The 55001-nt window shown below is 70.6% G+C and carries 55 protein-coding genes and 2 tRNA genes (2 of these 57 only partly in view); 34 read left to right on the top strand and 23 right to left on the bottom strand.

The genetic code is table 11. From position 1 onward, the window contains the following. Positions 1 to 638 carry the 5' portion of an HTD2 family dehydratase gene (locus tag DR046_RS00870; protein WP_115379002.1) on the bottom strand. The gene continues 154 nt to the left of window position 1, outside the view, so only the first 638 of its 792 coding nucleotides appear in the window; its start codon is at positions 636 to 638; its stop codon lies beyond the left edge, outside the window. 36 nt (positions 639 to 674) lie between these two features. On the opposite strand from DR046_RS00870, the gene DR046_RS00865 reads away from it, so the two are divergent. The 4 genes from DR046_RS00865 to rsgA all read left to right on the top strand — a co-directional run bounded on the left by DR046_RS00865 (position 675) and on the right by rsgA (position 3790). Next, a complete protein-coding gene (locus DR046_RS00865) occupies positions 675 to 1067 on the top strand; it encodes a VOC family protein (protein ID WP_115379698.1) in 393 nt (130 codons plus the stop codon). A gap of 139 nt (positions 1068 to 1206) precedes the next feature. Beyond that, positions 1207 to 1851, top strand: a complete 645-nt coding sequence (locus DR046_RS00860) for a YiaD family glycine zipper/OmpA-like lipoprotein (protein ID WP_115378999.1) — start codon at positions 1207 to 1209, stop codon at positions 1849 to 1851. Positions 1852 to 1956: 105 nt separating this feature from the next. Beyond that, positions 1957 to 2724 carry a FadR/GntR family transcriptional regulator gene (locus tag DR046_RS00855; protein ID WP_115378997.1) on the top strand — a complete coding sequence of 256 codons (768 nt, stop codon included), beginning with the start codon at positions 1957 to 1959 and terminating at the stop codon, positions 2722 to 2724. A gap of 58 nt (positions 2725 to 2782) precedes the next feature. Further along, on the top strand, positions 2783 to 3790 hold the full coding sequence (rsgA, locus tag DR046_RS00850) for a ribosome small subunit-dependent GTPase A (protein ID WP_115378995.1): 1008 nt from the start codon (positions 2783 to 2785) through the stop codon (positions 3788 to 3790). Positions 3791 to 3802: 12 nt separating this feature from the next. Here rsgA and ptsP read toward each other — a convergent pair whose 3' ends face one another. Together ptsP and DR046_RS00840 are read right to left on the bottom strand one after the other, a co-directional pair. After that, on the bottom strand, positions 3803 to 6031 hold the full coding sequence (gene ptsP / locus DR046_RS00845; RefSeq protein WP_115378993.1) for a phosphoenolpyruvate--protein phosphotransferase: 2229 nt from the start codon (positions 6029 to 6031) through the stop codon (positions 3803 to 3805). A 323-nt stretch (positions 6032 to 6354) separates the two neighbouring features. Next, positions 6355 to 7077: an SDR family NAD(P)-dependent oxidoreductase gene (locus DR046_RS00840; RefSeq protein ID WP_115378991.1), complete on the bottom strand. Its 723-nt coding sequence runs from the start codon at positions 7075 to 7077 to the stop codon at positions 6355 to 6357. A 243-nt stretch (positions 7078 to 7320) separates the two neighbouring features. On the opposite strand from DR046_RS00840, the gene DR046_RS00835 reads away from it, so the two are divergent. From DR046_RS00835 to DR046_RS00825, 3 genes are all read left to right on the top strand, one after another. Continuing rightward, positions 7321 to 7722, top strand: a complete 402-nt coding sequence (locus tag DR046_RS00835; RefSeq protein ID WP_115378989.1) for a DUF4112 domain-containing protein — start codon at positions 7321 to 7323, stop codon at positions 7720 to 7722. A gap of 153 nt (positions 7723 to 7875) precedes the next feature. After that, positions 7876 to 8748 carry a YihY/virulence factor BrkB family protein gene (locus DR046_RS00830; protein ID WP_245190744.1) on the top strand — a complete coding sequence of 291 codons (873 nt, stop codon included), beginning with the start codon at positions 7876 to 7878 and terminating at the stop codon, positions 8746 to 8748. Continuing rightward, a complete protein-coding gene (locus DR046_RS00825) occupies positions 8723 to 9949 on the top strand; it encodes an AI-2E family transporter (RefSeq protein ID WP_115378985.1) in 1227 nt (408 codons plus the stop codon). The genes DR046_RS00830 and DR046_RS00825 overlap by 26 nt, the downstream gene beginning before the upstream one ends. Positions 9950 to 10404: 455 nt before the next feature. Here DR046_RS00825 and DR046_RS23450 read toward each other — a convergent pair. Continuing rightward, a tRNA-Tyr gene (locus DR046_RS23450) sits at positions 10405 to 10488 on the bottom strand. Between the two features lie 108 nt (positions 10489 to 10596). Between DR046_RS23450 and rlmB the strand changes: the two genes are divergently transcribed. From rlmB to DR046_RS00805, 3 genes are all read left to right on the top strand, one after another. Continuing rightward, positions 10597 to 11385 carry a 23S rRNA (guanosine(2251)-2'-O)-methyltransferase RlmB gene (gene rlmB / locus DR046_RS00815; RefSeq protein ID WP_115378981.1) on the top strand — a complete coding sequence of 263 codons (789 nt, stop codon included), beginning with the start codon at positions 10597 to 10599 and terminating at the stop codon, positions 11383 to 11385. Then, complete coding sequence (locus DR046_RS00810) at positions 11378 to 11662, top strand: hypothetical protein (RefSeq protein ID WP_115378979.1); 285 nt, start codon at positions 11378 to 11380, stop codon at positions 11660 to 11662. The genes rlmB and DR046_RS00810 overlap by 8 nt, the downstream gene beginning before the upstream one ends. Before the next feature lie 244 nt (positions 11663 to 11906). Further along, the gene (locus tag DR046_RS00805; RefSeq protein ID WP_115378977.1) at positions 11907 to 12380 is read left to right on the top strand and encodes a CoA-binding protein; all 474 of its coding nucleotides are present in this window, start codon (positions 11907 to 11909) and stop codon (positions 12378 to 12380) included. Positions 12381 to 12673: 293 nt separating this feature from the next. Here DR046_RS00805 and DR046_RS00800 read toward each other — a convergent pair whose 3' ends face one another. From DR046_RS00800 to hisA, 4 genes are read right to left on the bottom strand one after another with little or no spacing between them, the layout of a single operon-like run. After that, complete coding sequence (locus DR046_RS00800; protein ID WP_115378975.1) at positions 12674 to 12991, bottom strand: phosphoribosyl-ATP diphosphatase; 318 nt, start codon at positions 12989 to 12991, stop codon at positions 12674 to 12676. Then, the gene (gene hisF, locus DR046_RS00795; RefSeq protein WP_115378973.1) at positions 12988 to 13749 is read right to left on the bottom strand and encodes an imidazole glycerol phosphate synthase subunit HisF; all 762 of its coding nucleotides are present in this window, start codon (positions 13747 to 13749) and stop codon (positions 12988 to 12990) included. Before hisF ends, DR046_RS00800 begins: the two co-directional genes overlap by 4 nt. A gap of 46 nt (positions 13750 to 13795) precedes the next feature. Further along, entirely contained in the window at positions 13796 to 14053 is a 258-nt protein-coding gene (locus DR046_RS00790; RefSeq protein WP_115378971.1) for a hypothetical protein, read from the bottom strand. Next, a complete protein-coding gene (hisA, locus tag DR046_RS00785; protein ID WP_115378969.1) occupies positions 14050 to 14769 on the bottom strand; it encodes a 1-(5-phosphoribosyl)-5-[(5-phosphoribosylamino)methylideneamino]imidazole-4-carboxamide isomerase in 720 nt (239 codons plus the stop codon). The genes DR046_RS00790 and hisA overlap by 4 nt, the downstream gene beginning before the upstream one ends. A 134-nt stretch (positions 14770 to 14903) precedes the next feature. Between hisA and DR046_RS00780 the strand changes: the two genes are divergently transcribed. After that, complete coding sequence (locus DR046_RS00780; RefSeq protein WP_115378967.1) at positions 14904 to 15290, top strand: DUF2147 domain-containing protein; 387 nt, start codon at positions 14904 to 14906, stop codon at positions 15288 to 15290. Positions 15291 to 15504: 214 nt separating this feature from the next. On the opposite strand, the gene hisH is transcribed toward DR046_RS00780, so the two are convergent. After that, positions 15505 to 16140: an imidazole glycerol phosphate synthase subunit HisH gene (hisH, locus tag DR046_RS00775; protein ID WP_115378965.1), complete on the bottom strand. Its 636-nt coding sequence runs from the start codon at positions 16138 to 16140 to the stop codon at positions 15505 to 15507. Beyond that, complete coding sequence (hisB, locus tag DR046_RS00770; RefSeq protein ID WP_115378963.1) at positions 16137 to 16724, bottom strand: imidazoleglycerol-phosphate dehydratase HisB; 588 nt, start codon at positions 16722 to 16724, stop codon at positions 16137 to 16139. Before hisB ends, hisH begins: the two co-directional genes overlap by 4 nt. Positions 16725 to 16849: 125 nt before the next feature. On the opposite strand from hisB, the gene DR046_RS00765 reads away from it, so the two are divergent. Continuing rightward, a complete protein-coding gene (locus DR046_RS00765) occupies positions 16850 to 18562 on the top strand; it encodes a hypothetical protein (protein WP_115378961.1) in 1713 nt (570 codons plus the stop codon). Positions 18563 to 18676: 114 nt separating this feature from the next. Here the strand turns inward: DR046_RS00765 and DR046_RS00760 are convergent. The 6 genes from DR046_RS00760 to DR046_RS00735 form a co-directional block, all read right to left on the bottom strand. Beyond that, positions 18677 to 18751, bottom strand: a tRNA-Gly gene (locus DR046_RS00760). Between the two features lie 273 nt (positions 18752 to 19024). Then, positions 19025 to 19750: a hypothetical protein gene (locus DR046_RS00755; protein ID WP_115378959.1), complete on the bottom strand. Its 726-nt coding sequence runs from the start codon at positions 19748 to 19750 to the stop codon at positions 19025 to 19027. A 155-nt stretch (positions 19751 to 19905) separates the two neighbouring features. Beyond that, positions 19906 to 23346 carry a pyruvate carboxylase gene (locus DR046_RS00750; RefSeq protein ID WP_115378957.1) on the bottom strand — a complete coding sequence of 1147 codons (3441 nt, stop codon included), beginning with the start codon at positions 23344 to 23346 and terminating at the stop codon, positions 19906 to 19908. A gap of 249 nt (positions 23347 to 23595) precedes the next feature. After that, on the bottom strand, positions 23596 to 24510 hold the full coding sequence (locus DR046_RS24070; RefSeq protein ID WP_245190743.1) for a trypsin-like serine protease: 915 nt from the start codon (positions 24508 to 24510) through the stop codon (positions 23596 to 23598). Positions 24511 to 24653: 143 nt separating this feature from the next. Then, positions 24654 to 25367: a ZIP family metal transporter gene (locus tag DR046_RS00740; RefSeq protein WP_115378953.1), complete on the bottom strand. Its 714-nt coding sequence runs from the start codon at positions 25365 to 25367 to the stop codon at positions 24654 to 24656. A gap of 44 nt (positions 25368 to 25411) precedes the next feature. After that, a complete protein-coding gene (locus DR046_RS00735) occupies positions 25412 to 25870 on the bottom strand; it encodes a COG4315 family predicted lipoprotein (RefSeq protein ID WP_167766819.1) in 459 nt (152 codons plus the stop codon). 260 nt (positions 25871 to 26130) lie between these two features. On the opposite strand from DR046_RS00735, the gene DR046_RS00730 reads away from it, so the two are divergent. Next, complete coding sequence (locus DR046_RS00730; protein ID WP_115378949.1) at positions 26131 to 28554, top strand: ATP-dependent helicase; 2424 nt, start codon at positions 26131 to 26133, stop codon at positions 28552 to 28554. Between the two features lie 631 nt (positions 28555 to 29185). On the opposite strand, the gene DR046_RS00725 is transcribed toward DR046_RS00730, so the two are convergent. Then, positions 29186 to 29407, bottom strand: a complete 222-nt coding sequence (locus DR046_RS00725; RefSeq protein WP_115378947.1) for a DUF1127 domain-containing protein — start codon at positions 29405 to 29407, stop codon at positions 29186 to 29188. A 206-nt stretch (positions 29408 to 29613) separates the two neighbouring features. On the opposite strand from DR046_RS00725, the gene DR046_RS00720 reads away from it, so the two are divergent. From DR046_RS00720 to DR046_RS00650, 15 genes are all read left to right on the top strand, one after another. Continuing rightward, positions 29614 to 30816 carry an MFS transporter gene (locus tag DR046_RS00720; protein WP_167766817.1) on the top strand — a complete coding sequence of 401 codons (1203 nt, stop codon included), beginning with the start codon at positions 29614 to 29616 and terminating at the stop codon, positions 30814 to 30816. A 27-nt stretch (positions 30817 to 30843) separates the two neighbouring features. Next, the gene (locus DR046_RS00715) at positions 30844 to 31923 is read left to right on the top strand and encodes an Mrp/NBP35 family ATP-binding protein (protein WP_115378943.1); all 1080 of its coding nucleotides are present in this window, start codon (positions 30844 to 30846) and stop codon (positions 31921 to 31923) included. A 651-nt stretch (positions 31924 to 32574) separates the two neighbouring features. Next, on the top strand, positions 32575 to 33090 hold the full coding sequence (locus tag DR046_RS00710; RefSeq protein WP_115378940.1) for a division/cell wall cluster transcriptional repressor MraZ: 516 nt from the start codon (positions 32575 to 32577) through the stop codon (positions 33088 to 33090). Next, positions 33087 to 34064: a 16S rRNA (cytosine(1402)-N(4))-methyltransferase RsmH gene (rsmH, locus tag DR046_RS00705; RefSeq protein ID WP_115378938.1), complete on the top strand. Its 978-nt coding sequence runs from the start codon at positions 33087 to 33089 to the stop codon at positions 34062 to 34064. The genes DR046_RS00710 and rsmH overlap by 4 nt, the downstream gene beginning before the upstream one ends. After that, the gene (gene ftsL / locus DR046_RS00700; RefSeq protein WP_209313528.1) at positions 34065 to 34499 is read left to right on the top strand and encodes a cell division protein FtsL; all 435 of its coding nucleotides are present in this window, start codon (positions 34065 to 34067) and stop codon (positions 34497 to 34499) included. After that, entirely contained in the window at positions 34496 to 36301 is a 1806-nt protein-coding gene (locus DR046_RS00695; protein WP_245190742.1) for a peptidoglycan D,D-transpeptidase FtsI family protein, read from the top strand. Before ftsL ends, DR046_RS00695 begins: the two co-directional genes overlap by 4 nt. Positions 36302 to 36365: 64 nt before the next feature. Then, entirely contained in the window at positions 36366 to 37814 is a 1449-nt protein-coding gene (locus DR046_RS00690; protein WP_115378936.1) for a UDP-N-acetylmuramoyl-L-alanyl-D-glutamate--2,6-diaminopimelate ligase, read from the top strand. Continuing rightward, positions 37811 to 39184, top strand: coding sequence for a UDP-N-acetylmuramoyl-tripeptide--D-alanyl-D-alanine ligase (locus tag DR046_RS00685; RefSeq protein WP_115378934.1), 1374 nt, complete (start codon positions 37811 to 37813; stop codon positions 39182 to 39184). Before DR046_RS00690 ends, DR046_RS00685 begins: the two co-directional genes overlap by 4 nt. A 4-nt stretch (positions 39185 to 39188) precedes the next feature. Further along, positions 39189 to 40271, top strand: coding sequence for a phospho-N-acetylmuramoyl-pentapeptide-transferase (mraY, locus tag DR046_RS00680; RefSeq protein WP_115378932.1), 1083 nt, complete (start codon positions 39189 to 39191; stop codon positions 40269 to 40271). Positions 40272 to 40341: 70 nt separating this feature from the next. Beyond that, on the top strand, positions 40342 to 40611 hold the full coding sequence (locus tag DR046_RS00675; protein ID WP_115378930.1) for a hypothetical protein: 270 nt from the start codon (positions 40342 to 40344) through the stop codon (positions 40609 to 40611). Next, positions 40608 to 41993 (top strand): UDP-N-acetylmuramoyl-L-alanine--D-glutamate ligase, encoded by a 1386-nt coding sequence (murD, locus tag DR046_RS00670; protein ID WP_115378928.1) that lies wholly within the window; start codon positions 40608 to 40610, stop codon positions 41991 to 41993. Before DR046_RS00675 ends, murD begins: the two co-directional genes overlap by 4 nt. Positions 41994 to 42072: 79 nt before the next feature. Next, entirely contained in the window at positions 42073 to 42333 is a 261-nt protein-coding gene (locus DR046_RS00665; protein WP_115378926.1) for a hypothetical protein, read from the top strand. A gap of 88 nt (positions 42334 to 42421) precedes the next feature. Then, positions 42422 to 44071 carry an electron transfer flavoprotein-ubiquinone oxidoreductase gene (locus DR046_RS00660; RefSeq protein WP_115378924.1) on the top strand — a complete coding sequence of 550 codons (1650 nt, stop codon included), beginning with the start codon at positions 42422 to 42424 and terminating at the stop codon, positions 44069 to 44071. A gap of 100 nt (positions 44072 to 44171) precedes the next feature. Next, positions 44172 to 45878 (top strand): tetratricopeptide repeat protein, encoded by a 1707-nt coding sequence (locus tag DR046_RS00655; RefSeq protein ID WP_115378922.1) that lies wholly within the window; start codon positions 44172 to 44174, stop codon positions 45876 to 45878. After that, on the top strand, positions 45875 to 46666 hold the full coding sequence (locus DR046_RS00650) for a 4-(cytidine 5'-diphospho)-2-C-methyl-D-erythritol kinase (RefSeq protein ID WP_115378920.1): 792 nt from the start codon (positions 45875 to 45877) through the stop codon (positions 46664 to 46666). The genes DR046_RS00655 and DR046_RS00650 overlap by 4 nt, the downstream gene beginning before the upstream one ends. A gap of 126 nt (positions 46667 to 46792) precedes the next feature. Here the strand turns inward: DR046_RS00650 and DR046_RS00645 are convergent, their stop codons facing one another. Beyond that, the gene (locus tag DR046_RS00645) at positions 46793 to 47770 is read right to left on the bottom strand and encodes a polyprenyl synthetase family protein (protein ID WP_370815414.1); all 978 of its coding nucleotides are present in this window, start codon (positions 47768 to 47770) and stop codon (positions 46793 to 46795) included. Between the two features lie 64 nt (positions 47771 to 47834). Here DR046_RS00645 and DR046_RS00640 point away from each other — a divergent pair, with 64 nt between their 5' ends. From DR046_RS00640 to DR046_RS00630, 3 genes are read left to right on the top strand one after another with little or no spacing between them, the layout of a single operon-like run. After that, positions 47835 to 48050, top strand: a complete 216-nt coding sequence (locus tag DR046_RS00640; protein ID WP_115378916.1) for a putative signal transducing protein — start codon at positions 47835 to 47837, stop codon at positions 48048 to 48050. Continuing rightward, a complete protein-coding gene (locus tag DR046_RS00635; protein ID WP_115378914.1) occupies positions 48047 to 48826 on the top strand; it encodes a tRNA1(Val) (adenine(37)-N6)-methyltransferase in 780 nt (259 codons plus the stop codon). The genes DR046_RS00640 and DR046_RS00635 overlap by 4 nt, the downstream gene beginning before the upstream one ends. Positions 48827 to 48857: 31 nt before the next feature. After that, entirely contained in the window at positions 48858 to 49034 is a 177-nt protein-coding gene (locus DR046_RS00630; protein WP_115378912.1) for a YdcH family protein, read from the top strand. Between the two features lie 125 nt (positions 49035 to 49159). Here DR046_RS00630 and gcvA read toward each other — a convergent pair whose 3' ends face one another. Continuing rightward, on the bottom strand, positions 49160 to 50113 hold the full coding sequence (gene gcvA, locus DR046_RS00625; protein WP_115378910.1) for a transcriptional regulator GcvA: 954 nt from the start codon (positions 50111 to 50113) through the stop codon (positions 49160 to 49162). A 112-nt stretch (positions 50114 to 50225) separates the two neighbouring features. Here gcvA and DR046_RS23440 point away from each other — a divergent pair, with 112 nt between their 5' ends. After that, complete coding sequence (locus tag DR046_RS23440; protein ID WP_167766816.1) at positions 50226 to 50363, top strand: hypothetical protein; 138 nt, start codon at positions 50226 to 50228, stop codon at positions 50361 to 50363. Between the two features lie 95 nt (positions 50364 to 50458). On the opposite strand, the gene phbB is transcribed toward DR046_RS23440, so the two are convergent. The 4 genes from phbB to DR046_RS00600 all read right to left on the bottom strand — a co-directional run bounded on the left by phbB (position 50459) and on the right by DR046_RS00600 (position 54319). Next, positions 50459 to 51181: an acetoacetyl-CoA reductase gene (gene phbB / locus DR046_RS00620; RefSeq protein WP_115378907.1), complete on the bottom strand. Its 723-nt coding sequence runs from the start codon at positions 51179 to 51181 to the stop codon at positions 50459 to 50461. A gap of 3 nt (positions 51182 to 51184) precedes the next feature. Further along, complete coding sequence (locus DR046_RS00615; protein ID WP_115378906.1) at positions 51185 to 52084, bottom strand: patatin-like phospholipase family protein; 900 nt, start codon at positions 52082 to 52084, stop codon at positions 51185 to 51187. Between the two features lie 42 nt (positions 52085 to 52126). Continuing rightward, entirely contained in the window at positions 52127 to 53302 is a 1176-nt protein-coding gene (locus tag DR046_RS00610; protein ID WP_115378904.1) for an acetyl-CoA C-acetyltransferase, read from the bottom strand. A 459-nt stretch (positions 53303 to 53761) separates the two neighbouring features. Further along, entirely contained in the window at positions 53762 to 54319 is a 558-nt protein-coding gene (locus DR046_RS00600; RefSeq protein WP_115378900.1) for a type 1 glutamine amidotransferase domain-containing protein, read from the bottom strand. An 80-nt stretch (positions 54320 to 54399) separates the two neighbouring features. On the opposite strand from DR046_RS00600, the gene DR046_RS00595 reads away from it, so the two are divergent. Both DR046_RS00595 and DR046_RS00590 read left to right on the top strand, forming a co-directional pair. Further along, on the top strand, positions 54400 to 54957 hold the full coding sequence (locus DR046_RS00595; RefSeq protein ID WP_115378898.1) for a DNA-3-methyladenine glycosylase I: 558 nt from the start codon (positions 54400 to 54402) through the stop codon (positions 54955 to 54957). Positions 54958 to 54968: 11 nt separating this feature from the next. After that, positions 54969 to 55001: the start of a DUF1993 family protein gene (locus tag DR046_RS00590; protein WP_115378896.1), read on the top strand. Its footprint extends 480 nt past the window's final position; the window shows 33 of its 513 coding nt (coding positions 1-33); its start codon is at positions 54969 to 54971; its stop codon lies off the right edge, out of view.

The raw sequence follows: 55001 nt of genomic DNA, 5'->3' as shown, positions 1-55001 counted from the left end.
GTGGCGAGGTCGATGAGCCCCTCGGCCAGCAACGGGCCGTGGACGACGAGCCCGGCATGGCCCTCGACCTCGCGGGCATAGGTCTCGTCCCAGTGGATGCGGTGGGCGTTCATCGTCAGGGCCGAGTAGCGGACGAGGGTCAGGGGCGGGAAGGCGCGCGCTTCCTCGACCGGCGCGGTCCCGGCCTCCCGCGGGGCGGGCCTCGGATCGTCGGGCGCGGGGTCGGGGCGATAAACGAGGTCCTGCCGCTCCCGCAGGCAGAGCCTGCCGCCCTGCCGGATCTCGTGCTCGAGCGTGACGAGGCCGAGCGGGCCGGACCGGCCCTCCTTCCGCTCGGCCGACGCCAGCGTAGTGCGTTTCTCGGCTTCCTGCCCGAGCATGAGCGGCGCGAGCCAGTCCAGCCTGCCGCCCGCCCACATGCGGCGCGGCAGGCCCAGGTCGGGGATGCCGCCGGTCCCGGTGCGGATGTGGCCATCGCGGCCCAGCTCGTCCGGAGGGCGGACGTCCCAGAAATGCAGGTGATGCCAGAACGGGGGGAGGGCGGCGCGCGGCATGTCCCGGCCCAGCACTGCGGCGCAGGCGGCGGCGCGGGCCGGGTCGAGCATGTCCTTGACGGGCGGGAAGGGGGCTTGCGACATGGCGGCAGGATGCCCGCGCCCGGGCCGGAGGCCAAGATGAAGATTACCGCGCTCGACCATCTCGTGCTGACGGTCGCGGATATCGGCGCCACGGCGGAGTGGTACTCCGCCACGCTCGGCTGCGGCGTCGAGACCTTCGGGGCCGCGGATGGCACCACCCGCACTGCGCTAACCTTCGGCCGCCAGAAGATCAACCTGCACCGCGCGGGGGCGGAGTTCCGGCCCCATGCGCTGCATCCCGGGCCCGGCACGGCCGACCTGTGCTTCCTGACCGACATGCCGCTGGACGACTGGCTGGCGCATCTCGCCGCGCGCGGCGAGACGGTCGAGGCCGGGCCGGTCCCACGCACCGGGGCGCAGGGGCCGATCACCTCGCTCTATCTGCGCGATCCCGACGGCAACCTGATCGAGGTCGCCGTCCGGGACTGAGCCCGGTTTCGGCGATCCGTTGCGCGGCTATCGGATAACGTGCCTCTCGCATTGCCTGTTTTCGGATCTAGGCTCATAGCCATCGCAGCTGTCGCGCGCCCTGCCGGGCCTGTGGCCGAACAAAACTGGAAAGACTGTCATGACCGTTCTTGCAAAGACCCCGCTTCTCGCCGCAGCCCTCGTGCTCGCCGGCTGCGTCACCCAGCCCACGACCGGGGAGCCCAACCGCACCGCCAACGGCGCCATCATCGGCGGCCTCGCCGGCGCGGCCATCGGCAATGCCACCGGCGACCGTGACACCCGCTCCACCCTGATCGGCGCCGCCGTGGGCGCAGGCGTCGGCGCGGCCGTGGGCAACCAGCTCGACCGGCAGGCCGCCGACCTGCGCGCGCAGCTCGGCGACGACCGGATCCTCATCGAGAACACCGGCTCGCAGCTGATCGTCACGATGCCGCAGGACATCCTGTTCGCCACCGACAGCGCGAACCTGCGCGCCGACCTGCAGGGCGACCTGCGTGCCCTGGGCCGCAACCTGCAGCAGTATCCGAACACGACCGTCCAGGTCATCGGCCATACCGACAGCGACGGCTCGGCCGCCTACAACCAGGACCTCTCCGAGCGCCGCGCGCGCACGGTGGCAGGCGTCCTGCTCGAGACCGGCGTGCCCGCCTCCCGCGTGCAGGCCATCGGCCGGGGCGAGAGCCAGCCGATCGCGACCAACAACACCGCCGCCGGCAAACAGCAGAACCGCCGCGTCGAGATCGTCATCACGCCGAACCGCTGATCCATCGGCCGGACCCGCCCCCGCGGGTCCGGCCTCGCCCCGGTTGTCGGGACTGGCGGCCCGCCCCAGTTGGTCATATTATCTTACCAACAGGGGACGCCGCGCATGCCATTCACACGCATCCAGTCGGAAAAGCTCGCCTCTGCCGTCGTCCGCCAGATCGAGCGGCTGATCCTGCATGGCATCCTCCGCCCCGGAGAGCGCCTGCCGCCCGAGCGGGAGCTTGCCGAGCGGCTGGGCGTCTCTCGCCCCTCGCTGCGCGAGGCCGTGGCCGAGCTGCAGGCGCGCGGGCTTCTGGCGTCGCGCGCGGGGGCGGGGATCTTCGTGGCCGACGTGCTCGGCTCGGCCTTCTCGCCTGCGCTGATCCGGCTCTTCGCCTCGCAGGAGGACGCGCTCGACGACTACATCGCCTTCCGCCGCGATCTGGAGGGGCTCGCCGCCGCCCGCGCGGCGACCCAGGGGTCCGAGACCGATCTCGCGGTCATCCACACCCTGCTGCGCAAAATGGAGGCCGCGCATCTCAAGCGCGACCCGACCGAGGAGGCCGCGCTCGACGCCGATTTTCACATGGCGATCATCGAGGCGAGCCACAACGTCATCATGCTCCACATGATGCGGGCGATGATGGACCTGCTGCGCGAGGGCGTGTTCTACAACCGTTCGGTGATGTTCAACCACCGCGACACGCGCGACCTGCTGCTCGACCAGCACCGCGCCATCGACGCCGGGCTGCAGGCGCGCGATGCCGGAGCCGCGCGCGCGGCGGTCGAGGCGCATCTCGACTTCGTGCGCACGGCGCTGCGCAGCCAGCGCGAGGCGGCCCGCCATGAGGTCACCGCCCGGCTGCGCCTTGCCCACGAGGTGGAGCGATAGCGCTTGGCGCAGCCGGGCCGCTCTGGCATGCCGGAGCCATCCGGTCCGGAGCCCCCGCATGGACGCCCCCAGCCTCGCCGCCCTCGGGTGGCATCCGCATTTCGCAGCCCAGATCGACGCCGACGCGTTGACCGAGACCCCGCCTGTCCGCGTGGTGCGGGTCCATCGCTCGGGACTCGACGTGCTGGGCGAGGGCGGGCCGGTCACGCTTCCGCCCGATGCGGAGGTGACGGTGGGCGACTGGCTGCTGCTCGGCGCCGGGGCGCCGCCGCTCGACCGCCGCTCGCTGATCCGCCGCCGCGCGCCGGGGCGGGATCGCGGGGTCCAGCTGGTCGCGGCCAATGTCGACACCGTCTTCGTCACCACTTCCTGCAATGCGGATTTCAACGTCGCCCGGCTGGAGCGCTTCCTGGCCCTCGCCTTCGAGGCGGGCTGCGACCCGGTGATCGTTCTCACCAAGCCCGACCTCGCCCCGGACGCGGACGCCTTCCGGCGCGAGGCCGAGGCGATCTCGCCCCTGGTCCCCGTCCTCACCGTCGATGCCCGCGCACCCGAAGCGCGCGAGGCGCTGCGTCCCTGGTGCGGCCCCGGCCGCACGGTGGCCTTCCTCGGTACCTCGGGGGTGGGCAAGTCCACCCTGCTCAACGCGCTGATGGGGACGGAGACGGCCGCCACCGGCGCGATCCGCGAGGACGATGCGCGGGGCCGTCACACGACCACGCGGCGCGAGTTGCACCTGATCCCCGGCGGCTGCGCCGTTGTCGACACGCCGGGCATGCGCGAGCTGCAACTGACCGATGCGGCCGACGGCATCGACGAGGTCTTCGCCGACATCTCGGACCTTGCCGCCGCGTGCCGCTTCCGCGACTGCACCCATGACCGGGAGCCGGGCTGCGCCGTCCGCGCCGCGGTCGAGGCAGGCGATCTGGACCAGGCCCGGCTGGCTCGCTGGCGCAAGCTTGCAGCCGAGGACGCGCATAACACCGCCGATCTCGCCGAGCGGCGCCGCCGCGACAAGGCGTTCGGCAAAATGGTGCGGGCGGTGACGAAGCCGAAGCGGCGCTGACGGGACGTCGGCCTAGCGCCGCCGAAGATACTCCATGACCGCGGGGCGCACGGTCTGCTCGCCCGATTCCCGCGCTTCGGCGATGACGGCCTTCACCTCGGCCAGGTTCGATCGCAGCAGGATATGCTTCACCGGGCCAATCGAGGCAGGGCGCATCGACAGGCAGCGCAGGCCCATCGCCGCGAAGCACAGCGCCTCCACCGGCCGTCCCGCATCCTCGCCGCAGAAGCTGACCGGGGTCCCGGTCTCGGCGCAGCGATTGACGATCTGCTCGATCAGCGACAGGAACGAGACGTTGAGCGTGTCGTAGCGCCGCCGCACACGCTCGTTCTCGCGGTCGGCAGCGAAGAAGAACTGCTTGAGGTCGTTGCCGCCGATCGAGATGAAGTCCGCCTCCTCGAAGAACCTGCGGGGGCTGAAGGCCATCGAAGGCGTCTCCAGCATGGCGCCGATCTTCAGCTCCGAGGGCAGCGGATGGCCCAGCGACTTCTCGCGGTGGATCTCGCGATGGACGAAGCCGCGCGCGGCCAGGAACTCCTCCATCTGGGCGATGAAGGGGAACATCACCGTCAGCGGCCGCCCATTCGCGGCCCGGATCAGCGCCTGGAGCTGCATCCGCATCACGCCGCCCTTGTCGAGCCCGACACGGATCGCGCGCCAGCCCAGCGCCGGGTTCGGCTCGTCCTGCCGCTTCATGTAGGGCAGCACCTTGTCCGACCCGATGTCGAGGGTCCGGAAGGTCACCGGCTTGCCGCCCGCGGCGTCCATCACCCGGGCATAGAGCGCGGCGAGTTCCGCCCGCTTGGGCACCTTGTTGCGGGTCAGGAACTGAAGCTCGGTTCGGAACAGCCCCACCCCCTCGGCCCCCGAGGAGGGCAGCGAGGGCAGGTCGGCGATCAGCCCCGCGTTCATCATCAGCTCGATCCGGTGGCCGTCGGCGGTGACGCAGGCGCGGTCGCGGATCGAGGCATAGCGCTTCTGCGCCTCGGCCTGCATGGCGAGCTTGTCGGCGAAGGCCGCGCGCACCGCCTCGTCGGGGCGCAGGTGGACGACCCCCTGGTCCCCGTCGACCAGGATCGCGTCGCCCGACAGCGCCTCGGTGGTGATGCCGGTCGCCTGCAGCACCAGGGGGATCGCCCAGGCGCGTGCGACGATGGCCGCGTGGCTGCCGACGGCCCCGTTCTCCAGCACGACGCCCTTCAGGCGGCGCCCGTATTCCAGAAGCTCTCCGGGTCCGATGTTGCGCGCCACCAGCACCGCCCCGTCGGGCACGGCGCTGGTCGCCCGGCCCTGGCCGGTCAGCATCCGGAGCAGCCGGTTCGACAGGTCGTCCAGATCGGCCAGCCGGTCGCGCAGATAGGGGTCGGCGCCGGCCATGCGGGTGCGCGCCGCCGTCTGCTCCTTCTCGACGGCCGCCTCGGCGGTCAGGCCGGCGTCGATGTCGTCCTCCATCCGGCGCAGCCAGGACCGGGAATAGGCGAACATCCGGAAGGCCTCGATGACCTCGGCCTGCTCGCGGTCGGCGCCGACATCCGAGAGCATGCGGTCGACCGAGAGGCGCATCTTCTCGATCGCCTCGGTCAGGCGCGCCTTCTCCTGCTCGGGATCCTCGGCCACCGGATTCGTGATGACGACGCGCTGGTCGTGCAGGTGCACGATGCCTTCGGCCGAGCCTTCCTGCCCGGTGATGCCGCGGATCAGCACCTGCTCGCGGTGGCGCGGGCGCAGGGCCTCGCCCTCGCCGACGAAGGCGCCGAGCTCGGTCATCTCGGCCAGGACCATGGCCACGACTTCCAGCGCGTAGATCTCGTCCTCGGAGTAGTTCCGCGCGTCCTTCGATTGCACGACCAGCACGCCCAGCCGTTCGCCGAGGCGCTGGACGGGGACGCCGAGGAAGGAGGAAAAGACCTCCTCCCCGGTCTCCGGCATGTAGCGGAACCCCTTGGTCGACGGCGCATCCGGGGTGTTGATCGCCCGGCGCGACCGCGCCACCCGGCCGACGAGCCCCTCGCCGACGCGCATCCGGGTGACGTGGACGGCCTCGGGCTTCAGGCCGTGCGTCGCGCACAGCTCCAGCGTGGCCGCGTCGCGGTGCAGATAGATGGAGCAGACTTCGGTCCCCATCGAGGTCGCGACCAGATCCACGATCCGGTCCAGCCGCTCCTGCCCCTGGGCCGCTTCGGCCATGACGGCCTGCAGGCGCCGCAGCAGCTTGCGGCTCTCGGTGTCCCTGGTCGGCATTCTGCGCTCCCTTGCCTCGGTCGACCTATAGGCGAGGGGGGAGAGGGGGCGAAAGGGGGGGCGGTCCCGCAGCCTCGCCCGGCGCGCGCCCCGGCTGCATGGCAAGCCGCGGCGAGACCCGTTTCGCCGGGGCGCCTGACGATCCCGCCGGGTCGGGATCTCCCGCGATGGCCGCGAGCGGGCGACGCGGGGCAGCGTCCCTCAGGCCCCGTATCGTTGCCCCGCACCACGGTCCGGCGGCGCCTTCGAGGCGCCTGCCGGGACATCTCGCCGCAGACATCTGCGACGGAGTTCCCTCGGATCCTCGCCGGAGGCCCCCTCCGTCAATATGTCGCGCGCCCCCCGGACAGGTCGAAGACCGCGCCGGTGGTGAAGGAATTGGCGGGCGAGACGGCCCAGACGATCATCTCCGCGGCCTCCTCGACCTCGAGGAACCGCCCCCGCGGGATCTTCGAGAGCATGTAGTCGATATGCTCCTGGCTCATCTGGTCGAAGATCGGCGTGCGCGCGGCGGCAGGGGTCACGCAGTTCACGGCGATGTCCATGTCCGCCAGTTCCTTGCCGAGCGACTTGGTGAAGCCGATCACCCCCGCCTTGGAGGCGGAATAGGCGCAGGCGTTCGGATTGCCCTCCTTGCCTGCGACCGAGGCGATGTTAAGGATGCGCCCGTAGCCCTGCGCACGCATCCCCGGAACGACGGCGCGGTTGACGTGGAAGGTGCCGGTCAGGTTGACGGCCACGATCCGCGCCCAGTCCTCCAGCCCGTAGTCCGCGACAGGCATGTTCGGCCCCGCGATCCCCGCCGAATTCACCAGGATCTGCGGCGGGTCCAGCGCCTCGAGCGTGCGGGCGAGCGCCGCCTCGACGGAGGCGTAGTCGGCGACGTCGCAGGTGACGGGCAGGACGCCCTCTGCGGCGGCCTCCGCGTTCCGCTGCGGGTTCATGTCCCAGGAGGCGACGCGCACGCCCTCGGCCAGAAGCCGCGTGACGACCGCCAGCCCGATGCCCTGCGCGCCGCCGGTGACGATGGCGACCTGGTCCTTCATGTCCGTTCTCTCCTCTCTGGCTCGCGCGACCATAGGCGCAGGCGGATCGCCGGTCGACCGGCGATGACGCGGCGGTCGACCGCCGCGCGCCCGGCGGCCGGGTATCGGGTTTTCCGGTGTCGGGGCAGCTCCCCATCCCGGTCCGGACGATATGCCGGACGATCCCCGTTTCGCCCCCGAGCGCCCGCGACGGGCGCGATCCGGGCGGCGGAACCGCCGGGCCGCCTCGCGCGTCTTCTCGCCATGACTTCCGTGAACGATCCCAGGGCGTCCAGCATCGCCGCCCGTCTCGACCGGCTGGAGCGCCTCGCCGCCGGCATGGACAGCCGCTTCCGCATCCCCGGGACGCGGATCCGCTTCGGCTGGGATTCGATCATCGGCCTCGTGCCCGGGCTGGGCGACGTGGCGACACTCGGGCCTGCCGGCTACATCCTGCTCGAGGCGCAGCGCATGGGCGCCCCGCCCGCGCTTCTGGGGCGGATGGCGCTGAATTCCGGGCTCGACTGGGCTGTCGGCTCGGTGCCGCTTCTGGGCGACCTGCTCGACGTCTGGCTGAAGGCCAACCGGCGCAACGTCGCGCTGCTGCGCGCCCATTTCGAGGACTCGAAAGAGGCGGAACAACGGCCGCTTCTGAGCGTTCGATAACAGACCCGTGAGCCTGAGGATCGCATGGACCGCGCCGACCGCCATCGAGACGACCGACCACAGACGCGTGCCGAGCGACAGCCCGGCCGCGGCCGTCATGCCACCCGGCCCACCGAGATTCCCGCCGAGGGCCTGAAGGACGTCCTCTGGCGCGTGAAGGATGAGCTCACGGCCGACCATGTCGGCCTTGTCGCCGCCGGATGCGCCTTCTACGGGCTGCTCGCCGTGTTCCCCGCGATCACCGCGCTGATGTCCATCGCCGGGCTTGCGCTCGCGCCGGACGAGGTCGTCTCGGCGCTCGACGGGGTGTCCTCGGTCGTGCCCGAGGACGTGGCGACGATCCTGCTGGACCAGGCCACCGCCGTTGCCGGCTCGCAGACCGGCGGTCTGACGCTGGGGCTGATCCTCGGCGTGGCGCTGGCGCTCTGGTCGGCCTCGGCCGGGGTCGGGTCGTTGATCGAAGGGCTGAACGTCGCCTATGACGAGACGGAGGAACGGGGGTTCGTGAAGCTGAAGCTGCTGACCCTGGTGCTGACCCTGGGCATGATCCTAGGTGTGCTTGTCGCCGCCGTGCTGATCGTCGCGCTGCCGATCGTGCTCGAGATGTTCGCCTTCACCCCCTGGATCGAGACGCTGATCGCCTGGACGCGCTTCCTGCCGCTCGCGCTGCTGTTTCTTGCAGGGCTCGCGCTGCTCTATCGCTTCGGGCCGGATCGCGACGGGGCGCGGCTCGCCTGGCTTACGCCCGGGGCGCTGCTGGCGCTGGTGCTGTGGCTGATCATGTCGGTGGGCTTCTCGCTCTATGTCTCGAACTTCGCGAGCTACAACGAGACCTTCGGCTCGCTCGCGGGCGTGATCGTGCTGCTGACCTGGATGTGGCTTTCCGCCTACGTCATCCTGATCGGCGCCGAGGTGAATTCGGAGCTGGAGGCACAGACCGCCCGGGACACGACCACCGGTCGGCCGGAGCCCATGGGTCAGAGAGGGGCCGTGAAGGCAGATGAGCTCGGTTCCGCGCGACAGTGACGCCCCGGCGGCGGCACCCCGGCATCTCCCCGACCCCACCCGCGAATACGACGACCCGACCGCGAAGCTGGTCGGGCGGCTGACGCGGCTGTCCTTCCCGATCTGGGGCATGTTCTGGCTGGCGGTGGTGCATGCGCTCATCTTCGCCTCGGACATCCTGGTCCCGATCACGGCGTCGGTGCTGGGCTACTTCCTGCTGAACGCGCCGCGCCGCTGGCTTGCGCGCCTTGGCATTCCCGACGGCGTATCGGCGGCGCTGTTCACGATCCTGCTCGGCGCCTTGCTGGTGCTGGGCGGGTTGGCGCTGGCCGATCCGATGTATGCCTTCGTCACCGACATCCCCTCGCTCATCGAGGAGGGCCTGGCCGAGCTGCAGGGACCCGGCGGGCTGCTCGAGCCCTTCGCACGGGCCGCCGACGCCACGAACGAGGCGATGCGCGAGGCGCAGACGTCCGATGGCGAGGCGCCGCCGGTCGCCGTCGAGGTCGTCAACGAGGGCCCGGGGCTCGGCGGCTCGGTCGTGACGCTGGCTCCCGGCCTGCTCAGCCAGATCGTGCTGTCGGTGGTCCTGCTCTACTTCCTCGTGGCGTCCGGGGACCTGTTCATCCAGAAGGCCGTGCAGGTGGCCCGCCGGTTCGAGGACAAGCGCCAGACCGTCATGACCATCCGCACCATCGAGGCGCGGCTGGGCAACTACCTGGGCGCGATCACGCTGATCAATGCGGGGCTCGGCGTCGCGATCGGAACCGCGATGTGGATCTGCGGCCTGCCGACGCCGATCATGATCGGCGCGATGGCGATGGCGCTCAACTTCGTTCCCTTCGTGGGCGCGGTCGTGGGTGCGCTGGTCGTCGGCGTGATTGCCTTCGTCGAGTTCGGAACGGTCTGGTCGGCGATCCTGGTGTTCCTGACCTACTACGCCCTGACCTCTTTCGAGGGGCAGTTCGTCACCCCGACGCTGGTCGGTCAGCGCCTGCGCCTCAACGTCGTGGCGGTGTTCCTGGCCGTCGCCTTCTTCGCCTGGATCTGGTCGGTGATGGGAATGGTCGTGGCCGTTCCGATGCTTATCGTGGTCAAGGTGGTCTGCGACTCGGTCCCGCGGCTGCGGCGGGTTGGCCTGTTCCTCGGCGACGCGGAAGGGTTCCTTCCCGGCGCCGCCCGGCTCGATGAGCCCGACACGCGGGCGTCGAAGGAGCGCTAGGCGACGCTTGCGCGCGGCGGGGTAGGTCCATGGCGGGGCTTGCCTCCACGGTGCAGCAGATCATGGCATCGCTAGGGGGGCTGCATCAGGTCGTGCCGACAGAGGCGCGGATGGAGGCGTTCCGGCTGGAGGTGGACGAAGGCCGAGGCGGGTGCGATGGCGCTGCGAAACCGTCCGAGGAGCATGGGTCCATTCCGGACATCGGTGTGTATCGGATGTAAATCAGTTGGTTACGAGACTGCCTTCGCGATCCGGCCCAATGCCTTCGCCGAAAGGCGGGGGCGGAGCGGAGCCGGTTCGGCCGGCTGGCGCTCGAGGTCGTGATGCTGTCGCGGCCACGTCCGGGGAGCCACGGCAGCCTGCGGGACCGGGACAGGTCCGGTGCTGCGACGGCCGAGGGGTTGCGCGGGACGCCGCTGGTCCCCGAAGGGGAAAACCGAACCTTTCGAGAGAGTTGGTGGGCGACCCTGGAATCGAACCAGGCGTGAGTCGCCTCGAGGGAGTTACAGTCCCCTGCCACACCTTGCGGCCTGTCGCCCACTGGGCGGCGTGCTACTAGCCGCACCGGGTAGGGTCAAGCGCTGTTGTGGCCGGAATACCGACGGGTGATACACGGGTGATCTACGGGTGATCCACGGGTGACGAGAATGGCGCAGAAACCCAGATGGGTCGTCGAGAAGGAACAGGGCCGCCGCGCGGCGGCGCAGGCCACCGTCTGGTTGTTCGGGCTGCATGCCGTGCGCGACGCGCTGGCCAATCCGATGCGGGAGCGGCTGCGTCTCGTCCTGACGAAGAACGCGGCCGACCGGCTCGGCGACGCGGTGGCGGCCTCGGGCATGGAGCCGGAGATCGCGGACCCGAGGAAGTTCCCGGTGCCGCTCGACCCCGGATCGGTCCATCAGGGCGCCGCGCTGGAGGTGAAGCCGCTCGACTGGGGCAGGCTGGCCGACCTTGCGCGGCCGGGGCAGGGGGCGCCGCTTCTGGTGCTGCTGGACCGGGTGACGGACCCGCACAATGCGGGGGCCATCCTGCGCTCGGCCGAGGTGTTCGGCGCGCGGGCCGTGATCGCGCCGACGCGGCATTCGGCGCCGGAGACCGGCGCGCTGGCCAAGACCGCCTCGGGCGCGCTGGAGCGGCAGCCCTATCTGCGCGTGGGCAACCTGGGCGACGCGATGGAGACGTTGCGCGACCTGGGCTACGTCACGGTCGGGCTGGACGGGGAGGCGCCGGAGACGCTGTCGGAGGCCGCCGCCACGCTGCGCACCACGCCCACGGCAATCGTGATGGGCGCCGAGGGGCCGGGGCTGCGGGAGCGGACGCGGAGCCTCTGCGACCGCATGGTGCGGATCGACCCGGCGGGGGCCTTCGGATCGCTCAACGTCTCGAACGCCGCCGCCGTCGCGCTGTTCGCGATGCGCGAAGGCCGCGATGGCTGAACTGAAGCTGGCGACCTGCTGCTATTGCGGCACGCGCACCACGCTTCGCCCGACGGCGCGGGACGGGCACGCGCTGGCCTGCGCCTTCTGCGGGGCGGCGCTGACGGCGATGAAGCCGCTGCGGCCCGTTCAGGCCGAGGCGGCGGCGCGGCATCCGAGGCCCGCGCATCCCGTGAGGCTGACGCCACGCAAGGCCGGGAAGCGGAAGAAGCGGAAGGGGTTTCTGCAGAAGCTGGTCGAGGAGATCCGGGACGGGATCGAAGACATCTTCGACTGACCGCGGCACCGCCGGCAGGCCTGTGGAAAAAAAAATCGCGCCAAACCGGAACCCCCGCCGGGGTGGCACGTTTTCCTTGTACCTGTGGGGGATGGCATTTGGAACTCCCATCCCCGGTTCACTGTCCCTCGTTCCACACCTCGGGCCCGTAGCATCACGCTGCGGGCCCTTTTTTCGTCGCCGTCCCGGGGCCACGCGAATCGGGCCTTTTCAACGGCGGCGGAGTCCTGTTCTCCTGCCGCCCATGACCCAGGCCCCGACAGATTCCTTCCTGCGCGCGATCCTGACTCGGGCGAAGAGCTTTGCCTGCGTCGGCGTCTCGCCGGACCCGATCCGGCCGAGCAATTATGTCGCGCGGTATCTGCATCGCAGGGGGTATCGGATCGTCTCGGTCAACCCCAAAGCCGCCGGAACCGAACTTTTCGGGGGCACCGTCGTTGCCAGCCTGGCCGAGATCGAGGGGCCGGTCGACGTGCTGGACGTCTTCCGCAAGCCCGAGGCCGTGCCCGGACTGGTCGAGGAGGCGCTGCGCCTGCTGCCGGATTTGTCCTGCGTCTGGCTGCAGATAGGCGTCACGAGCCCCGAGGCGCGCGAGATGTGCGCGGCTGCGGGCATCGACTTCGTGGAAGATCGCTGCCCAAAGATCGAGCATCAACGCCTGTTCGGCGAGCTGCGCAAGGCGGGCTTCGCCACCGGCATCCTGTCGTCGCGGCTGTAGCCGATCGGGGACAGGTCGGGGCGAACACGCCAACAATTGTTAACACAGTGGACGCGCCCGCCCAGTTGCCCTAATATTGGATCGTTACCGGAACAGCCTGTTTGCAGGTTGGCTGGTCTGGTAACGCGCAAGACGGCGCAATGGTTCCGCACCCGGAGCGTCGTCTTGCATCCCTTTCCCTCCGAAGGTCATTCGTCGTGCCGGATCGGTGTCGCGTGACGTCCTGATCCGCTCCCCTGGCCGGGCGGTGGGGCGCTGACCCAGAGCGGTCCCAGGAATGCCCGTGGGCCTTGTCAGTCGCCCCGGGCGGCCTTCTCGGCGAGGCCGGAGATGCCGGCCCGCCGGTCGAGTTCGGCAAGCACGTCCGAGAGCGGCACGTCGCGGGCGGCGAGCATCACGCAGAGATGGAAAAGCACGTCGGCGGCCTCGGAGGTGAGCGCCGCCTTGTCGTCGCGCACGGCCTCGATGATCGCCTCGATGGCTTCCTCGCCGAACTTCTCGGCGCATTTCTCCGGTCCCTTCGCCAGCAGCTTGGCGGTCCAGCTTGCCGACGGGTCCGCGCCCTTGCGCGACTCGACGGTGGCGAAGAGGCGGTCGAGCGGATGCGTCATTCGAGCCTTACCGGAATTCCGGCCGCAGCCATGTGAGCCTTGGCCTCGGCGATGGTGTAGGTGCCGAAATGGAAGATCGAGGCGGCGAGCACCGCCGAGGCGCCGCCCTCGGTCACGCCCTCGACGAGGTGGTCGAGCGTGCCGACGCCGCCGCTGGCAATCACCGGGATCGGCACTGCGTCCGAGACGGCGCGGGTCAAGGCAAGGTTGAAGCCCGACTTCGTCCCGTCGCGGTCCATCGAGGTCAGCAGGATCTCTCCGGCGCCCTTCTGCGCGACGGTCTTCGCGAAGGCCACGGCGTCGATGCCGGTGGGCTTGCGGCCGCCATGGGTGAATATCTCCCACTTGCCGGGGGCGACCGTCTTCGCGTCGATGGCGCAGACGATGCACTGGCTGCCGAAGCGGTCGGCGGCGCGGCTGAGCACATCGGGGTCGGCCACGGCGGCGGAGTTGAAGCTGACCTTGTCGGCCCCGGCGAGCAGCAGGTTGCGCACGTCGTCCACCGTGCGGACGCCGCCGCCGATGGTCAGCGGCATGAAGCAGGCCTCGGCCGTGCGGGTGGCGAGGTCGTAGATCGTGCCGCGATTCTCGTGCGTGGCGTGGATGTCGAGAAAGCAGAGCTCGTCCGCGCCCGCGGCGTCGTAGGCGCGGGCGCTCTCCACCGGGTCGCCCGCGTCGATCAGGTCGACGAAGTTGACGCCCTTGACCACGCGGCCGTCGGCCACGTCGAGGCAGGGAATGATGCGCGTCTTCAGCATGGGCGCGGGTGTAGCCGCGCCGGGGGAGGGGGGCAATGCGCGACGGTCAGGCCTTCCGCGTCAGGCCGATGGCGAGGAAGACCGCGACGGCGGCGAAGAGCGGAAGCGCGGTGTCCCAGCCGAGGCGGGTCAGGGACTGGACCGCGCGGATGCCGGGGTCGAGGCAGCGCCAGGCCCAGTCGGGCCACCAGGCGGCGGGGGTCCGGCAGGCGTAGGCGTGGAGCAGAAGGCGCATCGCGACGTGGGTGGCGGCGAAAGCCGCCAGCGCGGCGGCCGCGGCAAGGACGAGGCGCGGCGGCCTCATCCGCGCAGGGCGCGCAGGGCCTCGCCGAGGTCGATGGCGCCGTCGTAGAGCGCGCGGCCGGAGATCGCGCCGGCGATGGTGCCCTTGGCCTTCAGCGCCAGGAGGTCGGCGAGCGACGAGACGCCGCCCGAGGCGATGACGGGGATGGAGACGGCGCGGGCCAGCGCGTCGGTCGCCTCGACATTGGGGCCGCCCATCGCGCCGTCGCGGTCGATATCGGTGTAGACGATGGCGGCGACGCCCGCGTCCTCGAAGCGGCGGGCGAGGTCGGTAGCGGTTACGGTCGTCGCCTCGGCCCAGCCCTTGGTCGCGACCATGCCCTTTCGGGCGTCGATGCCGACGGCGACGCGGCCGGGGAAGGCGCGGGCGGCCTCGCGCACGAGATCGGGATTCTCGACCGCGACCGTGCCGAGGATCACGCGGGCGAGGCCCTTCTGCAGCCAGCCCTCTATGGTCGCCATGTCGCGGATGCCGCCGCCGAGCTGGGCGGGCACGGAGAGCTTGCTCAGGATCGCGTCGACCGCCGCGCCGTTGACGGGCCGGCCCGCGAAGGCGCCGTTCAGGTCGACGAGATGGACCCACTCGCAGCCCGCCTGCTGGAAGGCCAGCGCCTGCGCGGCGGGGTCGTCGTTGAAGACCGTGGCGCTGTCCATCTCGCCGTGCACGAGGCGCACGGCCTGGCCGTCTTTCAGGTCGATGGCGGGGTAGAGGATCATGGCGCGGGCTCCTGTCGCTCGGGTCCGGCCCGCTTCTGCCGTATCGCCGCGCGGGGGGAAATGCCGAAACGTCACACTTGCCAGTCGCGCCGGAGGCGCGCCACCGTCGGGTGACTCACGGGAGGAGATCATCCATGAAACGCTTCGCATTCGCGCTCGTCGCGGCCCTGGGCCTCGCCGCCGCCGCCTCGGCTGATCCGATCGAGGGCATCTGGCAGACCGAGGTCGACGACGGGTCCTTCGCCTATGTCACCATCGCGCCCTGCGGCGGGAACTATTGCGGCACCATCTCGCGGACGTTCAACGCCGAGGGCGAGTACAGCTCTCCGAATATCGGCAAGCAGATCGTCCGGGACATGGCGGCGCAGGGCGGCGGGGCCTACGAGGGGCGCGTCTGGCGGCCGTCGAACGACAAGGTCTATTTCGGGAAGGTCCAGCTGGAGGGCAACCAACTCGCGCTGCGCGGCTGCATCGCCGGCGGGCTGCTCTGCGCGCGGCAGACCTGGGTGAAGATCCAGTAGAGTTCGTGCCCGGGGTCGGGCGGGGAGGGGGGCTCTGCCCCCCGCCTTCGGCTCCCCCCGGAGTATTTCCGGCCACAGGAAGACGGGGGCGGCGCGTTAACCTTGACAGGGAGTTAACGGGTCGTCCTGCATGTCCGGGGCGAGGCGTGTCGCGTCGGGCCGGAAGGAGCGGGGCCGGCGCGGCCCCCGGCGGTCTGCTCCTGCGGCGCGTGCATCAGGGATTCCAGGTCAGGAAGTTCGCGATGAGGCGCAGGCCGGTGCGCTGGCTCTTCTCCGGGTGGAACTGGGTGCCGACGACGTTGTCCTTGGCGACGATGGCGGTGACGTCGCCGCCATAGTCGACGTAAGCCAGCCGGTCGGCCGGATCGGCGACCTGCATCGCGTAGGAATGTACGAAATAGGCGTGGTCGCCGGTCGCGATGCCGTCGAGGACGGGGTGGGCGCCGGTAACGACCAGGTCGTTCCAGCCCATATGCGGCACCTTCATCGCGGCGTTGTCGGGGACGATGCGCGTAACCTCGCCCGCGATCAGGCCGAAGCCTTCCACCGTCTCGTATTCAAGGCCCCGCGTCGCGAGCATCTGCATGCCGACGCAGATGCCGAGGAACGGGGTCCCGCGGCGCACGGTGTCGCGCAGCGCCTCCTCCAGCCCCGCCATCGCGGCGAGGCCGCGGCGGCAGGCGGGGAAGGCGCCGTCGCCGGGAAGGACGACGCGGGTGGCGCGGGCCACGGCGTCGGGGTCGCTGGTGACGAGGACCTCACCGGCCCCGGTCTCGCGCGCCATCCGCTCGAACGCCTTCTGGGCGGAGTGGAGGTTCCCGCTCTCGTAGTCGATGAGGACCGTGGTCACAGGCTGCCCTTCGTCGACGGAATCGCGTCGGCCTTGCGCGGGTCTGTGTCGAGCGCGTCGCGCAGCGCGCGGGCGACGGCCTTGAATGTCGCCTCGGCGATGTGGTGGCTGTTGACCCCGCGCAGCCCGTCGACATGCAGGGTGATGCCGCCATGGGTGGCGAAGGCCTGGAAGAACTCGCGCACGAGCTCGGTGTCGAAACCCTTGATCTGTGGGGCGGTCATCGGGACGTCCCAGCCGAGGAACGGCCGGCCCGAGAGGTCGAGCGCTGCGCGCACCAGCGCGTCGTCCATCGGCAGGTAGCAATGGCCGTAGCGGCGGATGCCGCGCTTGTCGCCCATCGCCTGCGTCAGCGCCTGGCCCAGCGCAATACCCACGTCCTCGACGCTGTGGTGGTCGTCGACATGCAGGTCGCCCGAGCAGCGGACGGTCATGTCGAGCAGCGCGTGGCGGGCGAGCTGGTCGAGCATGTGGTCGAAGAAGCCGACCCCGGTGTCGTTGTCGTAGGTCCCCGTCCCGTCGAGGTCGAGCGTGACCGAGATGTCGGTCTCGGCGGTCTTGCGGGCGATGGTGGCGCGGCGCATCGGGGCCTCCTGCTTGGCGTCGGGGCCTGATAGCGGACCGCCGCGCGGCGGGGAAGGGCAGGCCGTCCTTGGCGGAGCGGCCTCGGTCGCCTAGCCTGGGGCTGCGCGAACTGGAGGGCGGGCCGATGCAGAAGACGATCGCGACGCATGCCGCAGAGGTCGAGATGGCGGCCTTCCTGACGGACACGGTGGATGGCGAGACCGATATCGGGGCGGCCTTCCGGGGGCGGCCCGACAACGGCTGGGACGACGACTACGGCGGCCATATCGCGGCGGAGCGGCAGGAGGACTGGACGGTCCTGCCGGTGGGGCTGCGCGCGCTGCTGCCCTCGCGCGAGGTGCAGGCCGGCGGGTTGCTGGCCAGGGGCGGTCCCTTCGCCCCGGGGGGCACGGCCGAGGCGCTGATCGTGCAGGGAGAGATCGCGGGCCGGACCACGCTGTTCTACACCGCGCGCGGCACCGATTCCGACGACACGCTGGCCGCGATCCGGGGACAGACCTTCAGGCCCGAGGGGCTGGGCACGCATTACGCGCTGCACCGGCCCTGGGTGGAGGCGGCGGTGGACTACGCCAACGACGCGGCGAACGGGATCGGGCTGATGGTCTTCGCCGGCCACAGCCTGGGCGGCTCGGTCGCGACCATGTTCGCTGCCTTCGACGCGGCGCGGGTCGAGACGGACCTGCTGGTTATCTCGCTCGGCTCGGCCGGGATTCCGCCGGGGGTGATCGAGGGGCCCGAGGCGTTCGAGGCGGACTTCGATCCCGCCTTCGTCTCGACCGAGGGCGGCGTGGCGCTGACGGCGACCGAGGACTTCATTGACATCGCGCATTCCGAGGACCCGGTGCGCTTTCCCTTCACCTCGGGGGCGCTGAACGTCCAGGCGCTGCGGGGGAACATCCACCCCTCGGGCGATCTGGGGCCGATCGACCTGCAGCACCAGCCGAACACGGGGGCGTCCCTGACGGGTTTCGGGGTCGAGCATGGCTCGCCGCGCTATGCCGAGAGCCTGCGGGCGATCGCCTCCGACGCAGCGCTGGGTTTCCACGAGGGCGGGCCGCTGTCGATCGTCCTGGGGCGGGAAGAGGGCGATTCGGGCGGGCGGACGCTGACCGGCGCCGCGGGGGCGGACTACCTGCTCGGGCTCGGCGGGGACGACTCGCTGGAGGGGCGGGCGGGCGCGGACATCCTGTCGGGCGGCGACGGGGCGGACACGCTGTCGGGTGGTGGCGGGGACGACACGCTCGATGGCGGGGCCGGGGCGGACCTGATGCGGGGTGGGGCCGGGGACGACGTCTTCGTCTTCGACGCGCGGGGCGACCGGGCCATCGAGGCTCGGGCGGGCGGCACGGACGAGATCCGGGCGACGGTCGATGTCAGGCTGCGCGGGCAGGAGATCGAGCGCGTCACGCTGCTGGGTGCGGCCGACCTGCGGGTGATCGGCGACGGCACGGATACGGAGATCACCGGCAATGCGGGCGCCAACGTGATCGTCGGCGGGGGCGGCGCGGACGTGGTCCGGGGCGGGGAGGGCGCGGACAGCTTCGCCTTCCTGCGGGGCGGGCTGGACGGGACGATGGCGATCCTCGACTTCGAGGCGGGCGACCGGCTGGCGCTGGACGACCGGCTGTTCGGGCTGGGCTCCGGCAGCGTCGACATTCGCGCGGTCACGCGGGGGCAGATCGAGGCGGCGCTGCGGCAGGGGACGGTGCTCTATTCCCGGCAGGACGGAGAGTTCCGGATCGACGCGGACGGGCGGGACGGAGAGGACGCGCCGCTGCTGGTCGCACGGATCGAGGGCGCGCCGGTCCTGGGGGTCGACAACGTGATCCTGTTCTGAAGGAGCGGGGCTTGCGCAGGCGGGGGCTGCGTCGGCTGAGGGCGAGGGGCGGCGACGGACGTCGCGCGTTTTGCGCGCGCAGTCGGAGGAGCAGCCTGGAAGGAAGGACCGAATTGGAGCGGGCGATGAGATTCGAACTCACGACCCTTACCTTGGCAAGGTAATGCTCTACCCCTGAGCTACGCCCGCCCCGTTTCGGTAGAGGCGATGTATGGGAGCGGCGGAGGGGCTGCAAGAGGAAAATCGCGGGTCGCAGGGAAGTCTTGGAACGGCCGGGCCTGCCGGGCAGAGGGACGCGCATCGGGATCGTCGTCCGGCGCCAGGGCAGGGTCCGGGGCGCTCTCCACATCGCGCGGCGGGGCGAGGGGAGGCCGGGCCGGTCGCGGTTACTGAGGGGGAATGGGGCGCCTTCGGCGTCGCCCGGATGGCGACGGGCCAAGGCGCGGTGCCGGGGGCGCGGGGCTATTCCGCGTCGGGATCGTGCAGCCCCGTCACCACGATGTCCTGCACCGCGAAGAACTCGTCGTGGCTGGCCTGGTCGGCGTTCGAGCCGAAGCCGAGCGTCAGATGGGGGTCCGGGCGGTTGTACTTGATCGAGACCGCGATCTCGCTGTCGCGCCACCAGCGGTCGGCGCCCGACTGGCCGCCGATCGCCTCGCGATCCTGGACGATGGTTCCGGTGATCTCGACACCCGGGATGTCGTAGTCGATGAAGACGGTCTCGTCCGCGTTCTTGCGGACCTCGCCGACGATCTGGCCGCCGAGATAGATGTACCCGGATTCGTCGTCGAGCGAGTCCATCGCGAACATGTTGAAATCGATCGTGGTGTAGGGAAGGCCGTCCTCGAGGAGGAATTCGCGCCGCATGCTCTCGCCGCCTTCGCCGCCGCCGATGGGCCCGAGGGACATGCGCCCGTCGATCTCGATCGTGTCGCCGCCCTCCCAGCCGGGCGCGCCGTTGGCGAAGCTTTCCCGGTAGACGCGCCCGACATTGGCGGGGTCGTCGATCTCTTCGCCCGTGGATTCCGAGTTCACCGTCGCCGCGAGGGCGCGGAGCCCGTCGCGGACCACGTCCGACGAGGCGACAGCCACGCCGGTCGCGGCCGCCGTCAGCACCACGTAGTCGACCGTCACCGCGCCCGCCGTGCCCTTCAGGAAGGACGCGAGACTTCTGAAAAAATCGTTCATCGGTACTGTCCACAGTTGGTCGCGGACAGGCATAGACGAAAGACGCGGCAAGAAGATGGCGGGCCGGGCCGGTTTCGGGGCCGTCCCGTGGCGAACCGGGAAACGTTCAGGCGCCGCGCGCCGGACTGCCGCCGGCGCGCGGACGATCCTGCCGGTCAGCCGAGCTCCACCAGCAGGTCCTTGGCGTCGATCTGGGCCCCGGGCATGACGTGGATCGCGGTGACGGTCGCGTCCCGGTCGGCATGCAGACCGGTCTCCATCTTCATCGCCTCGATGGTCAGCAGCAGGTCGCCCTGCTTGACCTTCGCGCCCACGCCGACCGCGACCGAGGCGACGACCCCCGGCATCGGCGCGCCGACATGGTCGGGGTTGCCCGTCTCGGCCTTGGGCATCTTGACGCTGGTCCCGGCGACGCGGCGGTCGGGAACGCGGATGACGCGGGGCTGGCCGTTGAGTTCGAAGAAGACGCGGCGGTCGCCCTCCTCCGAGGTCTCGCCCATGGCGACGCAGCGGATTTCCAGGGTCACGCCGGGGTCGATCTCGGCATGGGTCTCGTCGCCCGGTTCCATCCCGTAGAAGAAGACCGGCGTCGGCAGGGCGCGGACGGGGCCGTAGGTCTGGTGGCGCAGCGCGTAGTCGGTGAAGACCTTGGGATACATCAGGTAGCCGTTCAGGTCCTCGTCGTCGAGCGGCTCGCCGATCTTGGCCTCGGCCTCCTTGCGGATGGCCTCCAGGTCGACGGGCTTCAGGTGCTTGCCGGGACGGTCGGTCAGCGGCTTCTCGCCCTTGAGTACCTTCTTCTGGATGTCGGCGGGCCAGCCGCCGGGGGGCTGGCCGAGATTGCCCTTCATCATGTCGACCACGCTTTCGGGGAAGCTGACCTCGGTCTTCGGGTCGGCAACCTGCGCCGTGGTCAGGCCCTGCGCGACCATCATCAGCGCCATGTCACCCACCACCTTCGAGGAGGGCGTGACCTTCACGATGTCGCCGAACATCCGGTTCACGTCGGCATACATCTGCGCGACCTCGTGCCAGCGTTCTTCCAGCCCCATGGAGCGGGCCTGCGCCTTGAGGTTGGTGAACTGTCCGCCCGGCATCTCGTGCAGGTAGACCTCGGAGGACGGGGCCTGCATGCCGCTCTCGAAGGCGACGTACTGGGCGCGGACGGCGTCCCAGTAGTCGTCGATCCGGCGCACGGCGGCGATGTCGATGCCGGTGTCGCGGTCCTGGCCGCGGAGCGCCGAGACGATGGTGCCGAAGGTGGCCTGGCTGGTGTTGCCCGAGAGCGAGTCCATCGCCACGTCGGCGGCGTCCACGCCCGACTCGGCGGCGGCGAGGATCGTGGCGGAGGCGATGCCCGCCGTGTCGTGGGTGTGGAAGTGGACCGGCAGGCCGATCTCGGATTTCAGCGCGCGGATGAGCTGGCGCGCGGCGGCGGGCTTCAGCAGGCCCGCCATGTCCTTCACGCCCAGCACATGGGCGCCCGCCGCCTCCAGCTCCTTCGCCATCGAGACGTAGTATTTCAGGTCGTACTTGGCGCGGTCGGGGTCGAGCAGGTCGCCGGTATAGCAGACCGTGCCCTCGCAGACCTTCCCGGTCTCGATCACCGCATCCATGGCGACGCGCATGTTCTCGACCCAGTTCAGGCTGTCGAAGACGCGGAAGACGTCGATCCCTGTCTCGGCGGCCTGCTTGACGAAGCTGACGACGACATTGTCGGGATAGTTGGTGTAGCCCACGCCGTTGGACGCCCGCAGCAGCATCTGCGTCAAGAGGTTCGGCATCGCCGCGCGCAGGTCGCGCAGGCGCTGCCAGGGGCATTCCTGCAGGAAGCGATAGGCCACGTCGAAGGTCGCGCCGCCCCAGCACTCGACGCTGAAGAGCTGCGGCAGGTTCGCCGCATAGGCCGGCGCGATCAGCTTCATGTCGATGGAGCGCATCCGCGTCGCCAGCAGCGACTGGTGCCCGTCGCGCATCGTCGTGTCGGTCAGCAGAAGCCGGTCCTGCGCCGTCATCCAGTCGGCCAGCGCCTTCGGCCCCTCGCGGTCGAGGATCTGCTTGGTGCCATCGGGCGGCGTGTCGGCCAGCAGCTCGGGCACGACGGGGGTGCGCACGTCGGCGGGGGGCCGGGGGCGGCCTTCCGTCTCGGGATGTCCGTTGACGGAGATGTCGGCGATATAGGTCAGGATCTTCGTCGCCCGGTCGCGGCGCGGCTTGAAGTCGAAGAGCTCCTCCGTCTCGTCGATGAACTTGGTCGTGTACTCGTTCGAGAGGAAGGTCGGGTGCTTCAGCAGGTTCTCGACGAAGGCGATGTTGGTCGAGACGCCGCGCACGCGGAACTCGCGCAGGGCCCGGTCCAGCCGCTTGATCGCCGCCTCGGGGGTGGGCGCCCAGGCGGTGACCTTCTCGAGCAGCGAGTCGTAGTAGCGGGTGATGACCGCGCCCGAATAGGCCGTGCCGCCGTCGAGCCGGATGCCCATGCCCGTGGCCGAGCGATAGGTCGTGATCCGGCCGTAATCGGGGATGAAATTGTTCTGCGGGTCCTCGGTCGTGACCCGGCACTGGATCGCGTGGCCAGACAGCTCCACGTCGTATTGCGTGGCGATGCCGGTCGCCTCGACCAGCGACTTGCCCTCGGCGATCAGGATCTGGGCGCGGACGATGTCGATGCCGGTCACTTCCTCGGTGACGGTATGCTCGACCTGGACGCGGGGGTTCACCTCGATGAAGTAGAACTCGCCCGAGTCCATATCCATTAGGAACTCCACGGTTCCCGCGCATTCGTAGCTCACATGCTCGCAGATCTTCTTGCCGAGGTTGCAGAGCTGTTCGCGCTGCGTGTCCGACAGGTAGGGGGCCGGGGCGCGTTCCACGACCTTCTGGTTGCGGCGCTGGACCGAGCAGTCGCGCTCGTAGAGGTGGTAGATGTTGCCCTGGCTGTCGCCGAGGATCTGCACCTCGACGTGGCGGGCGCGCTGGATCATCTTTTCCAGATAGCCCTCGCCGTTGCCGAAGGCGGCCTCGGCCTCGCGGCGGCCCTCGCGGACCTTCTCCTCCAGCTCACGCTCGGACAGGATCGGGCGCATCCCGCGCCCGCCGCCGCCCCAGCTGGCCTTGAGCATCAGCGGATAGCCGATCTCGGCGGCCTCCTTGCGGATGGCGTCCATGTCGTCTCCCAGGACCTCGGTCGCGGGGATGACGGGCACCCCCGCCTCGATGGCGACCCGCCGGGCGCTGGCCTTGTCGCCCAGCTTGCGCATCGTCTCGGCCTTCGGGCCGATGAAGGCGATCCCGGCGGCGTCGCAGGCATCGACGAAGGCAGGGTTCTCGGACAGCAGGCCGTAGCCGGGATGGATCGCGTCCGCACCCGACAGCTTGGCGACGCGGATGATCTCGGGGATCGACAGATAGGCCGCGACGGGACCGAGCCCCTTGCCGATCTGGTAGGCTTCGTCGGCCTTGAAGCGATGCAGGCCCAGCTTGTCCTCGGCCGCGTAGACCGCGACGGTGCGCTTGCCCATCTCGTTGGCGGCGCGCATCACGCGGATCGCGATCTCTCCGCGATTGGCGATGAGGATCTTCTTGAAGTCGGCCATGCGGGGTCCCCTCGGGTCTTCGTCACGATTTCGTAACGGCATCGCCGCGGCGCGGCAACTGCGCGGACGGATTGATTCCCGGCATCCGGGCACCGAAGGTGCCGTTAGGTAAGTCTGCCCCCTTTCGGGCGATGTTCCGGCACTGCCGGATGCGGCGGCGCCGGGTCGCGCGTCGGGTTCCGATCGGCCAGGTCTCCGGCACGGTGCTCCCGGGCCTGAGCCTACGACGGCTAGGCCTTCCGGTGCGGGTCAGGCCACGCGGCGCCGGCGCAGGACGGTCAGCCCGCCGAGCGCGGCGAGCATCAGCCAGACCGCCGCGGGCAGCGGCACCGGGGCCCAGAACTCCGCGTCGCTGTTGGTCTCGACGAACGACCGCTGCTGCGCGCCGGACAGGCCGGTCCAGATCGAGATGTCGCCGTAGACGCTGTTGGCGGTGGTTCCGCCGGTGAGGATGCCGCCTACCACCCATTCCGAGCCGCGCTGAACCAGCAGGGGCCCGCCGCTGTCGCCCGACGCGGTCGTGCCCTCGCCGGCAATCATTGCCGTCGAGCCGGGCAGGGTGGAGGAGGTGCCGGCGGGATTGTCGAAATCGGTCTCCAGCATGGACCCGAACCCTGATCCCGGGAAGTAGATGGAGTCGAGGATGTTGTTCGCGCCCCAGCGGGTTCCGTTGTAGGTGCTGTTGTGCCCGGTGGAGCCCAGCCCCTGCGCCCCGTAGCCGATCATCCGCACGGTCTCGCCGACGAAGACCTCGGACACGAGCCGGAACGGCACGAGATCGAGGATCGGGTCTAGGAAGGAGATGACCGTCAGATCCGAGCCGTTGTAGACGTCTCCGCCGCCGGGGTTCAGATGAACGACGCTCGCCGCGTTCCGCTGGTGCAGCAGCGTGCCGTCGCCCTCGGTGAACTGCACCTTGATCTGGCCCGGGGAATACCCGTCGAAGCAGTGACGCGCCGTCAGGACGGCGGTCGTCGAGACCAGTGCCCCCGTGCAGAATGGCGAGGTGCCGATCAGATCGAAGGTCGCGATGTTGTTGAAGGGATCGCCCAGCGCGGCAGCGATCGCGACGCCGTCGTCGTCGTTGATGGTGATCGCCTGGGCGGGTGCCGTGGCAAGGGCCGCACAGATCGCGACGGTCGCCGCGGCCAGAGTTGTTCTCAAGATGGTCGTCCCCTCGACTCGTCAGCTTCTCCGTCCTGACGCTACGACATGGTCAGCCCGGGCGTATTTCTGTCAAGCCGGTATCGCGGGTGTCGCGTCTGTGACGGTCGGCCTGTGTCCGGCCGGACGTGAACCGGCCTCGGTCACGCGGGGAGGAGCAGATGCCCCGTCAGGCCCAGCCCGTAGCCCGCGACCGCGCCGAGGGGCGGGGCCCAGGCCCTGTCCAGCCGCACGCCAGGGGCGATGTCCTCGAAGACGAGGTAGAAGATGCCGCCCGCCGCGAAGAGCAGGATCGCGCCGAGCAGGGCCTCGCGCTCGGCCAGCCAGACCTGCCCCACCAGCGCCGCCACCGGGCCGAGCAGGGCGAAGGCGGCGAAGATCGCCATCGCTTGCCGTGCCTGCGTCTGCCCGCTGGAGACCATCTCGCGCCAGGCGTTGAACGCCTCGGGCAGGTTCTGCAGCGTCAGGATCGCTGCCGTGAGGATGCCGCGCATCCGTTCGCCCGAGGCGAAGAGCGCGCCGAGCGCCACCGCCTCGGGGATGTAGTCGCTCAGCAGGGCGACGAGCTGCCCCTTCCGGCCGAGATGCGTGTCGATCCAGCGGTCGAGCAGCGCGAAGCCCGCCCCGCCCGCGACGAAGGCGGCCACGGCGAGGGCCGGCGGAAGCCGTTCCGTTCCCTGCGGGACAAGCACCAGCGTCACCGCCGAGATCAGCGCGCCGCCTGCGAAGGCGATGATCGCATGCCGGATCTCGGTCTCGAGCCATTGCGGGCGGACATGCTCGTACATGGCGAGCCATCCGCCAAACGGGATCGCGGCGCCCGCGAGAAGGCTCCAGAGCATCGCTTCGATCGGCATGGGCGTCTCCCGCGGGGCCGGGGCAGTGCCCCCGCCGCGCCCGGTCAGTCCTCGTGGCCGACCTTGGTGCCGTCGGGCCGCACGAGGTACCATTCCCCGCCGTAGCTTTCGATGTCCTGTCCGGTCGCGTTGTCCTCGCCCGCGTCGAGCGCATAGTAGTAGAGGGGCCAGCCGCCATAGGTCACGACCTCGACGTCCTGCCAGGGCATCGTGCCGATCAGCTCGGCATCGACGCCCTCGCCGGCCTCGGGATCCTGGGTCATGACGAAGGGCGGCCATTTCTCGAGGCATTCGCCCTCGCAGGTGATCGCCGGCTCGGTGTCGGGGCCGCCCTGGGTGTCCGCCGTGAAGAGGTAGAGCGCCTCGCCGTCGGCATCGGTCAGGATCGGCCCGTGGTCCTCGATTTCGGTCACGCGCAGGGTCACGTCGAGTTGCGCGGCGGCCGGGGTCGCGATGGCGAGGGCCGCAAGAGCGGGAAGGAGGCGGGGGATCGGAAGTGTCATGGCGTTCTCCGTCGTCTGCTGGGCGTGCGGCAGGAGGGAAACGCGGGCCGCGGCGGAAAGGTCCGCGGTTGGCACTTGAGGTCCGGGCGCGCGTCGAGCGCGAACGAGCCTCATGCCACGCCCAGGCCCCTCGCCGGCGCCGTCCTCGCCCGTGCCGGAGGCGATGGGCTTGCCGCCAGCACGCGCGAGGACACGCCGGACGGGAACGCAGCGCGAACACCGGCCTTCCCTCCGGGGCGCGCGCGGGCTATGCCGGGGGCATGTCCCAACACGACGATTCAGACGCCTTCGAGGCCGCGAGCCTTTCCGCCCGTGCCATGGCCGCGCGGCCCGCGCCTTATCTCGACGGGCTGAACCCCGCGCAGATGCAGGCCGTGCAGACGCTGGACGGCCCCGTGCTGATGCTGGCGGGGGCGGGCACCGGCAAGACCCGGGCGCTGACCGCGCGGATCGCGCATCTCCTGAGCCAGGGGAAGGCGCGCCCGAACGAGATCCTGGCCGTGACCTTCACGAACAAGGCCGCGCGAGAGATGCGCGACCGGCTGGGTCGGATGATGGGCGGCGCCGCCGAGGGAATGCCCTGGCTCGGCACCTTCCACTCGGTCTGCGTGAAGCTGCTGCGCCGCCACGCGGAGCTGGTCGGGCGCACGGTTCATCTGAACGGCGAGGCGCGGGAGCTGCACCTGCGGTCGAACTTCACCATCCTCGACACGGACGACCAGAACCGGCTGCTCAAGCAGCTGATCGAGGCGGCGGATATCGACGCCAAGCGCTGGCCGCCGCGGATGCTGGGCGGCATCCTCGACCACTGGAAGAACCGGGCCTGGACCCCCGACAAGGTGCCCGCCCACGAAGCGGGAGCCTTCGACGGCAAGGGCGTCGCGCTCTACCGCGCGTATCAGGACCGGCTGCTGACGCTGAACGCGGTCGATTTCGGCGACCTGCTGCTGCACGTCATCGACGTGTTCCAGCGCCACGACGACGTGCTGGCGCAGTACCGCCGCTGGTTCCGCTACATCCTCGTGGACGAGTATCAGGACACCAACGTCGCCCAGTACCTGTGGCTGCGGCTGCTGGCGGGCGGGCATCGCAACATCTGCTGCGTGGGCGACGACGACCAGTCGATCTATGGCTGGCGCGGGGCGGAGGTCGGCAACATCCTGCGCTTCGAGAAGGATTTCGAGGGGGCGGAGGTCATCCGGCTGGAGCAGAACTACCGCTCCACCCCGCATATCCTTGCCGCCGCCTCGGGCGTGATCGCCGGCAACCGGGGGCGGCTGGGCAAGACGCTCTGGACCGAGCTGGAGGCGGGCGAGAAGGTCCGCCTGATCGGCCATTGGGACGGCGAGGAAGAGGCGCGCTGGATCGGCGAGGAGGCCGAGGCGATGCAGCGGGGCACCCGCGGGCTCGACCCGTTCTCGCTGGACGACATGGCCATCCTCGTGCGGGCCGCCCATCAGATGCGCGCCTTCGAGGACCGATTCCTGACCATCGGCCTGCCCTATCGCGTCATCGGCGGCCCGCGCTTCTACGAGCGGCTCGAGATCCGCGACGCGATGGCCTATTTCCGGCTGGTCGTCAGCCCCGACGACGACCTCGCCTTCGAGCGGATCGTCAACACGCCGAAGCGGGGCCTGGGCGACAAGGCGCAGCAGACGATCCAGGTCATGGCCCGGTCGAACGGCGTATCGCTGGTCGAGGGCGCCCGGCTCTGCGTGCAGTCGCGGACCATCGGCGGCAAGGGCGGCGCCGCGCTGAAGGAGCTGGTCGACGGGCTGGCGCGCTGGCGGGCCGAGATGCTGGACGGGCGCGACCACATTCACCTCGCCGAGGAGATCCTGGACGAGTCCGGCTATACCGGCTTCTGGCAGAACGAGAAGACGCCCGAGGCGCCGGGCCGGCTGGAGAACCTGAAGGAACTGGTCAAGGCGCTGGAGGCGTTCGAGAACCTGCAGGGCTTCCTCGAGCACGTCTCGCTGATCATGGACAACGACGCCGCGGGCGAGGAGGAGCCCAAGATCACGCTGATGACCCTGCACGCGGCCAAGGGGCTGGAATTCCCGGTCGTCTTCCTGCCGGGCTGGGAGGACGGGCTGTTCCCCTCGCAGCGCAGCATGGACGAGAGCGGTGTGAAGGGGTTGGAGGAGGAGCGGCGGCTGGCCTATGTCGGCATCACCCGCGCCGAGCAGGTCTGCACGATCTCCTTCGCGGCGAACCGGCGCGTCTATGGCCAGTGGCAATCGGCCCAGCCCTCGCGCTTCATCGACGAGTTGCCGGCGGACCATGTCGAGGTGCTGACGCCGCCCGGCCTCTATGGCGGGGGCTTCGGTGCGACGGGCATGGCGGCGGCGCAGCAGATGGCGATGGGCGGCGGGGTCGAGAGCGACCTGACCGACCGCGCGTCGAAGGCGGATGTCTACAACTCTCCGGGCTGGCGGCGGCTGCAGACGAACGCCCAGCGCTCCCTCCGGCAGCCATCCGAGGCGAAGAACCTCGTCATCGACGCGACGGCTGTCAGCGCCTTCGGCGAGGGCGATCGCGTCTTCCACCAGAAGTTCGGCTATGGCGAGGTGATGGGCGTCGAGGGCGACAAGCTCGAGGTCGAGTTCGACCATGCCGGGTCGAAGAAGATCGTCGGGCGCTTCCTGATGCCTGCCGAGCAGGCGGGCGACACGCCGTTCTGAGGCGCGACAGGAGTCCGATGCCCGAAAAAAAAGAACGGCGGCGCCGGGAGGGGTGGCGCCGCCGTTCGAACTGGATCCGCCGCCCGAGGGAGAAGAGGCGGCGTCCATAAGCTCCGGTCCGCGGCCTGAGGGGGGGTGCCGTCCTCGGAGACTGAGGGGGTAACACGCCCGGCGCGGATCGGTTCCCGCAAGGGTTGAGAAAAAAATTTGCCGGTCCCGACGACGCCCTCAGGGAGGAGGAGGAGGGCGCCGCCGGTCCGTCAAGTCAGGCCATCCCCAGGGAGGAGGGGACGCCCGCGCCGATCCCGAATGGGAGGAGGGGATCGGCGGATGCGCAGCGGCCCGGTGGGAGGACGGGGCCTGCCGCGCGCCCCGGTGCCGTCCTCAGGGAGGAGAGGCGCGGCCCGGGTATGGGGTGACGGTCCCGACGACGCCCTCAGGGAGGAGGAGGAAGGCGCCGCCGGTCCGTCAAGTCAGGGCATCCCCAGGGAGGAGGAGACGCCCGCGCCGATCCCGAATGGGAGGAGGGGATCGGCGGATGCGCAGCGGCCCGATGGGAGGAAGGGACCGCTGCGCGGCCCGGCACCGCTCTCAGGGAGGAGGAGGAGCGAAACCGGGTATCCTGAGGCGCTTACTTGCCGTAAGCCGCCTCATGCGCGATCGAGCGGATCGATGACCGGCTGATGCCGAGGTCGTCGAGCTCGCGCGAAGACAACGCGGCGAGTTCGTCATAGGTCCGCGTATAGAGACGCCAGCGGCGCCAGCCGTCGCGGACCGAGTCGAGGCGGGAGACGGCCCGGTCGCGCAGCGCGCCGATCGTCAGGGTGGAGGTGCCGTAAGCAGTGTTGGCCATGTCATGTCCTTTCCGTGATCGGGGACATTCCGCCCCCGGCATCGTGGCCGAGCCGGATTGCCCGAACCACCGTGTTTCGTTGAGGGGAAGGTGGTCTCCATGCTGCGCTTGCACAAGCGCGCGATGCGTCAATGCTGCCATGCAGCATGTGCATGGCGAACCTCGCGTCAGCGGGAACTGCCTTTCCGTTGGCGGCGTCTAGCGAGATGTCCGCCCTCTCCCATCCCGGCTTCCGCGCCTATTTCTTCGCCGCCGTGCCGCTGGTCCAGGCGCTCTGGGCGCAGCGGGTCACGCTGGGCTGGCTCGCCTGGGAGGTGTCGGGCTCGGCGGCCTTCGTCGGGCTGGTCGCGGCCCTGAGCCTCGCGCCGATGCTGATCTCGGGCCCGATCTTCGGCGTGCTGGTCGACCGCGCCGACATCCGGCGGGCGATCCGCACGACCTCGGGCGCGATGGCCGCGCTGATGGCGCTGGCCGCGCTGCTGGCCGGGGGGCCGGGGCTGGGGCAGGCCATGCTGGTCGCGCTGGCGCTGGCCATCGGGCTGGTGAGCTCGGCGCATCACCCGGTGCGAATGTCGCTCGCCCCGCGGCTGGTGCCCGCGGCCGAGGTGCAGAACGTCGTGGCGCTGACGGCGCTGAACTTCAACCTCGCGCGGCTGGTGGCGCCGATGCTGGCCGGGCTCGCGCTGGCCAGCGTCGGACCGGTCGCGACGCTCTGGGCCGCGTCGGCCCTCTATCTGCCGATGCTGGTGGCGGTGCGCTGGATGGACCCGCGGCCGCTGCCGGTCTCGGCCAGCGGGCACGGGTCGATCCGCCAGGGGCTGGCGGATGCGGCGCGGTATATCTGGGTCACGCCCGTGACCCGGCAGGCGATCCTTCTGACCGGGGCGATGGCGGTGCTGGTGCGTGGCTATCTGGAGCTGCTGCCGGTCATGGCCGAGGGCGTGCACGGGCGCGGCGCCGAGGGGCTTGGCCTGTTGACGGCGGCGGCGGGGGCGGGCGCGCTGGTCGCGGCCTTCGCCAAGGCGATGGGGCAGGGCCAGGTCCGCGACGGGGTGCCGACGTTGCTGCGGGTCCTGCTGGTGGCCGGCGTGCTGGGGCTTGTGGGGCTGGGCCTCGCGCGGTCCTGGTGGGTCGTGCTGGGCTGGACGGCGCTGGCGGGCTTCACCTCCACCTTCTGCGGCGTGACCCTGCAGGCGATGGTGCAGATGGAGCTGCCGGACGGTCTGCGCGGGCGGGTCATGTCGCTCTGGGTCGTGGTCGGGATCGGGGCGGTTGCGCTGGGGTCGGGCGTGCTGGGCGGCATCGCCGGTCTGGTCGGCCTGCCGGCGACGCTGATCGGCGCGGGGGGAATCGGCGGGATCGCCACGGCGCTGATGGTCTTGCCTTCGCGGACGGGACGGCCCACGTAACGCCCCTACGGAACCCGGGGGAAGACCATGGCCACGCGCGACGACATTCTTGCGGCCCTGTCCCGCATCTCGCTGCCCGTCGGCGGGGACCTCGTGTCGAAGGACATGGTGCGCGCGGTGACGGTCGCGGGCGATACCGCGAGCTTCGTCATCGAGGCGCCCTCGGCCGAGATCGCCCGCCAGATGGAGCCCATCCGCGCCGCGGCCGAGGCCGCCGTCGCGCAGCTCGACGGCGTGTCGAAGGCGCGGGCCGTGCTGTCGGCCCCGACCGAGGCGAAGCAGCCCCCCTCGCTGAAGATCGGCGGGCACCCGAAGCCGCAGGAGGGGCCCGCCCGCGTCGTCGGCGTCGAGCGCGTGATCGCCGTCGCCTCGGGCAAGGGCGGGGTCGGCAAGTCCACCGTCTCGGCCAACCTCGCCGTGGCGCTGGCGCGGCAGGGGCGGCGCGTGGGCCTGCTCGACGCCGACATCTACGGACCGTCCCAGCCGCGGATGATGGGCGCGACGAAGCGCCCCGCCTCGCCGGATGGCAAGACCATCCACCCGTTGATCGCCCATGGCGTCACGCTCATGTCGATCGGGCTGATGCTGGACCCGGCCAAGGCCGTGGTCTGGCGCGGCCCGATGCTGATGGGCGCGCTGCAGCAGATGCTGGGGCAGGTCGCCTGGACGCATCACACCGGTGGAGAGCCGCTCGACGTGCTGATCGTCGACCTGCCGCCTGGGACCGGCGACGTGCAGCTGACGCTCTGCACCAAGGCGGTGGTCGACGGGGCCATCGTGGTCTCGACCCCGCAGGACGTGGCGCTGCTGGATGCGCGCAAGGCGCTGGACATGTTCGCGACGCTGAAGACGCCGATTGTCGGGCTGATCGAGAACATGAGCACGTTCCACTGCCCCAACTGCGGCCACGAGGCGCATGTCTTCGGCCATGGCGGCGTCGCCGCCGAGGCCGAGCGGCTGGGCCTGCCCTTCCTCGGCGCGCTGCCCATCGACCTCGACACCCGGTTGTCGGGAGACGAGGGCCGGCCGGTCGCGCTGGGCGAGGGCGCGATGGCCGAGGCCTTCGCCGACCTGGCGCGCGGGCTGATCGCGCGGGAGCTCGGCTGAGCGCTCGGGTCCCCCGATCCGCTCGAATCATGGGCCACGATTCGACGCCGACGGCGCGATCCGGGCAAGTTTCTGAAAATTAAAGACTCTCCTTCCCGGGGTTCTCCGACTGCCGTCTCGCTGCGCGGGAAGGTGAATTTTGCCGCGTGGCGGACAGGGCCGGGCGATGTGATTTCCGGGCCACGTGGAGCGGTCGTTGGAAAAAAGTTTGGGCTAGTTTGGACCTCAACAGGTTCTTAACATTCCTTCGACGGACACAACATGTAGTGTGTTTTTCACTCTATCCACCGCTAATCCACAGATTGTGGATAACTTTGCAAACCCGCGTTCCCAACTTTTGGGTAGCCAGCCCATCCGTCGCGTGGCAGTAACGAGCCACGGCAGATGAGGGATCACGGGGCAGCAAACGACCCCGGCTCCAGCAAAAAAATGGCAGGACATACAGGCACTCTCGCATCGCCAGACGTTGAAGATCCCGATCGCGTTTCGAGCAAACTCATCCCCCCAGGTGACGCGCGATCGGGAGGCCCGGACGACGGGGCAGGCGGCGGCCCAGGTTGGCAGACCCTGGGTCGCCGCATCCGTTTCCGGGGTTCCACAGCATAGGCCGCGCAGGGGTTCGCGGCGCAAGGCGAAGGGACGGCCCGGACGGTGGAGGACCTCTTCAGAGGCAAGCACCACGTCAAGATCGACGGCAAGGGGCGAGTCTCCGTCCCGCCCGGATTCCGCCGCGCCCTGGAGGCCGCCGACCCCGATTTCGGCCCCGAACGCAATGCCACCGTCTTCATCGCCCATTGGGATGGCGAGGCCTTCCTCACCTGTCTGACGGTGCGCGGGATGAACGAGATGACCGAGCAGGTTCGAGAGATGCATCCCGGCGATCCCGACCGCGAGGCGCTGGAGGAATTCCTCTACGAGAACATCGAGGAACTGCGGCTCGACGATACCCACCGGATCATCCTGCCCAAGCACCTGCGGGAGGCCGCCCTGCTCGACGGCGAGATGGTCTTCGCCGGGCGCGGCGAGCGGTTCCGCATCTACTCGCCCGACGCGCCGAAGACCGCCGTCAGCCGCCTCGCACAGCGGATGGCGACGCGGCCCGCCGGCGACTCGCCCTTCGCGCTGCTGCCGCCCAAGCCCCGCCCCGGACCAAGGGTGGCCGAGTGACCGGACAAGCCCCGCATGTCCCGGTCCTGCTGCAGCCGATCCTCGACGCCGTCGGCCCGCTTTCGGGCACCTGGATCGACGGCACGATGGGGGCGGGCGGCTATACCCGTGCCCTGCTGGAGGCGGGGGCGGAGCGGGTCATCGGGCTCGACCGCGACCCGCTGGCCCACGAGATGGCTGCCGAATGGGGCGCGGTGTGGCAAGGACGACTCGATACGGTGAAGACCGTCTTCTCCCGGATGGACGAGGTCGCGAGCGATGCGTCAGGAGTCGTCTTGGACCTGGGCGTGAGCTCGATGCAGCTCGACCGGGCGGAGAGGGGATTCAGCTTCATGAAGGACGGGCCGCTCGACATGCGCATGGGGGACGAGGGGCCGACCGCCGCCGATCTCGTCAACGAGGCGCCCGAGGGACTGCTGGCCGACATCCTGCACCGTTACGGCGAGGAGCGCGCCGCCCGCCGCATCGCCCGCGCCATCGTCCGTGAACGGGAAGCCGCGCCTTACGTGACGACGGCCCAACTGGCCGAGACCGTCTCCGCGAACCTGCCGCGGTCGAAGCCGGGCCAGAGCCATCCCGCCACCCGCGCCTTCCAGGCGATCCGGATCGCCGTCAACGACGAGTTCGGAGAGCTGGCCGAGGGGCTTCAGGCCGCCGAGCGGGCGCTGGCGCCGGGCGGCTGGCTTGCGGTCGTGACCTTCCATTCCGTCGAGGACCGGGCGGTGAAGCGCTTCCTTGCCGCGCGCTCGGACGCGGGCGGCGGCGGGTCCCGCCATCTGCCGGAACGGGCGGCGCGCGACCCGGCCTTCACGCTGGTCGGCAAGGCAATCTCCCCGACCGAGGCGGAGATCGCCGCCAATCCGCGCGCCCGCTCGGCCCGGCTGCGGCTGGCGCGGCGCACCGAGGCGCCCGCCGCCCCGGTCGAGCGACGCGAGCTCGGCCTGCCCGAGATCACCCTTCCCCGGAGAACCTGAATGCGCGGCTTCATCTACACCCTCTCGACGGTGATCGTCGTCCTGCTGGGCGTCTGGGCCTACCACGAGGGCTACGAGACCCGCGCGACCGAGAAGGCCGTGGCCCGGCTGGAAAGCCAGATCGGCCAGCGCCACCAGGAGCTGTCGATGCTGCGCGCCGAATGGGCCTATCTCAACCGCCCCGACCGCCTGGCCGCGCTGGTCGAGATGAACTTCGAGCGGCTGGGCCTTGTGCCGCTGGCCTCGGACCATTTCGCGATGACGGATCAGGTCGGCTTTCCGCTGCCCGTGGTGGTGGTCGAGGTTGCCGACCACGTCTTCGAGGAGGAGGACTTCTCGGACGTGATCATCATGAACCACCGGTACGGCGCCACGACGCCGCCCCGGGTGATCGCCCCGCCCACCCTCGCCGATGACGGAGAGCAGCTGCCATGATGTCCCTCTTCCGCCGCCGCCCGCGCCCCGAGCCGACGGACCCGTTCCGCCCCGTCACCCCGCGTATCCCCCGCGCGCCCCTGCCTGCCGCCCCCACGACCCCGCGCGAGAACCCCGAGAAGGCGCGGCTGCGCGCCGAACGGCGGCTGAAGTTCACCGCCGCCTGCTTCGTGCTGGGCTTCGCGACCGTCGCGATAAAGATGGGCGCCATCGCCGCCTCGGAGGCGCGGGAGCCGGCGACCGGCTCGCTGATCGGGGCGGGCATCGTCAACGCCCGCGCCGACATCACCGACCGCGAGGGGCGGGTGCTGGCGACCAACGTGACGGCGACCGCGCTCTATGCCCAGCCGCACAAGATGCTCGACCCGGCCGCCGCCGCCGAGGGCCTGTCGCGGATCTTCCCCGACATGGACGCGCAGGTCTGGGAGCGGCGCTTCAACTCCGGCTCGAAGTTCTTCTGGCTCAAGGGCAACATCTCGCCCGAGCAGCAGCAGGCCGTCCACGACCTGGGCGAGCCGGGCCTGCTGTTCGGCAGCCGCGAGATGCGGCTCTATCCGAACGGCCCGCTGGCCGCGCATGTCCTCGGCGGCGCCCGCTACGGCGAGCAGGACGTCCGCGCCGCCGAGATCGTCGGCGTCGCCGGGGTCGAGAAGACCTTCGACGACTATCTCTCGGACCCGGTGCAGGAAGGCGCGCCGCTGCGGCTGTCGATCGACCTGTCGGTGCAGGCGGCGACGGAACGGGTGCTCGAAGGCGGCATGAAGCTGATGGGCGCGAAGGGCGCGGCGGCGATCCTGATGGATGCGCGCACCGGCGAGGTCGTGGCGCTCGCTTCGCTGCCGGACTTCGACCCGAACTCCCGCCCGCGCCCCGCGACCGAGGGAGACCCGGGCGATAGCCCGCTGTTCAACCGGGCGGTGCAGGGCGTCTACGAGCTGGGCTCGACCTTCAAGATCTTCACCGCCGCGCAGTCGCTGGAGCTGGGGCTGACCAATTCGGGGACGCTGATCGATACCCGAGGGCCGCTGCGGCAGGGCCGGTTCACGATCCGCGACTTCCACAACTACGGCCCGCAGATGACCGTCACGGACGTGATCCGGCAGTCCTCGAACATCGGGACGGCGCGGATGGCGCTCGATATCGGGGGCAAGCGGCAAAAGGCCTTCCTCGAGTCGATGGGCTTCTTCGAGCCGACCCCGCTTGAGATGGTCGAGGCGGGGTCGGTCCGGCCGATCGTGCCCACGCGCTGGCCCGACATCACGACGATGACAGTCAGCTACGGGCACGGCCTCTCGGCCTCGCCGATGCATCTGGCGGTGGGCTACGCCTCGCTGCTCAACGGCGGCACGCGGGTCACGCCGACGCTGGTCGCACAGACCCAGCCGCCGGCGCCCGGGGCCCGCATCGTCTCGCCGCGTGTTTCGGCCGAGGCGCGGCACATGCTGCGCCGCGTCGTCACCGACGGAACGGCGTCGATGGGCGAGGTCCCCGGCTACCAGGTCGGCGGCAAGACCGGGACGGCGGACAAGCCGAAATACACGGGCGGCTACTGGGACGACAAGGTGATCGCGACCTTCGCCGCGGTCTTCCCGGCGCAGGACCCGAAATACGTGCTGGTCGTCAGCCTGGACGAGCCGGAGATCCGCGCCGCCGGGGAAGACCGCCGGACCGCTGGATGGACCGCGGTGCCCGTCGCCTCCGAGATCGTGCGCCGGGTCGCGCCGCTGATGGGGCTTCGCCCCGACTTCGATCCGGGACGCGACGAATTCGGTGCATATCTGACACAGACCGCGCAGCGCTGATGGACGCGCTCCGCCCGGCACGCTAGAGGCACGCCGAAACATCTGCGCGAGACGGGGGCGCTCGATGAAGACCCTCTCCGAACTGGGGCTGACCGGGCCCGACGGCATCCGCGTCTCCGGGCTGGCCGTGGACAACCGCAACGTCCGGCCCGGCGACCTGTTCGCCGCGCTGCCGGGATCGAACGTGCACGGGGCCCGCTTCGCCCCCGACGCGCTGGCCCGCGGCGCCGTCGCCGTGCTGACCGACCGCGCAGGCGCCGTGATGCTGCCCTCGGGCACGCCTCTCGTGGTGGTGGAGGAGCCGCGCGCCGCGCTGGCCTATGCGGCGGCGCTGATGTCCGGATCCCAGCCCGAGACGATGGTCGCCGTCACCGGCACCAACGGCAAGACCAGCGTGGCCAGCTTCACCCGCCAGATCTGGGAGGCGCTGGGCCTGCCCGCCGCCAATCTCGGGACGACCGGCGTCGAGGGCGCGTTCCACGCCCCCGCCATCCACACCACGCCCGAGCCGATCACGCTGCACGCGCTGCTGGCCGAGATGGCGCAGTTCGGCATCACCCATGCCGCGATGGAGGCCTCGTCCCACGGGCTCGACCAGCGCCGGCTGGAGGCGGTGCGGCTGGCGGCGGCGGGGTTTACGAACCTCACGCAGGACCATCTCGACTACCACGGCACCATGGAGGCCTATTTCGAGGCCAAGTCCGGGCTCTTCGACCGCGTGCTGCCGGGCGAGGGGGTGGCGGTCATCAATCTCGACGATCCCTATGGCCGCGAACTGGCCGCCCGCTGCGAGGGCCGCGGGCAGGAGGTGGTCGGCGTCGGCCGGGCCGAGGAGGCACGGCTGCGCCTGACCGGCCAGCGCTTCGACGCGACCGGGCAGGAGGTGCTGTTCCGCTGGCAGGACGCGGCCGTCTCCGTCCGGCTCGACCTGATCGGCGGCTTCCAGGCCGGGAACGCGCTGCTGGCCGCCGGGCTGGTCATCGCCTCGGGCGAGGAGCCGGAGGCGGTCTTCGCAGCGCTTCCGAAGCTCCGCGGCGTGCGTGGCCGGATGGAGCTTGCTGCGACGCGGGCCAGCGGCGCGGCGGTCTTCGTCGACTACGCCCACACGCCCGACGCGGTGGCGACGGCGCTCAAGGCGCTGCGCCCGCATGTGATGGGCCGGATCGTCGCCATCGTCGGCGCGGGCGGCGACCGCGACCGCGGCAAGCGCCCGCTGATGGGCGCGGCCGCAAACGAGAACGCCGATGCGGTCATCGTCACCGACGACAACCCGCGATCCGAAAGCCCGGCCGCGATCCGCGCCGCGGTCCTGCAGGGCGCCCCGGGCGCCGCCGAGGTCGGCGACCGCGCCGAGGCGATCCTGCGCGGCGTCGACATGCTGGAGCCGGGCGACGCGCTGCTGGTCATGGGCAAGGGGCACGAGACCGGGCAGACCGTGGGCGACATGGTGCTGCCCTTCGACGACGTGGAGCAGGCCTCGATCTCGGTCGCCGCGCTGGAGGGCCGGGCGTGACGCTCTGGACCGCGGGTGAGGCCGCTCTCGCGACCGGCGGCACGGCGCAGGGCGACTGGTCGGTGTCGGGGCTCAGCATCGACACCCGCTCGATCCGGCCGGGCGAACTGTTCGTTGCGCTCAAGGCGGCGCGGGACGGGCACGACTTCGTGGCCGAGGCGATCGCGAAGGGCGCGGGCGGGGTGCTCGTCTCGCGCGTGCCGGACGGCTGCGGGGACGCGCCGCTGCTGATCGTGCCGGAGGTGCAGGCCGCGCTCGAGGCGCTGGGCCGGGCCGGCCGGGCCCGCACCCGCGCGCAAGTGATCGCCGTCACGGGCAGCGTCGGCAAGACCTCGACCAAGGACATGCTGCGCCACGTGCTGGCGCCGCAGGGCCGCGTCCATGCCGCAATCAAGAGCTTCAACAACCATTGGGGCGTTCCCCTGACGCTGGCCGGCATCCCGGAGGAGGCCGAGTACGCCATCATCGAGATCGGGATGAACCATCCCGGCGAGATCGCGCCGCTCTCCGCGCAGGCCGCGCCGCATGTCGCCATGGTCACCATCGTCGCCCCCGTCCACCTGGAGGCGTTCGAGGATATCGCCGGCATCGCGCGCGAGAAGGCTGCGATCTTCTCGGGCCTCGTCCCCGGGGGCACGGCGCTGTGGAACGCGGATCTGGAGACCTCGCCGATCCTGGCAGAGCGGGGCAACGTCTCGTTCGGGACGGGGCCGGCGGACTGGCGCCTGACCGAGGTCGTCGCCGGTCCCGACGCCACCACCTGCCGCGCCGAGACGCCGCTGGGCCCGATCGACTTCCGCATCGGCGCGCCGGGCAGGCATTTCGCGCTGAACGCGCTGGCCGTGCTGGCTGCCGTCCATCACGCGGGCGCGGATGTCGCCCGCGCCGCGCTCGCCCTGGCCGACTGGGCGCCGCCGGAGGGGCGGGGCAAGCGCCATTCGGTGCGCATGGACAGCGAGGCGCCGCCGCTCGACCTGATCGACGATGCCTACAACGCGAACCCGGCCTCGGTCGGCGCCGCGCTCGACCTGCTGGCCGCCGCCACGCCCGCGCCGGGTGGCCGCCGCATCGCCTTCCTGGGCGACATGAAGGAGCTGGGGCCGACCGGACCCGAGCTTCACGCCGCCCTGGCAGGGCGCCCGGCGACCGCGGCGCTCGACACCGTCCACACGGTCGGGCCGCTGATGCGCCACCTGCACGAGGCGCTGCCAGCGGACCGGCGCGGCCGCCACGCCGAGGATGCCGCGACGCTGGCCGGGCAGCTCCGCGACCTGGTGCGGCCGGGCGATGCGGTCCTGGTCAAGGGCTCGCTTTCGATGAAGATGGCCGTCCTCGTGGACGGTCTGCGCGCGCTGGGGCGCGAGGGATAAGACCATGCTCTACTGGCTTACGTCGTTTTCCGACGGCGGAGACTTCTTCAATCTTTTCCGATACATTACCGTCCGGGCAGGGGGCGCGTTCATCTTCGCGCTGCTGTTCGGCTTCCTCTTCGGGCAGCCGTTGATCGACCTTCTGCGCAGGCGCCAGGGCAAGGGCCAGCCGATCCGGACGGACGGGCCCGCGACGCATTTCGCCAAGGCCGGAACGCCGACAATGGGGGGCGTGCTGATCCTCGGGGCGGTGACGGTCTCGACGCTGCTCTTCGCGCGGCTCGACAACCCCTATGTCTGGTTGATCCTGGGCGTCACCATCAGCTTCGGCGCGATCGGCTTCGTCGACGACTATGCCAAGGTCTCGGCGGGCAACACCAAGGGCGTGCCGGCGAAGGTGCGCCTGGCGCTTGGCTTCCTGATCGCCGCCGTCGCGGGGCTGGTCGCCATCTGGACCCACCCGCCGGAGCTGCAGCAGGCCATGGCCTTCCCGTTCTTCAAGAACGCGCTGTGGAACATGGGGGTTCTCTACCTGCCCTTCGTGATGCTGGTGATCGTGGGCTCGGCCAACGCGGTGAATCTGACCGACGGGTTGGACGGGCTGGCGATCATGCCCGTGATGATCGCGGCGGGGACGCTGGGCGTGATCTCCTACGCGGTGGGGCGGATCGACTTCACCACCTATCTCGAGGTGCATTACGTCCCCGGCACCGGCGAGCTTCTGATTTTCGCGGCCGGGCTGATCGGCGGGGGCTTGGGCTTCCTGTGGTACAACGCCCCGCCCGCGGCGGTCTTCATGGGCGACACCGGCTCGCTCGCGCTGGGCGGCGCGCTGGGCACGGCGGCGGTCGTCACCAAGCACGAGCTGGTCTGGGCCATCATCGGCGGCGTCTTCGTGCTGGAGGCCGTGTCGGTCATCGTCCAGGTCACCTATTTCAAGGCGACCGGAAAGCGCGTCTTCCTGATGGCGCCGATCCACCACCATTTCGAGAAGAAGGGCTGGGCCGAGCCGCAGGTCGTGATCCGCTTCTGGATCATCGCGCTGATCCTGGCGCTGATCGGCCTCGCCACGCTGAAGGTGCGATGAGCGTCCCGGGCGGGCCCGGGACGGGCCTCCGGTCGACCGGAGGCCAGCTGCGCCGGGGGGAGCGCATGTCATGAGGCTGCGCAATCCGCTGATCGCGCGCGACGGCCCGCCGGTCGCGCTCAACGTCCGGGCGGCGCGCTGGGGGGCGCTGGCCTGCCTCGCCGCCGCCGGGGTGATGGCGGGACCGATCCTGCGCGGCCATGGGGACGCGCAGACCTATCTGGCCGCGACGCCCGGGGCCTGCGGCACGCGGGTCGAGGCGGTCGGCCCCGAGGGCGCGTCGGAGCTGCGGCGCGCCTCGGCCATCTGGTTCGTCGAGACATGCGAGGTGCGGCCATGATCCCCGTCCAGGGCTATGACGGTGCGACCGTCGCCGTGCTGGGGCTCGGCCGATCGGGCCTGACGGCCGCCCGCGCCCTGCGGGCGGGCGGGGCGCATGTCCTCGCCTGGGACGACGGCGCGAAGGGGCGAGAGGCCGCCGAGGCCGAGGGGTTCGAACTGCGCGACCCGACCGCCCCCGGTGCGCTCGACGGCGTCGCGACGCTGGTGACGAGCCCGGGCATCCCGCATCTCTATCCCGCGCCGCATCCCGCCATCGCCGCCGCCTGGCGCGCGGGCGTCGCGGTCGACAACGATATCGGCCTGTTCTTCCGCTCGCTCGGCTGGGGCGACACGGCGCCGCGCGTCGTGGCCATCACCGGGTCCAACGGCAAGTCCACCACCTCGGCGCTGCTGCACCACATCCTGGTCCAGGCGGGCAAGCGCGCCCATCTCGCGGGCAATATCGGCCGCGGCGTGCTCGATCTCGATCCGCCCGAGGAGGACGAGATCATCGTGCTGGAGTTGTCGAGCTACCAGACCGAGCTCGCCCGGTCGCTCACTCCGGACGTCGCGGTGTTCACGAACCTCTCGCCCGACCATCTCGACCGGCATGCGGGCTTCGGCGGCTATTTCGCGGCCAAGCGGCGGCTCTTCGCCGAGGGCGGGCCGGACCGCGCGGTGATCGGCGTCGAGGAGAACGAGGGGCTGTTCCTCGCCAACCAGCTGCAGGAGGCGACGGTCGACGATCGGGTGATCCGCGTGTCGTCCTCGAAGCCGGAGGGGCCTGGCTGGTCGGTCACGGCGCGCAAGGGCTGGCTCGCCGAGACGCGCAAGGGGCGGCAGCTTGCCTCCGTCGACCTGCGCGGCATCGCGGGCTTGCCGGGCAGGCATAACCACCAGAACGCCTGCTGCGCCTGGGGCGCGGCGCGGGCGCTGGGCCTCGGCCCGCGCGAGATCGAGGCGGGCTTGCGCAGTTATCCCGGCCTGCCGCACCGGTCCCAGCGGATCGCGGAGCGCGGCGGAGTGGCCTTCGTCAACGACAGCAAGGCGACGAACGTGGACGCCGCCGTGCAGGCGCTCCAGGCCTTCGAGCGGATCCGCTGGATCTGCGGCGGCCTTCAGAAGGAAGGCGGGCTCGACGCGCTGCATCGGCATCTGCACCGTGTGGTGAAGGCCTATGTCATCGGCCGCGAGGCGCCGAGTTTCGCGCTGGGCCTCGGCCCCGGTGTCGAGGTCGAGATCTGCGGCGACATGGCCACCGCCGTCGCTGCCGCCGCGCGGGACGCCCAGCCTGGTGAGACGGTGCTGCTGGCCCCTGCGGCGGCCAGCTTCGACCAGTACGACAGCTTCGAGCGGCGCGGCGAGGATTTCGCCGCGCGGGTCGCCGCGCTGGCGGGATAGGGCGCGGGCCTTGGGGGCTGCAACGGTCGCCGAAACGTGCGAAGCTGCCCCGACTGCAAACGACGAGGAGGGCCGCCAGATGCCCCTTTCCACGATCCGCGCCGAGGACGAGGTCTTCGCCGCCGAGGGCCAGGTCGGCATCGGCGCCATCCGCGAGGTGCATCCCGACCGGCTGCTCGCCCATGTCGAGGGCTATGGCGAGGTCACGCTGCGGCCCGAGCACATCCGGGCGGCGCATGACCGCAAGGTCGTCCTGCGGCTCGAGGCGCTGCCCGAGGACCTGCTGCAGCACCTCGCCCATGCCCACGACGCCGAGTATCCTCGTCCGTCCGACACCTGAGCGGGCCGCGACAAAGCGTTGCGTCACGATTGACCCTCCGTCCCCGGCTCCCCATACCCCTGCAAAGCGAACAGTGAGGGGTGCAGCCATGGCCGAGACCATCGAACGCGAAAGCATGGAATATGACGTCGTCATCGTCGGCGCCGGGCCCTCGGGCCTTGCGGCGGCGATCCGGCTCAAGCAGCTCGACCCCGAGCGCTCCGTGGTCGTGATCGAGAAGGGGTCCGAGGTCGGCGCCCATATCCTGTCGGGCGCCGTGATGGACCCGGTCGGCCTGAACGCGCTGATCCCCGACTGGAAGGAGAAGGGCGCGCCGCTGAACGTCCCCGTCACCTCCGACAGCTTCTACGTCCTGGGCGAGGAGGGCCGCGTCCGCGTCCCGAACCGCGCCATGCCCCCGCTGATGAGCAATCACGGCAACTACATCGTCTCGCTCGGCAATGTCTGCCGCTGGATGGCCGAGCAGGCCGAGGCGCTGGGCGTCGAGATCTTCCCCGGCATGTCCTGCTCCGAGCTGGTCTATGACAGGCAGGGCAACGTGAAGGGCGTCGTCGCGGGCGAGTTCGGGATCAACCCGGATGGAACCAAAGGCGACGGCTACGAGCCGGGGATGGAGCTGCACGGCAAGTATGTCTTCCTCGGCGAGGGCGTGCGCGGATCGCTGTCGAAGCAGGTGATCCACCGCTACGGGCTGGACGCGGACAGCGAGCCGCAGAAGTTCGGCCTCGGCATGAAGGAAATCTGGGAGATCGACCCGGCCAAGCACCAGCCGGGCAAGGTCGTGCATACGATGGGCTGGCCGCTGGGCAAGAACGCAGGCGGCGGGTCCTTCATCTATCACCTCGACAACAATCAGGTCTATGTCGGCTTCGTCGTCCACCTGAACTACAAGAACCCTTATGTTTACCCCTACATGGAGTTCCAGCGCTTCAAGCATCACCCGATGGTGGCCGAGCTTCTGAAGGGCGGCAAGCGCGTCGCCTACGGCGCCCGCGCCATTACCGAGGGCGGCTGGCAATCGCTGCCGCGCACCGCCTTTCCGGGCGGCGCGCTGCTGGGTTGCGCGGCGGGCATGGTCAACGTGCCCCGCATCAAGGGCATCCACAACGCGATGCTTTCGGGCAAGGCCGCGGCCGAGGCCGCCCATGCCGCCATCGACGCCGGCCGCGCGCAGGACACGCTCGACGAGTACAATGACGAGGTCCGCTCCGGTCCGATCGGCAAGGACCTGAAGAAGGTCCGCAACGTCAAGCCGCTCTGGTCGAACTACGGCCTGACCGCCTCGATGGTCGTGGGCGGCGCGTCGATGTGGACCAACCACCTGCTCGGCCGCTCCCTCTTCACCAACCGGCACGGCAAGTCCGACGCCGAGTCGACCGAGACCCGCTATCACCACCAGCCCATCGACTATCCCAAGCCCGACGGGGTGCTGTCCTTCGACCGTCTGACCAACGTCGCCTACAGCTTCACCAATCACGAGGAGAGCCAGCCCTCCCACCTGAAGCTCAAGGACAAGCAGGTGCCCGTCGACGTGGACCTGCTGAAATACGGCGGGCCTTCGCAGCGCTACTGCCCGGCAGGGGTCTACGAGTTCATCGGCGAGGGGCCGTCGGCCAGGTTCCAGATCAACTTCCAGAACTGCGTCCACTGCAAGACCTGCGACATCAAGGACCCGGCCCAGAACATCGTCTGGACGCCGCCGCAGGGGGGCGACGGGCCGAACTACCCGAACATGTGAGCGCACTGTCGCGTTCGTGATCCGGCTCCGGTCCGCTCCGCTTGAACCGTCGCGCCACGCCCCGTAGCGTGGCGCGACCGCCATCCGACGAGGACCGTCAATGACCCTCCGCCCGCTCCTGCTCGCAGCCCTTCTGGCCGCCGCGCCCCTGACCGCGCCCTTCGCCGGGCAGGTCCAGGCGCAGGGGCTCTCCGGCCCCTATCTCGCGGCCCGGATCGCGGGCTACGGCAACGATTACGACGCCGCGGGGGAGTATTACACCAAGCTGCTGTCCCGCGGCGCGCGCGAGCCGCGCATCCTCGAGAACGCGGTCGTCATCTTCGCCGCCCTGGGCGAGACCGGACGCGCCGCCGACGCCGCCCGCATGCTGGAAGAGGACGGCGAGCAGAGCCAGTTCGCCGACGGCGCCCTGCTGCTGGAAGCGCTGGTCGAGGGCGACTACGACACCGCCGCCGCAATGATCGGCAATCGCGGGGTCGCGGGCGCGCTGCTCGACGGGCTGCTTTTGGGCTGGATCGCCGTGGCCGAGGGGCGCATGGACGAGGCCGTGGCGGCCTTCGAGACGCTGGCCGAGACCGAGGGCTTTGCCCCCATCGCCCATCTGCACCGCGCCTTCGCCCTGGCCATGACCGGCGACTTCGAGGGCGCGGATGAGATCCTGTCGGGCCGCGCGCACGGGCCCATCGGCGTCTCGGCCCGCGGGATCGAGGCGCATGCCCAGATCCTGCTCCAGCTCGACCGCCCCGAGGACGCGCTGGAGCTTCTGACCCAGGCCAACGAACAGACCAACCGCCCCGCCCTGCAGGACCTGGCCGAGCGGATCGAGGCCGGCGAGGACATCCCCTGGACCTTCGTCACCGAACCGACCGACGGTATGGCCGAGGCCTATTTCACCCTCGCCGCGATCTTCGCGGGCGAGACCACCTCGACCTTCACCCTGCTCTCGGCCCGCGCCGCCACGGCGCTGCGCGCCGATCATGTCGACGCGCTGGTGCTGACCGCCGAACTGCTCGACGAGCAGGAGCAGTACGATCTGGCCGTCGAGGTCCTGAACCAGGTGCCGCGCGACGATCCGGCCTATTTCGGCGCCGAGATCACCCGCGCCGAGGCGCTGCTGGCTGCGGGCAGGGAAGAGGCCGCGCTCGAGGTGCTGTCGGCGCTGACCAAGTCCGATCCCGACCGCCAGACCGTCTGGGCCGCCTATGGCGACACGCTCCGCCGGCTGGAGCGGTTCGCCGAAAGCGCCGCGGCCTATGACCGGGCGCTGGAACTGTCGCCCGAAGGGCAGCCGCGCAACTGGTATCTGCATTACGTCCGCGGCATCGCCTACGAGCGGGTCGACCAGTGGGAGAAGGCCGAAGCCGATTTCCGCGCCGCGCTGGAGCTGAACGCGGACCAGCCGCAGGTGCTGAACTATCTCGGCTACGGGCTGGTCGAGCGGCGCGAGAAGCTGGACGAGGCGCTCGACATGATCGAGCGCGCGGTCGCGGCGCGGCCCGACGACGGCTACATCACCGACTCGCTGGCCTGGGTCTATTACCGCCTCGGCCGCTTCGAGGAGGCCGTCGAGCCGATGGAGCGCGCCGCCGACCTGGAGCCGCTGGACCCGATCGTGAACGACCACCTGGGCGACGTGCTCTGGATGGTCGGCCGCAAGCGCGAGGCGGAGTTCCAGTGGCAGCGGGCGCTGTCGCTCGACCCCGAGGAGGAGGACGCCACGCGCATCCGCCGCAAGCTGGAGGTCGGGCTGGACGTCGTGCTGGAGGAAGAGGGCGGCGTCGGCGCCCTGGAGGCCGCCGGAGAGTGACCGCCGGCTTCGCGCCCGCGAAGGTCAACCTGACGCTGCACGTCACTGGCCGCCGGGCCGACGGCTATCATCTGCTCGACAGCGTGGTGGCCTTCGCCGATCTGGGCGACCGGCTGACGGCGGCGCCGGGCGACGGGCTGACCGTGACCGGCCCCTTCGCCGAAGGCGTCCCGACGGACGACACCAACCTGATCCGCCGCGCCCTGGCGCTTGCGGACGCGCCGCGCGCGATCGCGCTGGAGAAGAACCTGCCGCATCCCGGCGGCATCGGCGGCGGCTCCTCCGACGCGGCTGCGGCGCTGCGCCTCGTCGGCGCCCGGCCCCCGGTCGAGGCGCTGCTGGCCTTGGGCGCCGACCTGCCGGTCTGCATGACGCCTCGCGCCGCCCGGATGCGGGGCATCGGGGACCGGGTCGACCCGCTCTCCCTGCCGCCCCTGCCGGCCGTCCTGCTGCATCCGGGCGTCGCCGTGCCCACGGGCCGCGTCTTCGCCGCGCTGGGGAGCGCGGACAATCCCGGCCACGACGGGGTCCCACAGGATGCCGACCGCGCCGCGCTCGTCGCCTGGCTAGCCGCCCAGCGCAACGACCTGGAGCCCCCGGCCCGCGTCATCGCCCCCGCCATCGCCGAGGCCCTCGACGCATTGCGCGCCACCGGCGCCGAGCTCGCCCGCATGTCCGGCTCCGGCGCGACCTGCTTCGGCCTCTACCCGTCGCGCGCGGATGCGGACCGCGCCGCCGCCCGTCTCGCGCGCCCCGGCTGGTGGGCGGCTGCAACCACCTTGGCCTGACCACGTTCCCGGCCCGCCAAGGCTGGCACGCCGCTCCCCCTTTTCGATGCTCCTCAAATATGCCGGGGGGCGCGCGAAGCGCGCGGGGGCAGAGCCCCCTCCGACCGGTCCTCGAGGCGCCTCCGGTCAGGCCGGCCGCGCCACCACGTAGTCGGCCAGATCCGCCAGCATGCCCCGCAGCGGGCCGTCGGGCAGGCGACCCAATGCGGAGACCGCCCGGTTCCGCCAGGCCAGCGCCTCGGCGCGGGTCTCCTCCAGCGTGCCGTGGCGCGTCACGATTTCCCGGGCGCGGGCGAAATCGTCGGCGCGGCCCTTCTCCAGCGCCTCGCGCCAGAAGGCCCGCTCCGCGTCGTCGCCCCGTGCCAGCGCGCGGATGACGGGCAGGGTCAGCTTGCCCTCCCGGAAGTCGTCGCCGAGGTTCTTGCCGATCCCGTCGCCCGCGCCGCCATAGTCGAGCCAGTCGTCGACGATCTGGAACGAGACGCCCAGCGCGTCGCCGAACTCCGCCAGGGCGCGCACCTGGTCCTCGGAGGCGCCTGCGACGACGCCGCCCACCTCCGCCGCGGCCTCGAACAGCGCGGCGGTCTTGCCGCGCACGATCTGCAGCCAGGTCGCTTCGGTGGTCGAGAGGTTGCGCGCCGCCGTCAGCTGCAGCACCTCGCCCTCGGCGATGGTCGCCGCCGCGCCAGACAGGATGTCGAGCACCCGCAGCGACCCGGTCTCGACCATCAGCTGGAACGAGCGCGCGAAGAGATAGTCGCCGACCAGCACGCTCGACTGGTTGTCCCAGAGCAGGTTTGCGGTGGGCCGCCCGCGGCGCTGCCTGCTCTCGTCGACGACGTCGTCATGCAGCAGGGTGGCGGTGTGGATGAACTCCACGGTGGCGGCCAGCTTGACGTGGTCCTGCCCGTCGTAGCCGAAGAGCTTCGCGCAGGCGACCGTCAGCAGCGGGCGCACCCGCTTGCCGCCCGCCTCGACGAGGTGAGCCGTCACCTCGGGGATGCGGGGCGCATGTTCGCTGGCCATGCGGGCGCGGATCAGCGCGTTCACGGCGGCCATCTCCTCGGCGCAGGCCTCCGCCAGCCGCTCGTGCGGCTTCCTCATTTCTGCGACGTCCATGATGTCCCCGTCTCGACAAGGGCTTCGCGGCCCCATAGCAGTTCGTCCCATGCGAGAGCTTCTGCGCACCAACGATCCCACCGTGATCGCCTTCGCCTCCGCCCTGCTGGACGGAGAGGGTATAGACTGCTTCGTTCTGGACGCCAACACGTCCATCCTCGAAGGCTCCATAGGCATTCTGCCGCGGCGGCTGATGGTAGCGGACCGGGACCTGTTCATGGCCCGCGCGACGATGACCGACAACGGCCTCGCCGTCTCGGAATGAGCCTCGACGCCTTCCTCGGGGGGCGGCTTCACCTGCATCAGCCCGATCGAGGAGGCTTCCGCTCCGGCTCGGATGCGGTTCTGCTTGCCGCCGCGGTGCCCGCGCGGGCGGGGGACAGCGTGCTGGACCTCGGCTGCGGGACGGGGGCGGCGATGTATTGCCTCGCCACGCGCGTGCCCGGCCTTCGCCTGACGGGGGTGGAGCGCGACGCGGAGGCCGCGGCCCTGGCCCGCCGGAATGGCGCGGCGGAGGTGGTGGAGGCCGACATCCACGACCTGCCCCCGGACCTGCGCCGCCAATGGTCCCACGTGATCGCCAATCCGCCCTACTTCCCGGCCGGCGCCGGATCGCCCGCGACCGATGCCCCGCGCGAGGCGGCCCTGCGCGAGGCGCGCGCGGGCGACTTGGCACGCTGGGTCGCCGTCGCCTGCCGCCGGGTGGCGCCGAAAGGTACGGTCACCGTGATCGCCCGGGCCGACCGTCTGGGCGAGATCCTGCCGGTCATGCAGGGCGCGCTGGGCGGGCTGTCGATCCGGCCGGTCGCGCCCTTCCCCGAGGCGCCGGCGGGGCGGGTGATCGTGCAGGGCGTGCTGGGGGCGCGCACGCCGCTCGTTCTGCTGGCGCCGCTTGTGCTGCATTCGCGGCCGGAAGATGGCGCCTATACCGGCGAAGCCGAGGCGATCCTGCGCGATATGGCGGCGCTTCGGATGCGAGACAGACCGTCCGGGCCGCCGGTCCCGAAAAGACGTGACAGAGGGGCGGGCGACGTGTTGTGATCGGGCTACCTTCAACAACAAGGAGACTGCCATGTCGCTCGCCTCGCATCTGACCGAACTGCGAAAGAAGCACGAGAGCCTCTCCCGACAGGTGGAGGAGCAACAGCGAAGCCCGGCCGTCGACTCGGTGGCGCTGACCGAGATGAAGAAGCGCAAGCTCGTCATCAAGCAGGAGATCGAGCGGCTGAGCTCGTCGAGGACGCACTGACGCGGCCTCCACCCCAGAGTGCCGGCTGAAGGGGTCGGCCCGCAGGGGTCCCGTCCGGGCCCCTGCATCACGTCTGCCCGGCACATAGGCCGGGACCGTTCAAGGCCCGGACTTCCGGGCCTTCTTCATGACGGAAGGTCGGTCGCGTCCAGCATCCGGCGCCCGGTGCGGTGGTCGTCCATCCGCCGCACCTCCACGGCAAGCCAGTCGAGAAAGGCGCGCGTATTGGGACGCGTCTCGGCGCCCTTGGGGCAGAGCACGCGGAACTCCGCCTGCGGGACCAGCGCGATCTCGAAGGGCGCGACCAGCTGCCCATGGCGCAGCGCAGCCTCGGCCAGCGAGACCCGGCCCAGCACCACGCCCGCCCCGGCCTGCGCCGCGTCGATGGCGTGGTCGGCCTGGCTGAAATGGGGGCCATGCAGGTCGGCCGGGGCGACCCCGTTGGCGCGAAACCACGGACCCCAGCCGACGGAGTCGCGCAGGAAGGAGATCGAATCGTCGAAGATGATCGGGGCCTCGATCAGCGAGGCCGGGGTCGGATAGCGCGCGGCAAGGTCGGGATGCATCATCGGCGTGACCCATTCCCGGATCGTGAGCGCCTGATGCAGCCCCGCGTCGCGGCGGCCTTCATCGGGGCCGAAGCGGATCGCGATGTCGATGTCGTCGGTGGCGAAGTCGAGGATCTTCAGCGTGGCGGCGAAGCGCAGCTCGATCTCGGGATGGCGCTGGGCGAAATCGAAGAGGCGCGGAGCGAGCCATTTGGCGGTGAAGGCCGGCCCCGCCGTGATCGTCAGCAAGCCGCTGTCGAGCACCCGCCGCGCCGCGCGCCAGCCCGTGGCCAGCGTCTGGAACCCTTCGGAGGCTGGCCCGGCCAGCGCCTGCCCGGCCTCGGTCAGCTCCACCCGGCGGTTGAGGCGGCGGAAGAGCGGCGCGCCGAGATGGGCCTCCAGGGACTTGATCTGGAAGGACAGCGCGGCGGGGGTGACGGCAAGCTCGTTCGCCGCCTCCTGAAAGGACAGATGCCGGGCGGCGGCCTCGAAGGCGCGGAGCGCGGTGAGGGGCGGGAGGCGGTCGCTCATGCCGCTTAAGTATATCTTGCGCGAAGGCGTGGAAAGTCTCGTTTGTGAGGGACGGACGCGGCGGCCATATTGGGGTCAGACAAGGAAATCCTGATCCGAAGGAATACCCGCCATGTTCGAGACGCATACCACCCCCACCTATGACGGGGCCTTCGCCCGCGCCCGCGCCGAGCGTTCGGCGGCTTTCCACCGCCTGTTCGGCTTCCGCCGGCCCGGCTGGCGGCTGCTGGCCGGGGCCCGCACTGCCTGATCCGGTGGGACCGAACGCAAGGCGCTCCGGCCCCACCGAAAAGGCCCGGTCCCCTCGCGGGGCCGGGCCTTCTTGCTTCGCATGGGGCGCGAAGGTCAGCTCATATACTGGCCGCCATTGGCCGAGATGGTCGAGCCGGTGATGAAGCCCGCGTCGTCAGAGGTCAGGAAGGCCACGCAGCGCGCGATCTCATCGGCCTCGCCCAGGCGGCCGACCGGGATGCCGCCGACGATCTGGTCCATGATCTTCTCGGGGATCGTGCTCATCATGTCGGTGTTGATGTAGCCGGGTGCGACGACATTGACGGTGATGTTGGCGCGCGCGCCCTCCTGCGCCAGCGCCTTGGTGAAGCCGATATCGCCCGCCTTGGTCGCGGCATAGTTGGCCTGGGCGAACTGCCCCTTCTGGCCGTTGATCGAGCTGATCGTGACGATCCGCCCGAACTTGCGCTCCCGCATGCCGCCCCAGACGTTGTGCGTCATGTTGAAGACGCCGGTCAGGTTGGTGTCGATGACCTGGTGCCACTGCTCGGGCGTCATCTTGTGGAAGGGCGCGTCGCGGGTGATGCCCGCGTTGTTGACGAGGATGTCGACGGGGCCGAGATCGGACTCGATCTGGGCGACCCCGGCCTTGCAGGCCTCGTAGTCGGCCACGTCCCACTTGTAGGTCTTGATGCCGGTCTCGTCGGTGAACTGCCGGGCACGGTCGTCGTTGCCGGCATAGGTCGCGGCGACCTTGCAGCCCTGTTCCTGGAGCGCCTTGGAAATGGCGGCGCCGATGCCGCGGCTGCCTCCGGTGACGAGTGCGATACGGGACATGGTTCAATCTCCTCCTTGGGATCTGGTGTCGGCCCAGGCGCGCCCGTCGCGGACGCCCTGGTCCCAGGCCTGCCGCAGCAGGTCGGGATCGGTGAAGTCGAGCTTGGAGCCCTCGAGGACCTCCTCGCTCGGGCAGACGAATTCGACGCGGGCGCCGTCGTCGGGAAAGGTCCGGAACCGCTTGGTCAGCAGGACGAGCGTTTGTCCCTCGTCCGGGTCGGGCAGGGGGGCCTTGTCGACCATGCCCCCGTCGAAGACGGGCTCTGGCCCATCGGTCTCGGGGCCCTCCCATTCGTCGGGGCGAAAGGCGGGCGGAACGGTCGCGGCCATGCGGATCAGATCGGCCAGGACCCCGTCGCGGGCGGCCCGCCGCGCGTCGATCAGGCGCTGCTCGACCCCGGCAAGGCTGGACAGGCGCGGGCGCGGCGTGGGGGCGACGATCTGCTCGACCTGGTAGATCGTCCCGGCGGCGAGGGCGTGCAACAGCCGCGCGCCGCCGCCGCCCGTGGTCGAGATGTTGATCTGGAACGCCGGCCCTTCGGCAATCCGGGCCTGCGCCCTCGCATCGATCACGTCCTCGACGATGGCCTCGTAGACCCGCTGATGCACCGAGCGCCCTTCCCCGTCCTCCAGCTCCTCCAGGCTGAAATTCGAGTCGGTGCGGCGCAGGGCGCGGCTGAAGCGCTCGAACAGGAACTCCTCGCGATCCGTGAGCCAGGCGGCGGCCGAAAGCGCGCCGCCGGACGACCCGGTGACGCGCTCGGGGTCGAAACGCATCCGCGCCCCGGCCGTCTCCATCCAGCCGCCATGCCAGAAGCAGCGCAGGCCCCCGCCCGAGAAGACGATCTGGGCGTAGGGCGCCTTGCTGCTCGGCGAAGCTTCGTCAGGGGCTGGGGCGGTCATCGAAGGATGCCCGGGGCGGCGCGGGCCGCCCCGGCCTGGGGCTCAGGGACGCTCGACGCAGAGCGCGACGCCCATGCCGCCGCCGATGCAGAGCGTGGCGAGGCCCTTCTTGGCACCGCGCCGCTTCATCTCGAAGAGCAGCGTGTTGAGGACACGGGCGCCCGAGGCGCCGATCGGGTGGCCGATGGCGATGGCGCCGCCGTTCACGTTCACGATCGACGGGTCCCAGCCCATGTCCTTGTTGACGGCGCAGGCCTGCGCGGCGAAGGCCTCGTTGGCCTCGACGAGGTCGAGATCGCCGACCTTCCAGCCCGCCTTCTCCAGCGCCTTGCGCGAGGCGTAGATCGGCCCGACGCCCATGATCGTCGGGTCGAGTCCGGCGGTCGCGTAGGACGCAATGCGGGCGAGCGGCTCGATCCCGCGCTTCTCGGCCTCGTCGGCGGACATCAGCAGCGTCGCGGCGGCGCCGTCGTTGAGGCCGGAGGCGTTCGCCGCCGTGACCGAGCCGTCCTTCGTGAAGGCCGGGCGCAGCTTCTGCATGGCCTCGATGGTGGCGCCGTGGCGGATGTACTCGTCCTTGTCGACGACCGTGTCGCCCTTGCGGGTCTTGACCGTGTAGGCGACGATCTCGTCGTCGAACTTGCCGGCCTTCTGCGCGGCCTCGGCCTTGTTCTGGCTGGCCACGGCGAACTCGTCCTGCTGGTCGCGGCTGATCTGCCACTTCTCGGCGACGTTCTCGGCGGTCTGGCCCATGTGGTAGTTGTTGAACGCGTCCCAGAGGCCGTCGACGATCATCGTGTCGACCAGCTTCATGTCGCCCATCTTCTGGCCCTGGCGGATCGACTGGGCGTGGGGGGACATGGACATGCTTTCCTGCCCGCCGGCGACGACGATCTGTGCGTCGCCCAGGATGATGTGCTGCGCGCCCAGCGCGACCGCCCGCAGGCCCGAGCCGCAGACCTGGTTGATGCCCCAGGCGGCGCTTTCCTGCGGAAGGCCCGCGTTGATATGCGCCTGGCGGGCGGGGTTCTGCCCCTGCGCGGCGGTCAGGACCTGGCCGAGGATCGTCTCGGAGACCTCGGACTTGTCGACACCGGCACGGGCGACGACCTCTTCGATCACGGCGCGCCCGAGCTCATGCGCAGGCGTGCCCGCGAAGGAGCCGAGGAAGGAACCGACCGGGGTGCGGGCGGCAGAGGCGATCACGACGTTGGTCATAGAATGCATCCTTTCGCGGCGCCCCGGAGGGCAGGGCGGCGGCCCTGCCTCGACTGCGTCTCCGCGCGCCATATGGCGCGGTCCCTACCCGTTGCGGGCGCGCGGCGCAAATGATCTGCGTCAAATGCGGGGCCCGGACGATCCGGACCTGCGGCCGGGCTTGCGGGCCCGCCGGAGGGGAGCCGCCCCGCCGGGGCGATGCGGCCCCGGTCGTCGAGCACGCGGATCAGCCCTTCGTGGAAACCCGGGCGCCCGTCCGAGACTCCGACGACCTGCTGGAAGGCCCAAAGGATGTCGTCCTTCAGCGCGCGGACCAAGGCGTCCAGCATCCTCCGGTCCCACTCCGCCACCGCATGGGCGAGCGGGTCACCGGCCCCGTCCTCATATCCGTCGCGTGCCATGGAGGCCGAAAGATCCATGTCCGCTGCCCCTCATGGCATGCCGGATGTTACCGCCGGGTCAAGCGGCGTGGCGCGAGGCGCCGCTCTCGACCTCGGCCTGAATCGCGGCGACGAAGTCGTCCAGGTCGTCGGGGTTGCGGCTGGTGATCAGCCCGCCCGAGGTCACGGCGGAGCGATCGACGACCGTCGCGCCGGCATTGCGCAGATCGGTCCGGATCGAATGGTAGGACGTCACTTCCTTGCCCTCGACCAGCCCCGCCTCGATCAGCAGCCAAGGGGCGTGGCAGATCGCGGCGATCGGCTTGCCCCGCTCGGCGAAGGTCCTGATCAGCGCGATCGCGTCCTCGTTCACGCGCAGGATGTCGGGGTTGATCTGGCCGCCGGGCAGGACCAGCGCGTCGTAGGCGTCGACATCGACATCGGCGAGCGCCAGATCGGCCTTCGCCTCGCGTCCCCAGTCCTTCGTGTCCCAGCCCATGATGGCCTCGCCGTCCGGGGTGGCGACATGGACCGTGGCGCCCTGGTCGCGCAGCTGGTCGCGGGGAACTTCGAGCTCGGACTGCTCGAACCCGTCGGTGGCGAGGATCAGGATCTTCGATCTTGTGATGGCGGGCATGGGACGCTCCGGTCTTGCAGGTTTGCCTTGATCCCGCCCAACGGGCAGGATGGCTCCGCAGTTCCTTGGAAGGGCGCAGGATGGAGAGATGCGGCTGGGTCGGTCAGGACCCGCTCTATGCCGATTACCACGACGCGGAATGGGGGGTGCCCCAGCGCGACAGAAGGGCGATGTGGGAGGCGTTGCAACTCGAGGGCTTTCAGGCCGGGCTCTCCTGGATCACGATCCTGCGCAAGCGCGAGGGCTTCCGCGCGGGGTTCGCGGGCTTCGCGCCCGAGACTGTCGCGGGCTGGGGCGAGGCCGAGGTGGCGCGGCTGCTGGCCGATCCGGGCATCGTCCGCCACCGCGGCAAGATCGAGGCGGTGATCGGCAACGCCCGCGCCTTCCTCGCCATGGAGGATTTCGCCGCCTGGGCCTGGGATTTCGTCGACGGCATGCCCCTGCAGCCCGCCCGCGCCGACCTGTCCGAGCTGCCGGGCCAGACCGACCTGTCACGCCAGATCTCGAAGGAGCTGAAGGCCCGGGGCTTCCGCTTCTGCGGCCCGACGACGGTCTATGCCTGGATGCAGGCGACGGGGCTCGTGAACGACCACGTCGTGACCTGCCCCCGCCACGCGCAGCTCGCCGCGCAGACCTGACCGGAGACCCGATGGACGCCCCCGCCCCGGAGGCCTTCGCGGCC

This window comes from Jannaschia formosa, assembly GCF_003340555.1.
Lineage (GTDB): Bacteria > Pseudomonadota > Alphaproteobacteria > Rhodobacterales > Rhodobacteraceae > Jannaschia > Jannaschia formosa.
Note: the sequence above shows the minus strand (reverse complement) of the source record. Positions and strands in the feature narration are given on the sequence as shown.

Excerpts from the sequence above, each read along its gene's own strand:
- DR046_RS00865 (WP_115379698.1), top strand. The coding sequence starts at position 675 with ATGAAGATTACCGCGCTCGACCATCTCGTGCTGACGGTCGCGGATATC.
- DR046_RS00860 (WP_115378999.1), top strand. The coding sequence starts at position 1,207 with ATGACCGTTCTTGCAAAGACCCCGCTTCTCGCCGCAGCCCTCGTGCTC.
- DR046_RS00855 (WP_115378997.1), top strand. The coding sequence starts at position 1,957 with ATGCCATTCACACGCATCCAGTCGGAAAAGCTCGCCTCTGCCGTCGTC.
- rsgA (WP_115378995.1), top strand. The coding sequence starts at position 2,783 with ATGGACGCCCCCAGCCTCGCCGCCCTCGGGTGGCATCCGCATTTCGCA.
- ptsP (WP_115378993.1), bottom strand. The coding sequence starts at position 6,031 with ATGCCGACCAGGGACACCGAGAGCCGCAAGCTGCTGCGGCGCCTGCAG.
- DR046_RS00840 (WP_115378991.1), bottom strand. The coding sequence starts at position 7,077 with ATGAAGGACCAGGTCGCCATCGTCACCGGCGGCGCGCAGGGCATCGGG.
- DR046_RS00835 (WP_115378989.1), top strand. The coding sequence starts at position 7,321 with ATGACTTCCGTGAACGATCCCAGGGCGTCCAGCATCGCCGCCCGTCTC.
- DR046_RS00825 (WP_115378985.1), top strand. The coding sequence starts at position 8,723 with ATGAGCTCGGTTCCGCGCGACAGTGACGCCCCGGCGGCGGCACCCCGG.
- rlmB (WP_115378981.1), top strand. The coding sequence starts at position 10,597 with ATGGCGCAGAAACCCAGATGGGTCGTCGAGAAGGAACAGGGCCGCCGC.
- DR046_RS00810 (WP_115378979.1), top strand. The coding sequence starts at position 11,378 with ATGGCTGAACTGAAGCTGGCGACCTGCTGCTATTGCGGCACGCGCACC.
- DR046_RS00805 (WP_115378977.1), top strand. The coding sequence starts at position 11,907 with ATGACCCAGGCCCCGACAGATTCCTTCCTGCGCGCGATCCTGACTCGG.
- DR046_RS00800 (WP_115378975.1), bottom strand. The coding sequence starts at position 12,991 with ATGACGCATCCGCTCGACCGCCTCTTCGCCACCGTCGAGTCGCGCAAG.
- hisF (WP_115378973.1), bottom strand. The coding sequence starts at position 13,749 with ATGCTGAAGACGCGCATCATTCCCTGCCTCGACGTGGCCGACGGCCGC.
- DR046_RS00790 (WP_115378971.1), bottom strand. The coding sequence starts at position 14,053 with ATGAGGCCGCCGCGCCTCGTCCTTGCCGCGGCCGCCGCGCTGGCGGCT.
- hisA (WP_115378969.1), bottom strand. The coding sequence starts at position 14,769 with ATGATCCTCTACCCCGCCATCGACCTGAAAGACGGCCAGGCCGTGCGC.
- DR046_RS00780 (WP_115378967.1), top strand. The coding sequence starts at position 14,904 with ATGAAACGCTTCGCATTCGCGCTCGTCGCGGCCCTGGGCCTCGCCGCC.
- hisB (WP_115378963.1), bottom strand. The coding sequence starts at position 16,724 with ATGCGCCGCGCCACCATCGCCCGCAAGACCGCCGAGACCGACATCTCG.
- DR046_RS00765 (WP_115378961.1), top strand. The coding sequence starts at position 16,850 with ATGCAGAAGACGATCGCGACGCATGCCGCAGAGGTCGAGATGGCGGCC.
- DR046_RS00755 (WP_115378959.1), bottom strand. The coding sequence starts at position 19,750 with ATGAACGATTTTTTCAGAAGTCTCGCGTCCTTCCTGAAGGGCACGGCG.
- DR046_RS00750 (WP_115378957.1), bottom strand. The coding sequence starts at position 23,346 with ATGGCCGACTTCAAGAAGATCCTCATCGCCAATCGCGGAGAGATCGCG.
- DR046_RS00740 (WP_115378953.1), bottom strand. The coding sequence starts at position 25,367 with ATGCCGATCGAAGCGATGCTCTGGAGCCTTCTCGCGGGCGCCGCGATC.
- DR046_RS00735 (WP_167766819.1), bottom strand. The coding sequence starts at position 25,870 with ATGACACTTCCGATCCCCCGCCTCCTTCCCGCTCTTGCGGCCCTCGCC.
- DR046_RS00730 (WP_115378949.1), top strand. The coding sequence starts at position 26,131 with ATGTCCCAACACGACGATTCAGACGCCTTCGAGGCCGCGAGCCTTTCC.
- DR046_RS00725 (WP_115378947.1), bottom strand. The coding sequence starts at position 29,407 with ATGGCCAACACTGCTTACGGCACCTCCACCCTGACGATCGGCGCGCTG.
- DR046_RS00720 (WP_167766817.1), top strand. The coding sequence starts at position 29,614 with ATGTCCGCCCTCTCCCATCCCGGCTTCCGCGCCTATTTCTTCGCCGCC.
- DR046_RS00715 (WP_115378943.1), top strand. The coding sequence starts at position 30,844 with ATGGCCACGCGCGACGACATTCTTGCGGCCCTGTCCCGCATCTCGCTG.
- ftsL (WP_209313528.1), top strand. The coding sequence starts at position 34,065 with ATGCGCGGCTTCATCTACACCCTCTCGACGGTGATCGTCGTCCTGCTG.
- DR046_RS00695 (WP_245190742.1), top strand. The coding sequence starts at position 34,496 with ATGATGTCCCTCTTCCGCCGCCGCCCGCGCCCCGAGCCGACGGACCCG.
- DR046_RS00690 (WP_115378936.1), top strand. The coding sequence starts at position 36,366 with ATGAAGACCCTCTCCGAACTGGGGCTGACCGGGCCCGACGGCATCCGC.
- mraY (WP_115378932.1), top strand. The coding sequence starts at position 39,189 with ATGCTCTACTGGCTTACGTCGTTTTCCGACGGCGGAGACTTCTTCAAT.
- DR046_RS00675 (WP_115378930.1), top strand. The coding sequence starts at position 40,342 with ATGAGGCTGCGCAATCCGCTGATCGCGCGCGACGGCCCGCCGGTCGCG.
- murD (WP_115378928.1), top strand. The coding sequence starts at position 40,608 with ATGATCCCCGTCCAGGGCTATGACGGTGCGACCGTCGCCGTGCTGGGG.
- DR046_RS00665 (WP_115378926.1), top strand. The coding sequence starts at position 42,073 with ATGCCCCTTTCCACGATCCGCGCCGAGGACGAGGTCTTCGCCGCCGAG.
- DR046_RS00660 (WP_115378924.1), top strand. The coding sequence starts at position 42,422 with ATGGCCGAGACCATCGAACGCGAAAGCATGGAATATGACGTCGTCATC.
- DR046_RS00655 (WP_115378922.1), top strand. The coding sequence starts at position 44,172 with ATGACCCTCCGCCCGCTCCTGCTCGCAGCCCTTCTGGCCGCCGCGCCC.
- DR046_RS00645 (WP_370815414.1), bottom strand. The coding sequence starts at position 47,770 with ATGAGGAAGCCGCACGAGCGGCTGGCGGAGGCCTGCGCCGAGGAGATG.
- DR046_RS00640 (WP_115378916.1), top strand. The coding sequence starts at position 47,835 with ATGCGAGAGCTTCTGCGCACCAACGATCCCACCGTGATCGCCTTCGCC.
- DR046_RS00635 (WP_115378914.1), top strand. The coding sequence starts at position 48,047 with ATGAGCCTCGACGCCTTCCTCGGGGGGCGGCTTCACCTGCATCAGCCC.
- DR046_RS00630 (WP_115378912.1), top strand. The coding sequence starts at position 48,858 with ATGTCGCTCGCCTCGCATCTGACCGAACTGCGAAAGAAGCACGAGAGC.
- gcvA (WP_115378910.1), bottom strand. The coding sequence starts at position 50,113 with ATGAGCGACCGCCTCCCGCCCCTCACCGCGCTCCGCGCCTTCGAGGCC.
- DR046_RS23440 (WP_167766816.1), top strand. The coding sequence starts at position 50,226 with ATGTTCGAGACGCATACCACCCCCACCTATGACGGGGCCTTCGCCCGC.
- phbB (WP_115378907.1), bottom strand. The coding sequence starts at position 51,181 with ATGTCCCGTATCGCACTCGTCACCGGAGGCAGCCGCGGCATCGGCGCC.
- DR046_RS00615 (WP_115378906.1), bottom strand. The coding sequence starts at position 52,084 with ATGACCGCCCCAGCCCCTGACGAAGCTTCGCCGAGCAGCAAGGCGCCC.
- DR046_RS00610 (WP_115378904.1), bottom strand. The coding sequence starts at position 53,302 with ATGACCAACGTCGTGATCGCCTCTGCCGCCCGCACCCCGGTCGGTTCC.
- DR046_RS00600 (WP_115378900.1), bottom strand. The coding sequence starts at position 54,319 with ATGCCCGCCATCACAAGATCGAAGATCCTGATCCTCGCCACCGACGGG.
- DR046_RS00595 (WP_115378898.1), top strand. The coding sequence starts at position 54,400 with ATGGAGAGATGCGGCTGGGTCGGTCAGGACCCGCTCTATGCCGATTAC.